Origin of the sequence: Proteus faecis (assembly GCF_030286765.1) — a bacterium.
Lineage (GTDB): Bacteria > Pseudomonadota > Gammaproteobacteria > Enterobacterales > Enterobacteriaceae > Proteus > Proteus faecis.
Genome location: NZ_JASVWV010000001.1, coordinates 749727 through 807397 on the forward strand (window position 1 = coordinate 749727; position 57671 = coordinate 807397).

Annotated in this window: 48 protein-coding genes, 2 tRNA genes and 1 pseudogene (1 of these 51 only partly in view); 15 read left to right on the forward strand and 36 right to left on the reverse strand. The window is 38.1% G+C overall.

Annotated elements, in window-relative coordinates; translation table 11 throughout:
- Both QSH13_RS03545 and QSH13_RS03550 read right to left on the reverse strand, forming a co-directional pair.
- Window positions 1-276: the 5' end (the start) of a DUF637 domain-containing protein gene (locus tag QSH13_RS03545; RefSeq protein ID WP_286038831.1), read on the reverse strand. 5064 nt of this gene lie to the left of the window's left edge; 276 of the gene's 5340 nt are visible here — the first part of the coding sequence; its start codon is at window positions 274-276; the stop codon falls past the left edge of the window.
- Window positions 277-291: 15 nt separating this feature from the next.
- Window positions 292-1836 (reverse strand): ShlB/FhaC/HecB family hemolysin secretion/activation protein, encoded by a 1545-nt coding sequence (locus QSH13_RS03550; RefSeq protein ID WP_286038832.1) that lies wholly within the window; start codon window positions 1834-1836, stop codon window positions 292-294.
- A 198-nt stretch (window positions 1837-2034) separates the two neighbouring features.
- Between QSH13_RS03550 and modF the strand changes: the two genes are divergently transcribed.
- Complete coding sequence (gene modF / locus QSH13_RS03555) at window positions 2035-3501, forward strand: molybdate ABC transporter ATP-binding protein ModF (RefSeq protein WP_185901851.1); 1467 nt, start codon at window positions 2035-2037, stop codon at window positions 3499-3501.
- 389 nt (window positions 3502-3890) lie between these two features.
- Window positions 3891-4643 (forward strand): 2,3-diphosphoglycerate-dependent phosphoglycerate mutase, encoded by a 753-nt coding sequence (gene gpmA, locus QSH13_RS03560; RefSeq protein ID WP_109398129.1) that lies wholly within the window; start codon window positions 3891-3893, stop codon window positions 4641-4643.
- 72 nt (window positions 4644-4715) lie between these two features.
- Here gpmA and aroG read toward each other — a convergent pair whose 3' ends face one another.
- Window positions 4716-5774, reverse strand: a complete 1059-nt coding sequence (gene aroG / locus QSH13_RS03565; RefSeq protein WP_109398130.1) for a 3-deoxy-7-phosphoheptulonate synthase AroG — start codon at window positions 5772-5774, stop codon at window positions 4716-4718.
- Between the two features lie 243 nt (window positions 5775-6017).
- Window positions 6018-6746 (reverse strand): nicotinamide riboside transporter PnuC, encoded by a 729-nt coding sequence (gene pnuC, locus QSH13_RS03570; protein WP_109398131.1) that lies wholly within the window; start codon window positions 6744-6746, stop codon window positions 6018-6020.
- Between the two features lie 253 nt (window positions 6747-6999).
- On the opposite strand from pnuC, the gene QSH13_RS03575 reads away from it, so the two are divergent.
- A complete protein-coding gene (locus QSH13_RS03575) occupies window positions 7000-7884 on the forward strand; it encodes an aminoglycoside 6-adenylyltransferase (RefSeq protein ID WP_109398132.1) in 885 nt (294 codons plus the stop codon).
- A gap of 173 nt (window positions 7885-8057) precedes the next feature.
- On the opposite strand, the gene QSH13_RS03580 is transcribed toward QSH13_RS03575, so the two are convergent.
- The 11 genes from QSH13_RS03580 to QSH13_RS03630 form a co-directional block, all read right to left on the reverse strand.
- Window positions 8058-8133, reverse strand: a tRNA-Lys gene (locus tag QSH13_RS03580).
- Window positions 8134-8164: 31 nt separating this feature from the next.
- Window positions 8165-8240, reverse strand: a tRNA-Lys gene (locus QSH13_RS03585).
- Between the two features lie 154 nt (window positions 8241-8394).
- Entirely contained in the window at window positions 8395-9165 is a 771-nt protein-coding gene (cpoB, locus tag QSH13_RS03590; RefSeq protein WP_109398133.1) for a cell division protein CpoB, read from the reverse strand.
- A 9-nt stretch (window positions 9166-9174) separates the two neighbouring features.
- Complete coding sequence (pal, locus tag QSH13_RS03595; protein ID WP_109406490.1) at window positions 9175-9669, reverse strand: peptidoglycan-associated lipoprotein Pal; 495 nt, start codon at window positions 9667-9669, stop codon at window positions 9175-9177.
- A 45-nt stretch (window positions 9670-9714) separates the two neighbouring features.
- Window positions 9715-11010 (reverse strand): Tol-Pal system beta propeller repeat protein TolB, encoded by a 1296-nt coding sequence (gene tolB / locus QSH13_RS03600; RefSeq protein ID WP_109398134.1) that lies wholly within the window; start codon window positions 11008-11010, stop codon window positions 9715-9717.
- 142 nt (window positions 11011-11152) lie between these two features.
- Window positions 11153-12220 (reverse strand): cell envelope integrity protein TolA, encoded by a 1068-nt coding sequence (gene tolA, locus QSH13_RS03605; RefSeq protein ID WP_109398135.1) that lies wholly within the window; start codon window positions 12218-12220, stop codon window positions 11153-11155.
- 28 nt (window positions 12221-12248) lie between these two features.
- Entirely contained in the window at window positions 12249-12674 is a 426-nt protein-coding gene (gene tolR / locus QSH13_RS03610) for a colicin uptake protein TolR (protein ID WP_023581195.1), read from the reverse strand.
- Window positions 12675-12696: 22 nt separating this feature from the next.
- Complete coding sequence (tolQ, locus tag QSH13_RS03615) at window positions 12697-13383, reverse strand: Tol-Pal system protein TolQ (RefSeq protein WP_286038833.1); 687 nt, start codon at window positions 13381-13383, stop codon at window positions 12697-12699.
- Window positions 13383-13778 carry a tol-pal system-associated acyl-CoA thioesterase gene (ybgC, locus tag QSH13_RS03620; protein ID WP_006537646.1) on the reverse strand — a complete coding sequence of 132 codons (396 nt, stop codon included), beginning with the start codon at window positions 13776-13778 and terminating at the stop codon, window positions 13383-13385. The genes tolQ and ybgC overlap by 1 nt, the downstream gene beginning before the upstream one ends.
- A gap of 309 nt (window positions 13779-14087) precedes the next feature.
- A complete protein-coding gene (locus QSH13_RS03625; RefSeq protein WP_109398136.1) occupies window positions 14088-14495 on the reverse strand; it encodes a DUF4440 domain-containing protein in 408 nt (135 codons plus the stop codon).
- Complete coding sequence (locus QSH13_RS03630; RefSeq protein ID WP_196543925.1) at window positions 14485-15855, reverse strand: MFS transporter; 1371 nt, start codon at window positions 15853-15855, stop codon at window positions 14485-14487. Before QSH13_RS03630 ends, QSH13_RS03625 begins: the two co-directional genes overlap by 11 nt.
- 89 nt (window positions 15856-15944) lie before the next feature.
- On the opposite strand from QSH13_RS03630, the gene QSH13_RS03635 reads away from it, so the two are divergent.
- On the forward strand, window positions 15945-16832 hold the full coding sequence (locus tag QSH13_RS03635) for a LysR family transcriptional regulator (protein WP_286038834.1): 888 nt from the start codon (window positions 15945-15947) through the stop codon (window positions 16830-16832).
- A gap of 91 nt (window positions 16833-16923) precedes the next feature.
- On the opposite strand, the gene ybgE is transcribed toward QSH13_RS03635, so the two are convergent.
- The 12 genes from ybgE to sdhC all read right to left on the reverse strand — a co-directional run bounded on the left by ybgE (window position 16924) and on the right by sdhC (window position 31259).
- On the reverse strand, window positions 16924-17208 hold the full coding sequence (ybgE, locus tag QSH13_RS03640; protein ID WP_185901847.1) for a cyd operon protein YbgE: 285 nt from the start codon (window positions 17206-17208) through the stop codon (window positions 16924-16926).
- A complete protein-coding gene (gene cydX, locus QSH13_RS03645) occupies window positions 17208-17321 on the reverse strand; it encodes a cytochrome bd-I oxidase subunit CydX (RefSeq protein ID WP_072062915.1) in 114 nt (37 codons plus the stop codon). Before cydX ends, ybgE begins: the two co-directional genes overlap by 1 nt.
- A 12-nt stretch (window positions 17322-17333) precedes the next feature.
- Window positions 17334-18491 carry a cytochrome d ubiquinol oxidase subunit II gene (cydB, locus tag QSH13_RS03650; protein ID WP_006537654.1) on the reverse strand — a complete coding sequence of 386 codons (1158 nt, stop codon included), beginning with the start codon at window positions 18489-18491 and terminating at the stop codon, window positions 17334-17336.
- 14 nt (window positions 18492-18505) lie between these two features.
- Window positions 18506-20071, reverse strand: coding sequence for a cytochrome ubiquinol oxidase subunit I (gene cydA, locus QSH13_RS03655; RefSeq protein ID WP_072062916.1), 1566 nt, complete (start codon window positions 20069-20071; stop codon window positions 18506-18508).
- Window positions 20072-21557: 1486 nt separating this feature from the next.
- The gene (gene sucD, locus QSH13_RS03660) at window positions 21558-22427 is read right to left on the reverse strand and encodes a succinate--CoA ligase subunit alpha (protein WP_006537657.1); all 870 of its coding nucleotides are present in this window, start codon (window positions 22425-22427) and stop codon (window positions 21558-21560) included.
- Complete coding sequence (gene sucC / locus QSH13_RS03665) at window positions 22427-23593, reverse strand: ADP-forming succinate--CoA ligase subunit beta (RefSeq protein ID WP_006537658.1); 1167 nt, start codon at window positions 23591-23593, stop codon at window positions 22427-22429. Before sucC ends, sucD begins: the two co-directional genes overlap by 1 nt.
- A 161-nt stretch (window positions 23594-23754) precedes the next feature.
- Complete coding sequence (gene odhB / locus QSH13_RS03670) at window positions 23755-24960, reverse strand: 2-oxoglutarate dehydrogenase complex dihydrolipoyllysine-residue succinyltransferase (protein WP_109406493.1); 1206 nt, start codon at window positions 24958-24960, stop codon at window positions 23755-23757.
- A 13-nt stretch (window positions 24961-24973) separates the two neighbouring features.
- Complete coding sequence (gene sucA, locus QSH13_RS03675) at window positions 24974-27778, reverse strand: 2-oxoglutarate dehydrogenase E1 component (RefSeq protein ID WP_109398140.1); 2805 nt, start codon at window positions 27776-27778, stop codon at window positions 24974-24976.
- 245 nt (window positions 27779-28023) lie between these two features.
- Window positions 28024-28740, reverse strand: a complete 717-nt coding sequence (locus tag QSH13_RS03680; protein ID WP_006537662.1) for a succinate dehydrogenase iron-sulfur subunit — start codon at window positions 28738-28740, stop codon at window positions 28024-28026.
- Between the two features lie 34 nt (window positions 28741-28774).
- Complete coding sequence (sdhA, locus tag QSH13_RS03685; protein ID WP_006537663.1) at window positions 28775-30541, reverse strand: succinate dehydrogenase flavoprotein subunit; 1767 nt, start codon at window positions 30539-30541, stop codon at window positions 28775-28777.
- Complete coding sequence (gene sdhD / locus QSH13_RS03690) at window positions 30541-30885, reverse strand: succinate dehydrogenase membrane anchor subunit (RefSeq protein ID WP_006537664.1); 345 nt, start codon at window positions 30883-30885, stop codon at window positions 30541-30543. The genes sdhA and sdhD overlap by 1 nt, the downstream gene beginning before the upstream one ends.
- Entirely contained in the window at window positions 30879-31259 is a 381-nt protein-coding gene (gene sdhC / locus QSH13_RS03695) for a succinate dehydrogenase cytochrome b556 subunit (protein ID WP_129586864.1), read from the reverse strand. Before sdhC ends, sdhD begins: the two co-directional genes overlap by 7 nt.
- Before the next feature lie 623 nt (window positions 31260-31882).
- Between sdhC and QSH13_RS03700 the strand changes: the two genes are divergently transcribed.
- Window positions 31883-33166 carry a citrate synthase gene (locus tag QSH13_RS03700; protein WP_109398141.1) on the forward strand — a complete coding sequence of 428 codons (1284 nt, stop codon included), beginning with the start codon at window positions 31883-31885 and terminating at the stop codon, window positions 33164-33166.
- Window positions 33167-33244: 78 nt separating this feature from the next.
- Here QSH13_RS03700 and QSH13_RS03705 read toward each other — a convergent pair whose 3' ends face one another.
- A complete protein-coding gene (locus QSH13_RS03705) occupies window positions 33245-34006 on the reverse strand; it encodes an AraC family transcriptional regulator (protein ID WP_196543928.1) in 762 nt (253 codons plus the stop codon).
- Window positions 34007-34108: 102 nt separating this feature from the next.
- On the opposite strand from QSH13_RS03705, the gene QSH13_RS03710 reads away from it, so the two are divergent.
- The 6 genes from QSH13_RS03710 to QSH13_RS03735 all read left to right on the forward strand — a co-directional run bounded on the left by QSH13_RS03710 (window position 34109) and on the right by QSH13_RS03735 (window position 46361).
- A complete protein-coding gene (locus QSH13_RS03710; RefSeq protein WP_196543929.1) occupies window positions 34109-35239 on the forward strand; it encodes a multidrug effflux MFS transporter in 1131 nt (376 codons plus the stop codon).
- A 363-nt stretch (window positions 35240-35602) separates the two neighbouring features.
- Window positions 35603-39331 (forward strand): DUF4132 domain-containing protein, encoded by a 3729-nt coding sequence (locus QSH13_RS03715; protein ID WP_286038835.1) that lies wholly within the window; start codon window positions 35603-35605, stop codon window positions 39329-39331.
- Between the two features lie 25 nt (window positions 39332-39356).
- The gene (locus QSH13_RS03720; protein ID WP_286038836.1) at window positions 39357-40466 is read left to right on the forward strand and encodes an ATP-binding protein; all 1110 of its coding nucleotides are present in this window, start codon (window positions 39357-39359) and stop codon (window positions 40464-40466) included.
- Between the two features lie 99 nt (window positions 40467-40565).
- The gene (locus tag QSH13_RS03725; RefSeq protein ID WP_286038837.1) at window positions 40566-43148 is read left to right on the forward strand and encodes a DUF5682 family protein; all 2583 of its coding nucleotides are present in this window, start codon (window positions 40566-40568) and stop codon (window positions 43146-43148) included.
- Complete coding sequence (locus QSH13_RS03730; RefSeq protein ID WP_286038838.1) at window positions 43135-44292, forward strand: VWA domain-containing protein; 1158 nt, start codon at window positions 43135-43137, stop codon at window positions 44290-44292. Before QSH13_RS03725 ends, QSH13_RS03730 begins: the two co-directional genes overlap by 14 nt.
- Complete coding sequence (locus tag QSH13_RS03735; RefSeq protein ID WP_109406501.1) at window positions 44289-46361, forward strand: SWIM zinc finger family protein; 2073 nt, start codon at window positions 44289-44291, stop codon at window positions 46359-46361. The genes QSH13_RS03730 and QSH13_RS03735 overlap by 4 nt, the downstream gene beginning before the upstream one ends.
- 61 nt (window positions 46362-46422) lie before the next feature.
- On the opposite strand, the gene QSH13_RS03740 is transcribed toward QSH13_RS03735, so the two are convergent.
- From QSH13_RS03740 to seqA, 6 genes and pseudogenes are all read right to left on the reverse strand, one after another.
- Window positions 46423-47166 (reverse strand): type 2 GTP cyclohydrolase I, encoded by a 744-nt coding sequence (locus tag QSH13_RS03740; protein ID WP_109373941.1) that lies wholly within the window; start codon window positions 47164-47166, stop codon window positions 46423-46425.
- 222 nt (window positions 47167-47388) lie between these two features.
- Window positions 47389-47595 (reverse strand): YbfA family protein, encoded by a 207-nt coding sequence (locus QSH13_RS03745; RefSeq protein ID WP_286038839.1) that lies wholly within the window; start codon window positions 47593-47595, stop codon window positions 47389-47391.
- A gap of 260 nt (window positions 47596-47855) precedes the next feature.
- Window positions 47856-48053, reverse strand: a pseudogene (locus QSH13_RS03750) (type II toxin-antitoxin system RelE/ParE family toxin); the annotation flags it as partial.
- Between the two features lie 179 nt (window positions 48054-48232).
- Complete coding sequence (locus QSH13_RS03755) at window positions 48233-48715, reverse strand: YehS family protein (RefSeq protein ID WP_098943871.1); 483 nt, start codon at window positions 48713-48715, stop codon at window positions 48233-48235.
- 146 nt (window positions 48716-48861) lie between these two features.
- Window positions 48862-50502, reverse strand: a complete 1641-nt coding sequence (gene pgm / locus QSH13_RS03760; RefSeq protein ID WP_249717133.1) for a phosphoglucomutase (alpha-D-glucose-1,6-bisphosphate-dependent) — start codon at window positions 50500-50502, stop codon at window positions 48862-48864.
- 74 nt (window positions 50503-50576) lie between these two features.
- Window positions 50577-51128: a replication initiation negative regulator SeqA gene (gene seqA / locus QSH13_RS03765; protein ID WP_109398151.1), complete on the reverse strand. Its 552-nt coding sequence runs from the start codon at window positions 51126-51128 to the stop codon at window positions 50577-50579.
- A 457-nt stretch (window positions 51129-51585) separates the two neighbouring features.
- On the opposite strand from seqA, the gene ybfF reads away from it, so the two are divergent.
- The 4 genes from ybfF to fur all read left to right on the forward strand — a co-directional run bounded on the left by ybfF (window position 51586) and on the right by fur (window position 54325).
- On the forward strand, window positions 51586-52368 hold the full coding sequence (gene ybfF / locus QSH13_RS03770) for an esterase (protein WP_109406503.1): 783 nt from the start codon (window positions 51586-51588) through the stop codon (window positions 52366-52368).
- A gap of 211 nt (window positions 52369-52579) precedes the next feature.
- Complete coding sequence (gene ybfE, locus QSH13_RS03775; RefSeq protein WP_036912278.1) at window positions 52580-52888, forward strand: LexA regulated protein; 309 nt, start codon at window positions 52580-52582, stop codon at window positions 52886-52888.
- 273 nt (window positions 52889-53161) lie between these two features.
- The gene (gene fldA, locus QSH13_RS03780) at window positions 53162-53689 is read left to right on the forward strand and encodes a flavodoxin FldA (RefSeq protein WP_286038840.1); all 528 of its coding nucleotides are present in this window, start codon (window positions 53162-53164) and stop codon (window positions 53687-53689) included.
- Between the two features lie 189 nt (window positions 53690-53878).
- Window positions 53879-54325 (forward strand): ferric iron uptake transcriptional regulator, encoded by a 447-nt coding sequence (fur, locus tag QSH13_RS03785; protein WP_023581171.1) that lies wholly within the window; start codon window positions 53879-53881, stop codon window positions 54323-54325.
- 85 nt (window positions 54326-54410) lie between these two features.
- On the opposite strand, the gene QSH13_RS03790 is transcribed toward fur, so the two are convergent.
- Both QSH13_RS03790 and chiP read right to left on the reverse strand, forming a co-directional pair.
- The gene (locus tag QSH13_RS03790) at window positions 54411-55250 is read right to left on the reverse strand and encodes a DUF817 domain-containing protein (protein WP_286038841.1); all 840 of its coding nucleotides are present in this window, start codon (window positions 55248-55250) and stop codon (window positions 54411-54413) included.
- Between the two features lie 494 nt (window positions 55251-55744).
- Window positions 55745-57139 (reverse strand): chitoporin ChiP, encoded by a 1395-nt coding sequence (gene chiP, locus QSH13_RS03795; RefSeq protein ID WP_109398154.1) that lies wholly within the window; start codon window positions 57137-57139, stop codon window positions 55745-55747.
- Window positions 57140-57671: the final 532 nt, after the last annotated feature.

Here is a 57671-nt window from a genome sequence, read left to right on the forward strand (position 1 = left end):
TTTAGCTAATTGTGTATTAACCGAAGTTGTTGCATTATTAAGTACAACACCTTGTTTACCTACATTAAAAGAATGGAATTGATTATGAGAAATACCAGTATTATTAGGTGTGGCAATATTAATAATAGGAATAGTATTTTGCTGACTTATTTTTATTGTTTTATCGGATGGAGTAATTACAGAACTCCAAGCAGGATGTAATGGATAAATAGCGGTTAAATAAATAATACTATAGCTAATTAAGCGCTGTTTTCGAGAGATATCCTTTTCGTGCATAAAAACCTCCAAATTTTAAATAGCAAAAGAAATAGACCAAAATAAAGACCAATGATCAGGTTTTAATGATGTGGGATAAAACATAGGCTTATTAATTAATATCTGAGAGGAAAAAATAGAGTGATCAAAAGAAGCACCTATTGCGCTTCCTATTATTTTATTTTTCTTTGTTTCATATTTATCTGAATGAGCAACGCCATAATCAAGTGCAAAAATAAAATTAACATTACCTAAAAAACATTTTATTTGTGGTGTGTTTATTTCATTACGCCAATAAAATCCACTATTCGCATTCAGTTTTGTTTCTTTATATCCACGAGTTGCCTTTATTCCATCAATTGCAACTCTTTCTATACTATAAAGATTATCTTGCGTATATTGACCATAAAATGACGTAATATAGACAAATTTGTTAAGAAATAAATGTTGATAGCTTAAATTTATGCTTAGTTTTCGATAATGACTATGAGGTGAGTTTTCAGCAATATAATCAGATGATGCACCAAAAAAAGAAAGCCCCATTTCTACCATTGGATAAATCGTTAAATATCCTCGTTCTATAGTTAAGCTATATTGAGGGCTAAATGATAAAGAAGTTAATGTGGGGCTATTTATTCGTAGTGCTTGTTGTCCTAATTTTGTTTTTGCTTTTTTATTTTTTAACGTTCCCTTTAGGGTTATACGTTGTTTATTATCACGATAGACTAAACGGCTAATATCAAATTGTTGATCTATATTTTTGTTTTTATAACTATATTGAGCCTTATAGCTTTGAAAAGGATATGAGGACTGACTATGAGATAATTGATACTGATAAAACCAGTACCCATAAGGAATATTTACACTTACAGAATAAGAACGAGAATAGTGCGAACGAGATAAATCTGTATTTGAACTTAGTGAAAACCCCCATTGTTCGCCTAATCCAAATAATGAATCAATAGTTGTAGTATTAGCTAATAGAATTTTACCTGTTGTTTTGGTACCTGAGTTATCAACGGTTAATTGATTTTTAAATGGCGATCTTTTATTTTTTTGAACAATAAAAATAGAAGAATACCCCACACTATTACTTGGTTTTATATCTAATGTATATTGTGATGTTGTTAATCGATTAAGTTGTTCAAGACCATGCTCTAAATCACGTAAATTAAGTGTTTTTTCTTTATACGATGGAAAGATAATATTGACTAATTGAGAAGATATATTATCAATAAAAATATCTTTTATTTTTCCTTCTATGACTTTAATTGTAAGTTTATTATTAGAGCGATCTTGATGAGAAATAAGCGCCCGTGAAGTTATATAACCGTTTTTAATATATTCATTTGATATAGTGTTAACGATACTCTGTATATCATTTACTGCTAAACATTGATGTAAATATTTTGATGTTAATTGATTTTGTTTTTTACTACTTAACAAACTAGCGTCTTCTATTTTTATTTTATTAATTATAAAGCAATTATTTTTATTAACATCAGAAAAACTCATTTTATTTACTGATATTAATAAAAAAAATAATAACCAGTTAATCATTTTATTTTTAAATTTATGCATATAAAAATCATCCTTGAATTATTTTTTATATCATTACATAAGCTATCTAACTTAATGGTTATCATTTTTTAATAGACGCATATTTTTTAATAGATGCTTATTTTTTAATTAAGAATAATTCAACAGATATTGACAATGTTTAATTAACTCGATATTGGTAAGTACTCTATTTGCTCGAAAAAGCGACGGATAATAATAATGAAATACTTGCAACTCAAAAAAACACAATTTCGATTAAGCGATACACTCTGTTTGCAAATTAATGACTTAACGATTAATGAAGGTGACAGTTGGGCATTTGTGGGCAGTAATGGCAGTGGTAAAACAGCATTATCAAATGCACTATGCCAAGAAGGTCTTTTGCTATCAGGTGAGTTTATCAATACATTTTCTCATCCAATTAGTCTCTCTTTTGAAAAATTACAAAAAATGATTGAAGAAGAGTGGCGTCGCAATAACACAGATTTACTCAGTGAAGGTGAAGAAGATACTGGCTTGACCGTGGCTCAAGTTATTCAAATGCAGGTAAAAGATGATGACCGATGTTTTTTATTAGCCAAACAATTTGGTGTTGAATATTTGCTATCAAGACGGTTTAAATATCTATCCACAGGTGAATCTCGGAAAATATTACTTATCCAGCTTTTAATGAATAAACCTGATCTATTAATCTTAGATGAGCCTTTTGATGGTCTAGATATTGATTCTCGTCGCGCACTAAATGAACTACTCACACTATTACATCAACAAAATCTGACTATCATCCTAATTTTAAATCGTTTTAATGATATTCCTGATTTTATTCAGTATGCAGGTCTACTGATTAACTGCGAATTGGTCGCCAACGGTAAAAAAGAACAGATTTTATCTGATTCGGTAATAGGGCAGTTATCTCACAGTGAAACCCTTGAAAATCTCACACTGCCAGAACAAGATCCATCTGATGCTGTTCCTCAATTACCACCGACGCTTTCCCCTATCATGCTAAAAGATGGAGTAGTGAGCTATAACGACAAACCTGTGCTTCATCATTTAACTTGGGAAGTCAAACCTCACCAACATTGGCAAATATTAGGTCCTAATGGCGCAGGAAAATCGACATTATTAAGCTTAATTACTGGCGATCACCCTCAAGGCTATAGTAATGACTTAACGTTATTTGGCCGTAAAAGAGGAAGTGGCGAAACGATATGGGAAATTAAACGCTATATCGGTTATGTCAGTAATGCCTTACACCAAAGCTATCGCGTCTCTTCAAGTGTAAAAAATGTCATTATTTCAGGTTTTCATGACTCAATTGGTATTTATCAGGCTATTACAGATAAACAGCTTAAACTCGCTGATGAATGGTTAACATTGATTGGTTTAACAAACCATGCCAATAGTCCATTTCATGCTTTATCATGGGGACAACAACGCTTAGTGCTAATTGTTAGAGCGTTGGTTAAGCACCCTACTTTGCTTATTCTTGATGAACCACTGCAAGGATTAGACACAACGAATCGACTCTTAGTGCAACGTTTTATTGACATCATGATAAGTCATAGTAATACACAGCTTCTCTTTGTGAGTCACCATCAAGAAGACGCACCATTATGTATTACTCATCGATTGACTTTTATTAAAGACGGCGAAATTTATCGTTATCAGCAAGAAATTTGTTAAATATGGTTTTTTACTGTCATAATTAGGGCAATGATTTTAGAAATTAACGCTAAACTTAGGCCTGAATTTTTATTTAAATCGACAATTTTTTGCTTATTATTTGAACAATAATAAATAAAAAATGTGTCGCTTTTATAGACGTTATTCTCGTCTATTTTTCATACAAAACGGATATTTTGTTTTTTTACGCCGATCCCGCTAGATTAATAGCTTGAACGATTAAGCAAAAGGTGTGATAACTGTGCAATAATTCATCGAACAAACGACATTTTTGACTTAATCCCTCTTGTTTTGTCACTTATGTTTGGCGTTCTTGTCGATGATCCATATAATGATTGAAGTGCTAATTTTAAACTTATATTAAGAAAGTAATTATAGGAGTCTAAACTATGGCAGTAACTAAGCTTGTGCTAGTTCGACACGGTGAAAGTGTATGGAACAAAGAAAACCGTTTTACAGGCTGGACTGACGTTGAGTTGTCCGAAAAAGGCCGTAATGAAGCGCAAGAAGCAGGTAAGCTACTGAAAGCTGAAGGTTTTGTTTTTGACTATGCATATACTTCTGTTCTGAAACGCGCAATTCACACCCTGTGGAACATTCTTGATCAAGTTGATCAACAATGGCTGCCAGTTGAAAAAAGCTGGAAATTAAACGAACGTCATTACGGTGCTCTGCAAGGCTTAAACAAAGCTGAAACTGCTGAAAAATACGGTGACGAGCAAGTTAAACAATGGCGTCGTGGTTTTGCGATCACTCCACCAGAATTAACTAAAGATGATGAGCGTTTCCCAGGTAAAGATCCTCGTTATGCTTCTTTAACTGAGGCAGAACTGCCATTAACGGAAAGCCTAGCACTGACTATCGACCGTGTAACACCATACTGGGAAGAAGTGATTAAACCACGTGTTGCTTCTGGTGAGAAAGTTATTATCGCCGCTCACGGTAACTCACTGCGTGCTCTGGTTAAATACCTAGACAACATGAGCGAAGATGAAATTCTTGAACTGAACATCCCAACAGCTGTACCTTTAGTTTACGAATTTGATGAAAACATGAAACCAATCAAACGTTACTACTTAGGTAATGCTGACGAAATAGCAGCAAAAGCAGCCGCTGTTGCTAACCAAGGTAAAGCAAAATAATTTTACTTTTATTTTGAGTTACATAAAAAATGCCACGTAAAAGTGGCATTTTTTATACTCTAAATTTAACTACTACGCTTTACTACGACGAGTTATAACCGCATCTGCTAATTGACGCAACAGCGTTTCAGTATCATCCCAACCAATACAAGCATCAGTGATACTCTTACCGTAAACCAAAGGCTCACCGCTTTCTAATGACTGACTACCTTCCACTAAATGACTTTCAATCATCACACCGATTAATGCTTTTTCACCTGAGCTAATTTGTTGGCAAATATCAGCACCAACTTCCATTTGTTTCTCAAATTTCTTGCAACTATTAGCGTGACTGAAATCTACCATGACATTTTGTGGTAAACCGGCTTTTTTAAGTCCTTCTTTTACCACTGCGACATGTTCAGCGCTGTAATTTGGCTCTTTGCCACCACGCAAAATAATATGACAATCCTTATTTCCCGCTGTGCGCACTATCGCAGAGTGTCCCCATTTAGTCACTGAAAGAAAGCAGTGTGGCGATCCTGCAGCATTGATTGCATCAATAGCTACTTTAATGGTGCCGTCTGTACCATTTTTAAAACCAACAGGACAAGATAAACCCGATGAAAGCTCACGGTGTACTTGAGATTCTGTGGTACGAGCACCAATAGCCCCCCAACTCATTAAATCAGCAACATATTGAGGCGTTATCATATCTAAAAACTCGCCAGCAGTTGGCAAGCCACTATCATTAATTGTTAATAAAAGATTACGAGCAATACGTAAACCTTCATTAATATCAAAAGTATGATCCATATGAGGATCGTTAATTAGGCCTTTCCAACCTACAGTAGTACGAGGTTTTTCAAAATAAACACGCATGACAATTTCGAGTTTATCTTTCAGCTCTTCTCTAATAAGGCTTAAACGTTGTGCATACTCCAGCGCAGCTTTCGGATCATGAATGGAGCACGGTCCAATTACCACTAATAGACGATCATCTTTTCCAGCGAGGATTTGATGAATAGCTTCACGGGCATGACGAACTGTAAAAGCCGCATTATCAGTTGCTGGAAACTTTTCCAATAAAGCAACTGGCGGTAAGAGTTCATTAATTTGTGTTATTTTAAGGTCATCATTTTGATAATTCATTCCCGTGTATCCACTCTATGTTATCTAGTCAATGTTATTATTGCTTTTCCAATCTAACCATTCATTTTCTATCTGTAAACACCCTTTCAACCTAAAGCGCCTACGGTCATCTCTCTAAAAATTTCAATATAAAGGGAAATAGCGCACTTAAGCAAAATAATGATTCGAAATTGCGTTAGGAATAAGAATAAAAACGATGAGTATTAAGGCTGGAGAGAAAGATAACTCTGCCAGCCTTTTTTATTAGGAGAGATAATTATTTCTGCTAGAGTGTTTTGCTGCTTTGATCCACAAACGAGAACCATTAATAGCGATAGCCAGTAAAATAATATATTCAACAGACATTGCATAAACACCTTGTTTGTAGAATATAACAATACTAATCACATTAATAACAGACCAAATAAGCCAGTTTTCAACTAATTTCCGTGTCATTAAGATCATCGCGACAATAGAAAGAACCGTCATTGTCGAGTCCCAGAATGGGTAAGCATCAGGTTCAAGAACTGGTGTAGCTAAATTTGCACCAAAGACATTTAATATATCAACAGCAACAACAGCTAAATAACCAAATACCATATCAATATTGAAAGTAAGAGCTACAATAGCCGCTATCGAAACAACGATTAAAAAAAGACGATGGCTTGATTTTAACCAACGTATTTTCAATTCAGCCTGCTCAAAATCATTCACTCTGCTCCATGCATACCATCCATAAATATTGGCGGCAAAGAAGAAAATTTGAAGTAATAAGCTTGCATACAGCTGAATTTGAAAAAATATAATGGCAAATAAAGTGACATTAATCAGTCCAAACAAATAGTTAATAATTTTTTCCTGACTGGCAAGCCAAATACACAATAGTCCTGCGATGGTGCCAACTGCTTCAATCCATGAAAGTGGATATCCACCTTCTCCGAGTGGAATATTGACTAAAATATTATTGATACTAAACCAATTCATCACATCCATTTTTACAACCCCGACTTAATCATAGAAAAAACAAAGAAAATATGGGTTATTGCGACATCTTTGCAAAGTAGTAAAGATATATTATAAATTCATATTTATAATGGTACTTAGTTTTCAATATTAAACATTATGTTTCTGATTTATAAAAATAACAAACAAATGTTTTATATATTAAACAAATTATTCTAATTCTACTTTTTAAACAATAAAAACGACAAATAACTTTATTATATTTTACTTATTAGAGAGAAATATGGAGCCAACAACACGTTTAATCGATCGTATGCTATCTTTTGCCCTCCTTGATCCAAGAATTGAAGCCGTAGTGCTAACGGGATCATTAGGACGTAATAAAAAGATAGACAGTTATTCTGATATTGATATAGAGCTTATCGGTTATGGTGCGACTGAACTCGCAAAAAACCAACATTGGTTATCACAATTTGGTGATAGCTTAGTTAACTTACAATTAGAGTGTGAAGATCCTAGAGGTAAACTTTGGCCTATTTATTTACATATTTTAGCTCAAGGTCGCAAAATGGACATTATGATGGCAGAGCCTGAGCGTGTTTTTAACATGAAAACTGAAGGACTTAGCCCAGTTTACCAACGTGGGTATCAAATATTACTCGATAAAACAGGTTTATGTGACGGGCTTCCTGAAATTAGCACTATAACGCCTCCTACGCTTTCAAAAGAGCAGGCGTATAACAATGCTCAAGAATTCTGGTTTGAGGCGACACAAGTCGCTGTAGCCATTCTGCGCCATGAATTTTGGTCCGCCAATTATCGTATAAATGATATGCGTGAATGGCTGATAACATTACTTGAGCAACTAGCCTTACAAACATCAACACAAGATGTGTGGTATCAAGGTAGAAATCTGAAAGAGTGGCTACCTAAGTTTTATTCATTGCGTTCATTAGAAAGCACCTTGGCAATGAGTACACCTTATGAATCAGCCGCGGCCCTTTCTGCCATGATGGCATTTTTCTTTGATGCTTCAAAACGGTTAAACCATCCTATCGATACAGCCATTAAAACCCAAGAACTTGTCAGTAATTGGTTAATTGATAATGAATTTTTGACTGAAAATGAATACACCCAAATCACGTCATCTATTATTTGCCATTACTGACTTAAATATCATTTTTAATCAAAGCGAGATAGTTTTTTCAATTTTGAGAAAACTGTCTTAGTTACTGAGCTAAATAGCTAGATGATGTTATTTATCAAAAGAAAATGAAGGGAAAATAATTAATAATCTGGTTGGCTATCAAAACGGTAATGAAAACAAGGAAGGATTTGAAATGGTGGGTCGTGGGCGATTCGAACGCCCGACCAATTGATTAAAAGTCAACTGCTCTACCGACTGAGCTAACGACCCATTTCAATAAAAACGGATTGGTATTCGAAAATGGTGGGTCGTGGGCGATTCGAACGCCCGACCAATTGATTAAAAGTCAACTGCTCTACCGACTGAGCTAACGACCCTTTTTCGAACTCGCCACATTCTCTGTGGCAACGGCGGGTAATAATACTGATTTAATGTTTTTGTGCAACGTTTTTTTTCAAAAAAACATTCAACCGTTGAAAAAACAATCATTTAACCCCGAAAATGCAACGTTTTACATTACGGGGTCAATAATTAGAGTGTTCCTAGCTGCTTTTGCGCTAATTTAGCGCCAGCGCTATTTGGATATTGCTTAATCACTTGTTGGTAAACAGCTTTAGCATTATCCTTTTGCCCTTTCTCTTGCATAATTAAACCAATTTTATAAAAGGCTTCACTTGCTTTTTGAGATTTTGGATAGTTTTTAACAACAATAGCAAAGGTGCTTGCAGCCTGATCCTTATTACCTTTTAAGTAATACATCTGACCCAACCAAAATTGTGCATTTGATTGATAGCTAGACTTCGGATAATTATTGATAAAGTTGTTTAGTTCAACAATTGCCTTATCGTAATCTTTAGAATTCAATACGATATCAATTGCTGCATTATAATCGGCCTTCTCATCACCTTGCCCTGCATTAGTTGCCGCAGAAGGTGTTGAAGAAGCAGTATTATCAGGTTGAGTGGCTTCTGTAGATGTTGAAGAAGCTCCACCACCAAGGCTATCTAATTGTTGATAGATGTTACGTTGGCGTTCAACAACTTGATTTAACTGGTATTGATTTTCCTGAATTTGACCACGTAACATATCAATATCACGCTGAGAATCAGCGAGTTGTTGCTGTAATTGAGTCAAAAGCTGGCTGTGAGCATTTGAAAAACGCTCAAGTTGGGCGAGTCGTTCATCGGTCGAACCTGAACCGATATTACTGATTGGCGCTTGGGCAATAGCGGCTACAGGAGCCGCTACGCCAACCAGTAACAACAGACTCATCAAGAAAGGTCTGAAGTTACTGTTGTTCATGCCGTTCTCTTAGTAATCCAGTACTGCACGACGGTTTTTCGCATAAGCGGCTTCGTCATGACCCAGTACAGCTGGTTTTTCTTTACCGTAAGAAACGATTGACAGTTGTTCAGCTGATACGCCTTTACCTTGTAGGTACATTTTCACAGCGTTAGCACGACGTTCGCCCAGAGCGATGTTGTATTCTGGAGTACCGCGTTCGTCAGCATGACCTTCTACAGTAATACGTACTGAAGGATTAGCACGCAGGAATGCAGCGTGTGCATCTAACAGGTTAGCGTAGTCTGAGCTAATGTCATATTTGTCAAAACCGAAGTAAACGATGTTTTGTTGTTTCAGTTGTTCTAATTGCTGACGTGCTAATTCTTCAGCAGTAGGACCTTGTTCAACAACTGGTACATTGTTTGTATCAGTTTGATCTTCGTTTTTGTTTGAGCTACATGCTGCAACAGCAACGAGTGGTAATGCTAACATCAACCCTTTAAACACTTTGTTTAATTGCATCTCTATTTGTTCCTTTATTTGTTTGCCATACATAATTTTTATGCATCACATAAACGGTGACCAGGCAGGCGATTTAACCTGACCATCAGTCGCCGGAAGACGCGCTTTGAAACGTCCATCAGTCGATACTAGCTGCAAAATGGTGCCTAAGCCTTGTGTAGAGCTATAAATAACCATTGTGCCGTTAGGCGCGATGCTTGGCGTTTCATCCAGAAACGTATCTGTTAGATATTGTACGGAATTCGTTTCCAGATCCTGCTTAGCGATATGTTGCCTACCGCTTTCAGAACTCACCATAACTAAGAAACTACCATCTGGGCTTACTGCTGGGTTTTGATTTTGTTTACCTTCCCAAGTAATACGCTCTGGTGTTCCACCGTTAATATTAATCTTGTAAATTTGTGGACGTCCACCTTGATCTGAAGTATAGACTAAGGTTTGTCCATCTGGCATCCAATTTGGCTCGGTATTATTACTTCTGCCATTAGTTACCTGTGTCATATTTCCACTAGCTAAATCCATAACATACAGATTTAAGCTACCGCTCTTAGAAAGCGCAAATGCCAGTTTAGAGCCATCAGGTGAAAACGAAGGTGCACCATTATGTCTTGGGAATGATGCAATTTGGCGAATTTCACCTGTTGCTAATGTTTGCACTACTAAAGCAGATTGACCACTTTCAAAGGTCACATATGCAAGTTTAGCACCATCTGGCGACCATGCTGGTGACATTAATGGCTGTGATGAACGATAAACACGATCTTGGTTAAATCCATCATAATCTGAAACACGCAATTCATAAGGGTATGCGCCACCATTTGTCACAACAACATAAGCAATACGTGTACGGAATGCACCACGAATACCAGTTAGTTTTTCAAACACTTCATCACTAGCGGTGTGTGCAGAGTAACGTAGCCATTTAGATGGAACTTTAAACTCACTTTGAGATAAAACTGCACCTGGTGAGCCTGCAACATCAACTAGCTGATAACTTACTAAATATTGGCCATCTGCTGATGGTTGCACTCGTCCCACGACAACAGAATCAATGCCTAATGCAGTCCAAAGTGCAGGTTGGACTTCAGAAGCAGTAACGGGTTGTTGAGGTATACGAGATACATCAATCGGATTGAATTTTCCGCTATTTCGTAAATCAGCCGCAATTATACCAGCAATATCTTCTGGCATTTGACCAGTACCTTCCCATTTAAAAGGAACGACACCGATAGGGCGTGCTGTATTCACCCCTTGTGTAATTTCAATTCGAACTTCAGCGTTGGCCAGAGTGGTTACGCATAAAATTAAAAGCCCGAAAATAACATTTAATGCCTGCTTCATCATGTCTCCCTTTTATTATTGCGGTTATTACGCAATAACGCACAGAATAGTAACAAACGCTTTTCAACAACACCATACAACACATCAATAACATTCTAAAATAGCTATAAATTAGTGTATGTTTTCCTACAATCAGACAGTTTTATGGTTTAAACTCAATTACTGATGATTTTACTTGTTCATAAACATCTTTCGGTGGCTTCGGTAATTTAGCGGTATTTGCTGCTCTTAATGCCACTTGACATAAAGAAGGATCCCCACCTACAACCTTCGCACTAATTAACAAGCCATCAGGTGCAATACTGACTTTTAGCTCACAGGTTCGCCCTTTATACAACTCTGGGTCAATAAACTTTTGCTCAATAGCCGTTTTTACTTGTCCAATATAAGTAGCAACACCTGCATTATTGGCACCAGTACGATTTCCACCGCCTTGGCCAGCTGCGGCTGCACCACTTTGTTTGTTACCATCAGCCATTAAACCATCAAGTAAACTATCTACTGCCTTACTTTGCTGTTGAGCTGCGGCTTTGGCTTTAGCCTCTGCTGCTGCTTTAGCTTTTGCTTCTGCGGCTGCTTTGGCTTTAGCGTCCGCTTCAGCTTTCGCTTTTGCTTCAGCTTCTGCTTTCGCTTTTGCATCTGCCTCGGCTTTAGCTTTTGCCTCTTCCGCTTTTTGTTTCGCAGCTAAATCGGCTTGTTTTTTTGCTTCTGCTTCTGCTTGTTTTTTAGCATCAGCTTGTTCTTTTAAAATGCGATCACGTTCAGCTTTTGCTTGCGCAGCCGCTTCTTCTGCAACCTTTTGTTCTTCTTTTGCTTTAGCAGCAGCTAATGCGGCTTCACGTTTTTGAGCCTCTGCTGCCTCTTTCGCTTGTAAACGTTCAACTTCTAGCGTTTTCAAACGTTCTTGTTCTTTCATTTGCTGCTGACGCAACTCTTCTTCTTGTTGCTCAGCTCGCTCTTTACGCTCTTGCTCGGCTTTTTGGACGTTAGCTTGTTGCGCTTTTTGCTGATTATACTGTTGCACCACAGCATTAGGATCGACCATAATAGCATCAATAACTTGTCCATCAGATCCACCGCCACCGCCTAAATCCCATTTCTGAGTTAACGAACCCCAGATAAGTAAAGCTATAACGAGTAAATGCAAGGCGGTAGACAAGATAACTGAACCGCTCAATTTACTTCGAATTGGCTTCGTTTTCTTTCCCACGCTATTATCCAAACTTATTTCAACCTAATTACATAGGCTGAGTCATTAAACCTACAGATTTAACACCTGCTTGACGTAACATGTTGAGCGCTTTAATTATCTCATCATAAGGAACATCTTTAGCACCGCCAATAAGAAATACAACTTTCGGATTTTTTTCCAGTTGTCGTTTAGCTTCAGCCATAATCTGTTCTTGTGGTAATAATTCTAATACTTCCTGATCAACACGAATATTGTATTGCCCAACCCCTGCCACTTCGACAATCACAGGCGGATTATCACTACTTGAAACAGTTTGTGTCTCTGTTGCTTCAGGAAGATCAACCTCAACACTTTGCGAGATAATAGGTGCCGTTGCCATAAAAATAAGTAACAACACTAATAATACGTCGAGCAAAGGAACAATGTTAATCTCTGATTTTACGCCTCGGCGGCTACTGCGACCCCGTGCCATCAGCTCTCTCCTTCTGCGTTAACTATTTCTTTTCTGCGGAGGCAAAAGCTTGGCGATGTAAAATCGTCAGGAACTCTTCCATAAAGTTATCGTAACTTTGTTCCAGTTTATTTACACGCTGCGTAAACCGGTTATAAGCCATAACTGCGGGGATTGCCGCAAATAAACCGATAGCTGTTGCAATCAACGCTTCAGCAATGCCGGGGGCAACCATTTGTAACGTTGCTTGTTTAACACTACCTAATGCAATAAATGCATGCATAATCCCCCATACTGTACCAAACAGACCAATATATGGGCTGATAGAGCCAACAGTACCGAGGAAAGGAATATGAGTTTCTAAAGATTCTAATTCACGATTGAAAGAGACACGCATTGCTCTTGATGCACCATTAACAACCGCATCAGGAGCATGAACGCTTGCTTGATGCAAACGAGCAAATTCTTTAAATCCAGAATGAAAAATTTGTTCTGAGCCAGATAATTCATCACGACGAGCTTGGCTATCTTTATATAAACGAGCCAAATCAGTACCTGACCAGAATTTATCTTCAAAATCTGCAACTTCACGATCGGCGGCATTCAGAACTTTAGTTCGCTGAATAATAATCGCCCAAGATGCAATAGAAAATCCGATTAAAAGCAACATGATCAACTTGACTAAAAGCCCTGCTTTTAGAAAGAGATCGATAACATTCATGTCAGCCACTACTTAAACTCCGCGATAATGGACTTAGGAAGCGCTACTGGCTTCATTTTTGATGAATCTACGCAGACAACGAGGACTTCTGCGCTACACAATACACAACCATCTTCATTAATAATCTTTTGAGAAAATGTCATTGAAGCACCACGCAATGTGGTAATTTCACTTTCTACTTGCAAAAGATTATCAAGTCGAGCTGGTGCAATATATTCTATTGATAATTTACGTACAACAAATACAACATGATCATACTCCCGTAAATCATGCTGATGAAAACCTTTTTCTCTAAGTAGTTCCGTTCTAGCGCGTTCAAAATATTTCAGATAACTGGCGTGATAAACAACACCACCGGCATCAGTATCTTCATAATAAACACGAACAGGCCAAAGAAACTGCATATTACCTCCCTTACATTCCCCAAGTTAAGTCCATAAATAATGTAGCTATAGGTTACCTAACTATACTTAAGAGGTCGCTCTAAGGGAATCGTAGTAACGTAAAGAATAGAAAACGCAGTTTTCAGGCGCCAATCATAAACTCTTCTTTGCAACACGCAATATGCTTTGTGCTCTGAATAGAAAAAATATTTTTATTAAGACAGCATAAAAATGCTTGCTAATTAGAAATTCATATATTGTCTAATTTAGTAGTATTATTTTTAATGACAAAAAAAAACCAGCTAAAAACTGGTTTTTCATATAAATCAATTAATTATTTAATATTGGGGTTTCATGAAGATAGTGCCATTGCCAACACTCATTATGAGAATTGCGTCTCAATAACACTACAGACTCGCGTGTAAGAATTTTCTTATTTTCACTATGTGTTTCTTGATATCTGACAAGCGCCAAAAAATCTGACTGATATATTATTTTATAATCGTTCGTTTTTATTTTCAGATCACTTCTTTTTCCTGCATTTTGTCTAAACATCGCGATAACGTCATCATAACTCACTGCTTTTCCACTGATCCCTACCATTGAAAAGTCTTGGGATAAAACATTTTCTATTTTTGTAATAGCATCAACTGATAGTGGATATTGCGTAAAAACTGTTTCAATCTCATCATGCAAAGATTTGATGCTTTCTATAATTAAGTCAGTATTAAAATTCATCTTGTATTTCCTGTGTAATCACTTTTTTCTTTAGTGTGAATAATAAAATAAGTGGCAATATGCCTATCAATGCGCATATTAAAAAAGTCATGCTATAAGCTGTTTGTGGTAAACAAAAAAGAGAGAGAATATTAAATAACATAGCAACCATGGTTGCTCCGACACTAAAAACAACTTGTCTGTTAATATTCCAAATAACACTTGCTTGAACTAATTTTTGTGCACTAAAGTCATACAATGCTGTGGTTTGAGCGGTGTTAGCACCAATTCCCCCACCCACTCCTATAATTAAATATACAATAATAAGTAATGGAATATCTGTATTACTATTTACAAATGTTAATAAAGAAATCCCAAGGCTGTGTAATAGCAATGCAATAATAAATAAGCATTTCATACCTAATTTATTATAAAGTGCACCACTTATTGTTATTGAAATTAAAGCACCCAGTGCATACAACAACATAAAAACACCAGTTCCTTGAGCTGTAAATTTTAAATATTGTTGTAAATAAAAAATAGCGAGAATATTCACTCCAGTAAAAACACCTGGAATACAGTAATAAATAAAAATAGAGAGAGATAAATTTCTATTTTTTAACAATGCTAAATTAATAACCGGTGATGAATGGTGTCGATAGTGGTAATAATAAAGTACAGCAAAAATTGTGGAAAGTACGGCAATCACTAAGGCAAGTAATGTTGAGTGATATTCACCATAAGCAGATAACGCGAACAATCCAAATACAATGATCAAACTAATAAGAATGATCCCTTTAATATCAGGTATAACGTTTTTTTTAGCTAAAGGCTCTTTTACCCAGATAAAGGCTAGAAATGCAGTTAGCAATGAGAATGGAATATTGCTATAAAAAACCCAGCGCCACGACACAACATCAACAATAAATCCACCTAATGTTGGCGATATTGCAGGAGCAACTAGAGCGATTGCCATAATAAGTGTTGAAATTTTGCTTCTCTCATGTCCTTGAAAATATTGAAACGTTAACGCTTGTCCAATTGGGATTAACAGTCCACCACTCACACCTTGAATAAAGCGCCAAAAAATAAGCTCGCTGAAAGCGTGAGAATATCCCACTAATGCAACCGATAAACTAAACATCAACATTGACGTTACCATCAATGCTTTAATTCCAAAACGTTGAGATAACCAGTGACTCAAGGGAATAATTAATGTTAATCCCAGAATATAACTATTTGAAACCCATGTAACAGAAACGATAGAGATCTGCATATCATCGGCTATTGCAGGTAATGCAATTGCTGACATAAAAATGTTAATACAATCAATAAAGAAGCCCAGCAAAAAAATAGATGCAATTCGATAACGGTAAGTCATAAAAATCCTCCGCACATAGAGTACGGAAGATTGACGAATTTCGTCTATCTGACAAAATAGAATTTATTGTTTAATCAGAGTAAACAATCATGCAAAATCAAATTGATCGAATTCGTTCTTTTATTGCTGTTGTTGATACCGGCTCGTTTACTCAAGCAGCAAAATATTTGCGTCTCAGTAAGTCGATGGTAAGTATTCATATCAAAGCATTAGAAACAGAATTGGATGTCTCTTTACTCAATCGTAATACACGACGATTCTCACTGACAGAAACAGGGGAAATGCTTTATCAAGACTTTCGCCTTGTGCTAAGTCAGTTAGAACAAACTTTAGATAAGGCGCGATTAGGACAACAAGAGTTGCAAGGATCGTTGCGATTAAGTTCAACAGCTGAATTTGGTGAACACTATATTTTGCCATTGCTCAATCAATTTATACAGTTACACCCAAAGCTAAAAATACAATATGCATTTAACTCTTCTATTGAGGATTTAATAAACCATAAGCTTGATCTTGCTATTCGACTTGGTACATTGAAAGATAGCAATTACCGATCTACAAAGCTGGCTGATTATAAGATAAGTTTAGTTATTTCCCCTGATTTATTACAGAAATTCTCAATAAAAACTATCGACGACTTAAAGGTTATTCCTTATTTAGCAAATAGTAATTTACGTCAAAGTAAACTTTCATCATCTTTAGAGTTTAATATCTTACTGTCTCAGTTATCTCAAGATGCTTATTTTGAAACTAATACCATTGCGGCATTAAAAAAAATGGTGCTTTCGCATGCAGGAATGGCTATTTTGCCACATTGGTTTATTCATCAAGAATTATTGGAAGAAAAATTGGTTGTGCTGTTTCCTGATATTTCCTTATTAACGCAGTCCGTTAATATTATTTTCCCGTATAGTGAATATATTCCAAGAAAAACACGTTTATTTATTGATTATTTAAAAGAAAATATCCAGCTATAACGTTAGAAAAGCGAAAGAATTTAGCAAGGATATTTAGAAAATAAAATACCTTATTTCTTTTTCATACACTGAGCAGAAATAAGGTATTTTCTTAGAAGAAAAAGTAAATTAGCCCAACGATTAAAATAATAATTGCAGGGATTGGATGTAATAAACATTTTGCAACAACATGTTTAGGACGAAATGCTAGACCAAAAGTTGCTCCAGCACATACAGACCAAATAAGAAGGACACCTTGCCAAATTGCAAGTGAACTTGTGTTCGCTGCAAATCGGCTAGGATCCCACATGACACAAAATGCCATTACCAACGCCATGATTAAAACAAGAGCCCTAATAGGGCCCTTGTCTAAGAGTTGGTAGCTCTTATCCAACATTATTCTTCACTTTCTGAAGCTTTTTTCGCTTCAGCATGCTCGAAAGCCAGTCCTGCGATCACCGCAATACTACAAGCGAAGAGCGTTCCGAGAAGCCATGTAAAATACCACATTCTCTATGCTCCTTAGTACAGAGTATGATTATTGCCTTCGATAAATTTCTTATCGAGGCGACCATGCATTTTCCAGTAACACCAGATGGTGTAAAGGAGAACGATAGGTACAAAGATAATCGCAACAACTGTCATCACCTGAAGAGTAAACAGGCTAGAAGTTGCATCCCACATAGTTAAGCTCACATCTGGGAAAGTGCTTGAAGGCATCACAAATGGGAACATAGTCACACCACACGTCAGGATAACACCCGCAATTGTCAGTGAAGTGAACAGGAATGCCCAACCACCTTTATTTGCTTTAGTTGCAACAATCGCCAGTAATGGAGATAACAGACCTAAGGCTGGTAATACCCATAACACTGGATAATTGTTGTAGTTAGTCATCCAAGCACCCGCCTCATGAGAAACGGTTTTCAGTAGTGGAGATGATGGACCAGCTGTATCAATAGCACTTGTAATAATAAAGCCATCAATACCATAAATTAACCATACACCAGCTAATGCGAATGCGATAAATGTAATTAATGAGGTAATGTAGGTTGTTTTACGAGTACGCTCATGTAATTCACCTGTTGTACGCATTTGAAGATAACTTGCACCATGTGCAACAATCATCATTAAGCTAACCACACCCGCTAATAAACCGTATGGGTTTAACAGACTTAACAGGTTGATCAGTGCATTAGTCGTACCGTTATAAGATACACGTTGCATGCTATCGACTTCTAAAGGTACACCTTGTAACAGGTTACCAAAAGCAACACCGATAACTAATGGCGGAACGAAGCTACCAATAAAGATACCCCAATCCCACATACCACGCCATTTTGGAGATTCCAGTTTAGAACGGTAATCAAAACCCACTGGGCGGAAGAATAAAGCCGCCAGTACGAAAATCATACCAAAATAGAAACCCGAGAATGCCGCAGCATAAACCATTGGCCATGCAGCGAATAATGCACCACCTGCTGTGATTAACCAGACTTGGTTACCATCCCAGTGAGGTGCAACAGAGTTAATCAAAATACGGCGTTCAGTGTCATCTTTCGCGATAACGCGTAGTAACACCCCTACACCCATATCAAAACCATCAGTGACCGCAAAGCCAATTAGTAAGATACCAATCAGTAGCCACCAAACAAATCGCAATACTTCATAATCAAACATAGTGGACTCCTGTGTTACTTACTTTGAGAAGAAGCTGTCTTCTGTTCAAAGTGATAGCGACCCGTCTTCAGGCTACTCGGCCCAAGACGACCAAATTTGAACATCAGGAACATTTCAGCAATTAGGAACAGTGTATACAGACCACAGATAAGTCCCATAGATACTAGGATATCAGCCTGTGTCAATGAAGAAGTTGCTACAGCCGTAGGCAGGATTTCACCAATCGCCCATGGTTGACGTCCATATTCTGCAACAAACCAACCTGCTTCAACTGCGATCCATGGTAATGGAATACTAAACAGAGCAGCACGCAGTAACCATTTATAGTTACCAATGCGGTTAGACAGAACTGTCCAGAAGGAAATCGCAACAACTAGTAACATCAGGAAGCCTGAAGCGACCATGATACGGAACGACCAGAACAATGGTGCGACATTAGGAATAGTGTCTTTTGCAGCAGATTTGATTTGCTCTTCTGTTGCATCAACAACTTTATCAGTATAACGCTTCAGTAATAAGCCGTAGCCTAAATCTTGTTTAGCATCATTAAATGCTGCACGAATAGCAGGATCAGTATTACCTGCGCGTAATTCGCTTAATAATTCGTAAGCTTTCATACCATTACGAATACGAACTTCGTGCTGACTCATCAGATCATTAAGACCTAATACAGGTGTGTCGAAAGAACGCGTTGCAATAATACCCATGACATAAGGGATTTGTAATGCGAACGAGTTTTCCATTTTTTCTTGATTAGGGAATGCAATCAGATTAAATGCAGCTGGAGCGGGTTCTGTATGCCATTCACCTTCAATTGCAGCCAATTTGGTTTTCTGTACGTCACCCATTTCGTAACCAGATTCATCACCCAGCACGATAACAGATAATACAGCTGCGATACCAAAAGTAGCAGCAACTGCGAAAGAACGTTTTGCAAAACCAATATCACGACCTTTGAGCAGGTAGTAAGAGCTGATACCCAGAACAAAGAATGCACCAGTACAGTAACCAGCAGCAACGGTGTGAACAAATTTAACTTGAGCGACAGGGTTTAAAACCAGATCAGCAAAACTCAACATTTCCATTCGCATGGTTTCAAAGTTGAAGTCTGCAGCGACAGGGTTTTGCATCCAACCATTCGCAACAAGGATCCATAAAGCAGAGAAGTTAGAACCGAAAGCAACTAACCAAGTTACCATCAAGTGTTGCTTCTTACCTAAGCGATCCCAGCCAAAGAAGAACAATCCGACGAAAGTTGATTCTAAGAAGAACGCCATCAAACCTTCGATTGCTAAAGGTGCACCGAAGATATCACCGACGTAATGAGAGAAATATGACCAGTTAGTACCAAATTGGAACTCCATGGTCAACCCAGTTGCGACACCCAGAGCAAAGTTAATACCAAATAACTTACCCCAGAACTTTGTCATATCTTTGTAAACTTGTTTACCCGACAGAACATATATCGTTTCCATGATTGCCAGCATAAACGCCATACCCAGCGTTAATGGGACAAACAGGAAGTGATACATTGCTGTTAAGGCAAACTGTAACCGTGACAGTTCGACAATATCAAACATCTTGACTCCTTGCTCCTAGCAGGAAGACACCGACTTGCGGCAACCCGACTTTATTAAATTATAAAGCCTCATAACTACCAGCAATAAATGCCTCTAAAAACAACAACGAATATTAAAGACCAAAAACACAATACCTTACAAATAGTACGCTTATATTTACATATAATAAATATATTTTGCGTGACCCAGATTTGAATTCTGAGCTTAGGTCAACAATACGACTTTTAGGTTTGTAACAGCATATTTGATCGTGTGCCAATTTAAGCATATTCAGAAATTTTTTCCACAATTAATAACTTGACCCACATCAAAAAAACACTTTAATGTTAACTAGTTGCGAATAAATTACCCAATAGTTACCATAGTGTTAATGCAATGTTGTTTTTGTTTTTGAGTATTATTTACCTCCTCATAACTTCCATAATAAAATTAACTTTTTATTTTCATAAAAGACTTAAAAATAAACACATTTAATTGTGTTTTATTAATTTTAATATCAATTTGATTTTTTTGCAGGTAAATAATAAATATTTAAAAAAAATAATCTATTAATTAATAAGTTAAAATTTACAAAAATGTAAATATAAAAAATACTCTCAATTATTTTATCTAATAAAGATATATGAAAAGTCTAATCTTGCTTATTGATTCCTAATGTTATTTTTTTATAGTCCTTTTTTATTCTAAATAAACGAAGTGCAATAAATCTGTATTTAACTGACAAAACGCAAAATAGCCATTAACACAAAAAAAGAAATAAACATAAATAAATTAATAAGATAGATAATTATAGCAAGTCATTTCATTGAACGGTGTGAGAAAAAAAACGAAGATTTTTTTATTTTATTTTCTTATTTAAACTAAGTGTTCTTCAAGATACTATCAACTTCTTATTATCAATTCTTATAACGATAAATAGAACATAATCCACCTTTAATCGTCATTTTGATATTTTAGTATAATAGGAAGATATTTTTTCTATCAAAGAGCTTACCTCCCCCTCTTCATTACGCATTCATTAGCATGTTTAACTGTCTTATCTTCTTAGTAAAAATCGGCGTTACAGCATGATCCTTGTATAAATTTAACGCTAATTATTACGATATTTATAGAAAAACCTGGTCTTGAAAACAGCATAAAACAGATGTTCATTTTTTCTAGATGACACTCTTTGATTCAAAACACGTATTTAAAATATTATTTTTAACAATCCAAGAGACTTATTCATGGTTTTTATCATTATTTTTAGGCTCTACAATAAAGTAAATAAATAGAAAAATGCGTTTTCATATCCAGATCAATTTTAGAAAAAACCAATATAAAACAATTTATTAGTATAAATTTAGGCAAGGTATTGATGCATTAATTACAATACTAGCTATTAATATAAGCTGTTAAATGAAACTAGAAATAAAAATGCCAGCTTCTTTTTTGGAAGCTGGCATTTTAGATAGTGTTAATCTGAAATTATTAACAGAATTGTTACTTACTTGATCAGTGATTTAATTGCTTCACCGATATCAGCTAAGCTACGGACAGTTTTCACACCAGCAGCTTCAAGAGCAGCAAATTTCTCGTCTGCAGTGCCTTTACCACCGGCAATAATTGCACCCGCATGTCCCATACGTTTGCCTTTAGGCGCTGTTACACCAGCAATATAGCCAACAACAGGTTTAGTAACGTGATCTTTGATATAAGCAGCCGCTTCTTCTTCCGCTGTACCACCAATTTCACCGATCATTACAATCGCTTCTGTTTGTGGATCTTCTTGGAAAAGCTTCAGAATATCAATAAAGTTAGAACCCGGAATTGGGTCACCACCGATACCAACACAGGTTGATTGACCTAAGCCAACATCTGTTGTTTGCTTAACCGCTTCATAAGTTAATGTACCTGAACGAGATACAATACCTACTTTACCTGGTAAGTGAATGTGACCAGGCATAATACCAATCTTACATTCACCTGGAGTGATAACGCCTGGGCAGTTAGGACCAATCATACGCACGCCAGCTTCATCTAATTTCACTTTAACCGTCAGCATATCCAGCGTAGGAATACCTTCAGTAATAGTAATAATTAATTTAATGCCTGCATCAATTGCTTCTAAGATTGAATCTTTACAAAATGGTGCCGGTACATAGATAACTGTTGCCGTTGCACCCGTTGCTTCAACCGCTTCACGTACTGTATTGAATACAGGTAAGCCTAAGTGAGTCGTCCCGCCTTTGCCTGGCGTAACACCACCGACCATTTGTGTACCATAAGCAATAGCTTGCTCAGAGTGAAATGTTCCTTGGCTACCAGTGAAACCTTGGCAAATTACTTTGGTATTCTTATCGATTAAAATAGACATTATTTTGCCTCCGCTGCTGCAACAACTTGTTTCGCGGCATCAGTTAAGCTTTTAGCAGCGATAATGTTTAATCCACTATCCGCTAATTTTTTCGTGCCTAACTCTGCATTGTTTCCTTCAAGACGAACAACCACTGGAACATTAACGCCAACTTCTTCAACTGCGCCAATAATACCGTCTGCGATCAAATCACAACGCACAATACCGCCGAAAATGTTGACTAATACAGCACTGACATTTTCATCTGACAAAATAATCTTAAATGCTTCAGTTACGCGCTCTTTTGTTGCACCACCACCAACATCAAGAAAGTTTGCAGGCTCGCCACCATGAAGTTTAACGATATCCATTGTTCCCATCGCTAAACCTGCACCATTAACCATACAACCAATGTTGCCATCTAATGCAACGTAGTTCAGTTCCCATTGTGCAGCTTGTGCTTCACGAGGATCTTCTTGTGAAGGATCGTGCATTTCACGCATTTCTGGTTGACGATACAACGCGTTACTATCTACGCCTAATTTACCATCAAGACAAATCAGATCGTCTTCTTTAGTAATAACCAGCGGGTTAATTTCGATTAAAGCAAGATCGCGCTCTAAGAAAATAGAGGCTAATCCCATAAAGATTTTAGCAAATTGACTAACTTGCTTGCCTTTTAAACCCAGTTTAAATGCTAATTCTCGTCCCTGATAAGGCATAGGGCCTGTCAGTGGATCAATAATTGCGCGATGAATAAGTTCTGGCGTTTCTTCTGCCACTTTCTCGATTTCAACGCCGCCTTCTGTTGAGGCCATAAAGACAACGCGACGGGTACCACGGTCAACAACCGCACCAAGATAAAGCTCTTTAGCAATATCAGTTGCTGCTTCAACCAAAATCTGTGTAACAGGCTGACCATTAGCGTCTGTTTGATAAGTAACTAAACGTTTGCCTAACCATTGTTCAGCAAATGCGCGGATCTCTTCTTTAGATTTAACGACTTTTACGCCGCCAGCTTTACCACGTCCACCCGCGTGAACCTGACATTTCACGACCCAAGGGCCTTGACCGATTTTTGATGCAGCTTCTTCTGCCTCACGCGGTGTGGTGCAGGCGAAACCAGCAGGTGCTGGTAATCCATACCGTGTGAAAAGCTGTTTTGCCTGATACTCGTGTAAATTCATGATGTTCTATCCATAATCTTGTTGAAAGTCGGGCTTTCTTATTTTTTTGACTATAAGCCAGTAAAATCTGGCTTCACGAACACACTGTACTTCTTTGATGCTTGTGTCTGTTGCTAAGTAGGCAGGAGGAGCATCTCCTGCCTAAAAGCGATATCTATTACCTATACATCAAGTAATAAACGAGCTGGATCTTCTAGCATCTCTTTAACGGTTACTAAGAAACCGACAGACTCACGACCATCAATTAAACGGTGGTCATAAGACAGAGCCAGATACATCATTGGTAGAATAACAACCTGACCATCTACTGCCATTGGGCGATCTTTAATTGCATGCATCCCTAAAATGGCACTTTGTGGTGGGTTGATAATTGGAGTTGACATTAATGAACCGAAAACACCGCCATTGGTGATAGTGAAGTTACCACCGGTTAAGTCTTCAACAGTTAACTTACCGTCACGACCTTTTACAGCTAATGCTTTGATGTTTTTCTCAATATCAGCCATGCTCATTGCATCCGCATCACGTAATACTGGTGTTACCAGACCACGCGGTGTGGATACCGCAATACTGATATCGAAGTAGTTGTGATAAACCACATCAGTGCCATCAATAGAAGCGTTCACTTCTGGATAACGTTTCAGGGCTTCAACAACCGCTTTAATATAGAAAGACATAAAGCCTAAACGTACACCGTGACGTTTTTCGAATGCTTCACCATACTGAGCACGTAAATCTTTGATTGGTTGCATGTTGATTTCGTTAAACGTTGTCAACATTGCAGTGGTGTTTTTCGCTTCTAATAAACGTTCTGCTACACGTTTACGTAAACGTGTCATTGGTACACGTTTTTCGCTACGGTGAGATAATGGTGCTTGAGGAACCTCTGCAACGGGTTGTGCAGTTGATTTATTCGCAACATGACCTTCGATATCTTGGCGAGTTAAACGTCCGCCTACACCGCTACCTTTCACATCCGCAGGGTTAATATCGTGTTCAGCCACTAAGCGACGTGCTGTTGGACTTAAAGCATCATTATTGTCTTTTGCAGCAATATCCGCACTTTGGCGCTGTGCTGGCGTGCTATCTTGAGCAGGTTTCACATCAGCAGGAATGCCAGTGCTATCACCTAAACGAATACGACCTAGCAATTGGCGTGAACCAACAGTAGCGCCCTCTTCCTCAAGAATACTTTCTAAAACACCTGCTTCACTTGCAGGTACTTCTAAAACAACTTTATCTGTTTCAATTTCAACCAGCACTTCATCGCGTTGAATGCTATCACCAGGTTTTTTATGCCAAGTTGCGACTGATGCGTCAGCAACTGATTCAGGGAGATCCGGTACTAGAATATCTACACTACTCATTTTCTATCCTTATTTATTCAACTTTCAGTGCGTCTTCAACCAGAGCTTTTTGTTGCTCCTGATGAACAGAGGTATAACCAACTGCTGGAGAGGCTGATGCAGGACGTCCTGCATAACGTAATGTTGCGCCTGCTGGAATAGCATCACGGAAGTTATGCTGACTACAGTACCAAGCACCTTGATTTAGTGGCTCTTCTTGACACCAAATAAACTCTTTTACATGTGCATAAGGTGCGAGAATTTGCGCAATATCTTCGTGTGGGAATGGATACAGTTGTTCAATACGAATAATGGCAACGTTGTTTTGCTCATTGGCTCGACGCTGTTCTAATAAATCGTAGTAAACCTTACCGGAACACATCACAACACGTTTCACATCAGTAGGTTTTAAATCATCAATTTCACCAATGACCGGTAAGAATTTACCATTTGCTAATTCATCTAACGCAGAAACCGCTAATGGATGACGTAACAGTGATTTTGGTGACATTACAATAAGTGGGCGACGCATACCACGTAACGCTTGGCGGCGTAACATATGGTAAACCTGAGCCGGAGTTGACGGCACACAAACCTGCATATTTTGTTCTGCACACAGTTGCAGATACCGTTCTAAACGTGCAGAGGAGTGCTCTGGACCTTGACCTTCATAACCGTGTGGTAACAACATGACTAGACCACACATACGACCCCATTTTTGCTCACCAGAGCTAATGAATTGGTCGATAACTACTTGAGCAACGTTTGCGAAGTCACCAAATTGTGCTTCCCAAATTGTTAAACCACGAGGTTCTGTTGTGGCATAACCATATTCAAATGCAAGCACTGCTTCTTCTGTTAATACAGAATCCCAGACATTAAATTGTCCTTGAGCATTATGAACATTGGCTAATGGTACATAAACAGAGCCATTTGTTTGGTTATGAATAACTGCATGACGATGGAAGAATGTACCACGTCCCGCATCTTCACCAGAAAGGCGAATGGTGATACCTTGGTCAACTAAAGTTGCATACGCTAATGTTTCTGCCGCACCCCAGTCGAGTAGTTTCTCTCCTTCAGCCATAGCAGCACGGTCAGCATAAATTTTCTCAACTCGAGACTGCATCACGATTTCTGAAGGAACGGTACTCACACGACGCGCTAAATCTTGTAAACGCGTTTTCTCTACTTTATGTGGATACTCTTCATTCCATTCGTGATTTAAATATGGTTCCCATGTGTAAGAATGCAGACCCATTGGGCGGTACTCTTCAACAACACAATCACCACGATCCAAGGCATCACGATAGAGATTAACCATCTCTGTCACATCATTGGCATCAAGCAATGATTGAGCAACCAGTTTATCCGCATAAATTTTACGTGGTGTCGGATGTTTTTTGATTTTTTGATACATCAGAGGCTGAGTCGCATTTGGCTCATCCGCCTCGTTGTGACCATGGCGACGGTAACAAACGAGATCAATCATAACATCACGTTTAAAGGTATTACGGAAATCCAATGCTAAGCGAGTGACAAAAGCTACCGCTTCAGGATCATCAGCATTAACGTGGAAAATTGGTGCCTGAACCATTTTCACAATATCAGTACAGTATTGTGTTGAACGGGCATCTTTTGGATTTGAAGTCGTAAAACCAACTTGGTTATTGATAACAATACGAACGGTACCACCTACTTCATAACCACGCGCTTGAGACATGTTCAGGGTTTCTTGCACAACACCTTGACCTGTCACAGCCGCATCACCATGAATAGTGATAGGAAGAACCATATTACTACGCGCTTCATCTAAGCGATCTCGACGAGCACGAACAGAACCAATTACAACTGGGCTAACAATCTCTAGGTGAGATGGGTTAAAAGCTAATGCGAGGTGAACTTGAGCACCTTCAGTCGCAAAATCAGATGAGAAACCTTGGTGATATTTAACGTCACCTGTTCCCAAATGTTCTTTATGAATACCCGCAAATTCATCAAATAAATCAGCCGGTTTTTTACCTAGGATATTAACCAGAACGTTTAAACGTCCACGGTGCGCCATACCAAGAACGACTTCACGAGTGTCTTGTTTACCGGCATGGCGAATTAAATCTTTTAGCATTGGAACTAATGCATCACCACCTTCTAAAGAGAAGCGTTTTGCACCTGGGAATTTAGCCCCTAAATAGCGCTCTAAACCTTCAGCTGCAGTTAGCTCTGTCAGGAAGCGTAACTTCTCTTCTTTAGTGAATTGGTCTGCAACATTCACTGATTCTAAACGTTGTTGTATCCAGCGTTTTTCTTCAGTATTAGTGATATGCATATATTCAGCACCGATTGAACCACAGTAAATGCGTTTCAGGGCTTCATATAAATCACCTAATTTCATCGTTTCTTTGCCGATAGCAAAAGAACCGACGTTGAAGGTTTCTTCAAAGTCTTCTTTAGTTAGATTATGGAAAGCTGGATCTAAATCTGGCACAGATTCTTGTTTCCATAAACCAAGCGGGTCGAGATTAGCGTTTTGGTGACCACGAAAACGGAAGGCATTGATGAGCTGCAAAACTTTCACTTGTTTTGAGTCCATTGCCGGATCGCTTACCGAGGTATGATATCGAGTGGATTCTTTTGCGAGGCGTCTGAAGTAGTCGCGGGTTTGTGAATGCGACTGCTCTATGCCTTGACTTGCGGGCAGTTGTTGAAAAATCTCTCTCCAACTTTCGTCAACAGAGTTTGGGTCAGTTAGGTAGTCTTCATAGATATCTTCTATGTAAGACTGATTCTCTCCTGCTAGAAAGGTTGATTCTAGCCAGTCCTTCATTGCGCCGTTCTGCATTATGATCCCTTAAGCTATACAGCTTTAGTTCGCCGTGGATAACTAATACCGTGATTAAACGGTGTCGATTGCAAGGTTCTCTTATGACCCGCTATCTCGCAGGTTCTTTAAATATGGAGCTTTAGCTCTCAAGGAACCTTTAAGTACTGTCTTACAGTATTTAAAGGTGCCTTACTATTTTTACCGCAAACGCCTAACTTAGTTTTTCCATTAACCGCCCTAATTATTTTAGGGCGGTTATTATTTTATGCACTACGTTTTAATAACATTGACTTAATATGACCAATCGCTTTTGTTGGATTAAGTCCTTTAGGGCATACGCTGACACAGTTCATGATGCCATGACAACGGAACACACTGAACGCATCATTAAGATCATCAAGACGAGATTCAGTTTCTGTATCACGACTATCAATCAAGAAACGATAAGCCGCTAACAGTCCGGCAGGTCCGATAAACTTATCTGGATTCCACCAGAATGACGGACAAGAGGTTGAACAACAAGCACAAAGGATACAGTCGTAAAGCCCATCAAGCTTTTCACGCTGTTCTGGTGACTGTAAGTTCTCACGAGCAGGAGGATTCTTGCCATTATTAATTAAATACGGACGAATTTTCTCGTACTGTGTATAGAACTGAGTCATATCCACTATTAAATCACGAATCACTGGTAAACCAGGTAACGGTCTGATCACAATTTTCTTACTTCCTTTCTGTAAAGATGAAATAGGTGTGATACAAGCCAAACCATTTTTACCATTCATGTTCACACCATCAGAGCCGCAAACACCTTCACGACAAGAACGACGGAACGATAAGGTAGGATCTTTTTCCTTTAATTGAATTAATGCATCCAACAGCATCATGTCACGCCCTTCAGGAACTTCGAGGGTGTAATCTTGCATATGCGGCGCATTATCAACGTCGGGATTATAACGATAAATCGAAAATTCAAGTTTCATATTTAAGTCTCCGCAACTTCAATAACACCGCTAATTAATATGTACGCACTTTTGGTGGGAAAGCTTCACGCAGTTTCGGCTGCATATTGACTTCACGTCGTGTCATTGTTTCGGTTTGCGGTTGATATAATGTATGGCATAACCAGTTCGCATCATCACGTTCTGGGAAATCGAAACGGCTATGAGCGCCACGACTTTCTGTACGGAAGTTTGCAGATACCGCTGTGGCATAAGCCGTTTCCATCAAGTTATCTAACTCTAAGCATTCAATACGCTGTGTATTGAATTCACTTGAATTATCATCCAGTCGTGCATTTTGTAAGCGCTCACGAATCACTTTCAGTTCTTCTAAGCCTTTTGCCATTGCATCACCTTCACGGAATACCGAGAAGTTATGTTGCATACAAGATTGCAGTGCTTTACGGATTTCAACTGGATCTTCACCAGAACGGTTATTTTCCCAGCGATTTAAGCGAGTTAATGCTGCTTCAATATCAGAATCGCTCGCATCACGCATTGTACCTTGTTCCATCAGTGACTCTTTTAAGTGCACTCCCGCTGAACGGCCAAATACAACGAGGTCTAACAGCGAGTTACCACCTAAGCGGTTTGCACCATGAACAGATACACAAGCAATTTCACCCACTGCGAACAGCCCAGGAATAACAACATCTTCGCCTTTTTCGTTCACACGAATAGCTTGTCCCGTCACTTTGGTTGGGATCCCCCCCATCATATAGTGACAAGTAGGTATAACAGGAATTGGTTCTTTAACTGGGTCAACGTGTGCGAAAGTACGAGAAAGATCAAGAATACCCGGTAAACGAGACTCAAGAACTTCTTTACCTAAGTGATCCAGTTTTAATTTCGCATGAGGTCCCCAAGGGCCATCACAACCACGACCTTCACGAATTTCGATCATAATAGAACGCGCAACCACATCTCGGCCGGCAAGATCTTTGGCATTTGGTGCATAACGTTCCATAAAGCGTTCACCGTCTTTATTTAACAGATATCCACCTTCACCACGACAACCTTCGGTCACTAATACGCCTGCACCCGCAATCCCCGTTGGATGGAATTGCCACATTTCCATATCTTGCAGAGGAACACCTGCGCGAACTGCCATCCCCACACCATCACCCGTGTTGATATGCGCATTTGTGGTTGATTGGTAAATACGCCCCGCACCGCCAGTCGCTAAAATAGTGGCATTGGCTTTGAAGTAAACGACTTCACCCGTTTCGATACAAATTGCTGTACAACCAACAATGTCACCATCTTGGTTTTTCACGAGATCCAGTGAATACCACTCTGAAAAAATGGTTGTATGATTTTTTAAATTTTGCTGATAAAGGGTATGCAATAATGCGTGCCCAGTACGGTCAGCAGCAGCCGCTGTACGCGCAGCTTGTTCACCACCAAAGTTTTTTGACTGACCACCAAATGGACGCTGATAAATACGACCATCATCGAGTCGAGAAAATGGGAGTCCCATATGTTCCAGCTCTAAAATTGCTTCTGGGCCGGTTTTACACATATATTCGATAGCGTCTTGGTCACCAATATAATCGGAACCTTTTACTGTATCGTACATGTGCCATTCCCAGTTATCCTCATGGGTATTACCCAGTGCAACAGTAATACCACCTTGAGCAGAAACGGTATGAGAACGAGTAGGAAAAACTTTAGAAATCAGTGCACAAGACAGACCCATTTGAGAAATCTGTAAAGCGGCACGCATACCGGCACCACCAGCACCAATAACAACAGCATCAAACTCTCTTACTGGCAGATTCATTACACACCCCACACCACAATTGTTCCATAAATAAGATAAACCAACAGCGCAACAACAATAATCAGTTGTAAAGTCAGGCGTAATGCCAGCGGTTTAATATAGTCCGTTAACACTTGCCACATTCCGATCCACGCGTGAATAAGAATAGAAAGCAAGGTCAAGATGGTGAACACTTTGGTTAAGGATGAGCTAAAGAACCCACGCCATACCTCATAGGTTATTTCTGTTGTAGCAATAAATCCCACAAGATAAAGAACATATAAAACGATAATGATGGCTGAAGCACGAAGGAATAACCAATCCTGTATGCCAGTACGGCCTAAAGTAGAAGAATTACTTACCATACTAATACCCCCGCCAATATTGATAAAATAACGGTAATAACCATTGATGCAGCCGCTGAGTTGCGACCAACAATCAAGGTTTCATCAATAAAGCCGAAGTCCATCAACATATGACGAATACCACCACAAATGTGATACGCCAATGCCGTTAGGATGCCCCACAAAATAAATTTTGCGAAGAAACCAGTCATAATTTCAGCAGCTTGCTGAAAACCTTCAGGAGAAGAGAGAGAAGTACCAAGTAACCACAGTAAGATACCAACTGCGACTAACATGATAACCCCAGAGACACGATGCAAGATCGATGCGATAGCAGGGAGTGGAAACTGTATCGTCTGTAAATCCAGATTGACAGGTCTTTGTTTTTTCACAATTTATGCCCACACAGCTTTTATAATTTTTCCTTCCTCCGGACCTGGATGGAAATCAAACAGCGAATGGGGTACAAAGGCACATTTTAAGTAAAATGTTAAATCCGTCTATTTTACAAAAAGTGTGGATTCGTTACGCTGGTTCTCCATACAACAACGGTTCCGGAGACCTGCGCGCAGTATAAGTGCTTCACAAACTTATTACAATTACCACACAACTTGTGTGCCCGACATTTGCCTCGAACAGTGAGAAGGATCACTATTTAATACATCCGATGCAAAAATGATTATCATTTTTGACACATACACAACATTTTTATTACATTTACTGCATTAATTTAATGTTTATGTTTTTTTTGTGCGCAAACACGCTTCCAGAAACCTCAAACTTATGTAAAAGTGATAGCAGTACTAATTCTAAGTGCATTGCATAAAAAAGCACCTAAAAAAACATAACATCAAAAGCTCCTTAACATAAGTGACACACTATAGACCTAGATATTACGGGCATTAAGTAAAACTCGGCTGGGTACCTTACATCAACTATAGTTTCACTATCGAAGTGCATCTTTATGAAGATACCCTCGACTTTGTTAGGAGACATATAAGCGCTAAGGAGATTATAAATGGCTGATAACAAAGCTAAGCTAACGATTGCTGAAACATCTGTAGACTTGGACGTTCTATCCCCTACACTCGGTTCCAAAGTTATTGATATTCGTACTCTCGGCTCCAAAGGTTATTACACCTATGATCCCGGCTTTACCTCAACCGCCTCTTGTGAATCAAAGATCACCTTTATTGATGGTAATAATGGCATCTTACTTCACCGTGGTTTCCCTATCGGACAATTAGCGACTGAATCAACCTACTTAGAAGTCTGCTATATCCTGTTATACGGCGAAGCACCGACACAGGAGCAATACGATAAATTTAAAACCACAGTAACGCGTCACACCATGATCCATGAACAAATTACCCGACTGTTCAATGGATTCCGTCGTGATTCACACCCAATGGCCGTACTGTGTGGTGTTACAGGTGCTTTAGCTGCGTTCTATCACGATGCATTGGATGTCAGTAATCCGGTTCACCGCGATATTACGGCTTATCGCCTTCTTTCTAAAATGCCAACAGTGGCAGCGATGTGTTACAAATATTCGATTGGTCAACCTTTCGTTTACCCAAGAAATGACCTCTCCTATGCAGGCAACTTCTTGCATATGATGTTTGCAACACCATGCGAAGAGTATGTTGTTAACCCAGTACTTGAACGCGCAATGGATAGAATTTTCATCCTTCACGCAGATCACGAGCAAAATGCTTCAACTTCTACTGTGCGTACAGCTGGCTCTTCTGGTGCAAACCCATTTGCATGTATCGCAGCAGGTATCGCGTCACTTTGGGGACCGGCTCACGGTGGTGCTAACGAAGCTTGTCTACGTATGTTGGAAGAGATCAAAACGGTTGAACACATTCCTGAATTTATTAAACGAGCAAAAGATAAAAATGACTCCTTCCGTTTAATGGGCTTTGGTCACCGTGTTTACAAAAACTACGATCCTCGTGCGACAGTAATGCGTGAGACCTGTCATGAAGTGTTAAAAGAATTAAACCTCAATGACAGTTTACTTGAAGTGGCAATGGAATTAGAACGTATTGCTCTAAACGATCCGTATTTTATTGAGAAAAAACTCTACCCTAACGTTGACTTCTACTCAGGTATTATCCTTAAAGCGTTAGGTATCCCATCCAATATGTTTACTGTTATTTTTGCTATTGCCCGTACAATTGGTTGGATTGCTCACTGGAATGAAATGCACGAAGATGGTCTGAAAATTGCGCGTCCTCGTCAACTTTATACTGGTTATGATGAGCGCGATTTCAAAAGTGAAATTAAAAAGAAATAATTGATTTTTTTATTAATTATCTTTGTTAAGCCCCGTTTAAATCGGGGCTTTATGTTTTTAAGTTATCGATAAAATCGATCAATTTTTCAAATATTCTTGCGGTGTTTGCCCTGTCATTTTTTTGAAAAAGGTAATAAAGGCACTGTCACTGGCAAATCCTAATATCTGGCTAATATCAACATAGCGATGATGGGTAGATAATAACTCAATAGCTTTCATTAATCGCCATTGCTGGCGCCATTGTTGATAGCTCAGCCCCGTTTCTTTGTAAAATAAACGTGTGATTGTTTTTTCACTCGCCCCCACGTACTTAGCCATTTCTTGTAGTGCTGGCGGTAAATCATCAAAGGATAAACGGCTTAGTCGCCTATCTTTAGGCATAAATAAATGATTAGGTTGCCGCGGTGCTTGAGCGATTTCATCAAAAAAAACCGCCAATAAATTGGCATAGCGCCCTTCTTCCCACTGAGTATCAAAATCAGCAATAGAAATTCGTTCTAATACTTCTCGTAAAAGAGGTGAAATCGTTAAGATCTCACTCTCACTTGGAAAATTATCATGTAACTCTTCACTAATATAAACTGAACGATATCCAACAGAGGCATACATTTCGACTCGATGCTCAAGTCTCGGAGGGATCCACGCAATCCTCATTGGAGGTAATACAGAAATACGGGAAGCCAAAGTAATTCTCATGCATCCTGACTGCGTAAATAATAATTGCCCTCTATCATGAGAATGAAACCCTGAGTCGTGCTTTCCCATTTCTGCCGCAATACCTACGACCGGTGCAAGATGTTCTTCTGGCACAAAGTGGTCGTATTGATTAAGCCAAGCCATCACTTGTCCTATTTGAAAAACAATATGTCTTTATATTTATAACAAGACATTTATTATCTCTGTATTCTGTTCATCAAGATTTAAGGATTTAGGATAAAAAAGATGAACAAAAAACTCTCTTTATGGTTAGCAATTGCGTTAATGATGTTTCCACAAATTGCAGAAACCATTTATAGCCCAGCACTTACTGATATTGCAAACGGCTTTCATGTGAATGCAAACGAAGCTGGACAAACACTTTCGCTCTATTTTTTTGCGTTTGCTTTGGGCGTCATTATATGGGGTCGATTATGTGATGTCATTGGTCGCCGCCCAACAATGTTAGCTGGATTGTTTATTTATGCGATTGCTTGTCTTGGCGTTTTTATGACACAAGATTTTTCAGTCTTACTTGGATTACGCATGCTTTCCGCTTTTGGTGCAGCAGTAGGTTCAGTGGGCACTCAAACTATTATGCGTGATGTGTATAGTGGTGATGAACTGGCTAAAGTTTTCTCTGTTATGGGAGCCGCTATCGCACTAAGTCCAGCAATTGGGATGTTAAGTGGTTCATTATTAGTGAGTTATACGGGCTATCAAGGTGTGTTTAGTGGACTAGCCTTTCTCGCTATAATTTTACTGTTATGGAGCGCCGTCGCTTTACCTGAAAGTCGCCCTGAAACAATAAAAACAGCACCACTCGGAGAAACTGCAATAAAAATGCTTAAAGATAAGCAAATTGCTAAAACAGTATTATTAATTGCCTTTTTTAATATCAGCCTCTTTGCTTATTATCAATTAGCACCTTTTATGTTTGATAAACAAGGTTATAGCGCGAGCACTTTTGGTTATAGCGGTATTGTATTAGCAATAGGTGTCGGTATTGGCTCTTATATTAATAAAGCACTATTAAATCATCATTGGCAATGTGAAAAATTAGTTTTACTCGCAAGTTTTATTGCATTAGTCAGTGCCATAGGTGTTTATTTATTACGTAGTCACATTAGCTTTATTATTCCAATGATGACCAGCGTTATTGCTTATGGCATTGCCATTCCAAATATCTTAGCTACCGCATTAGCACAATATAAAGATCGTTTGGGCACAGCGGGAGCGTTATTAGGCTTGTTCTACTATCTGTTAATTGGCGGTGGGCTTGCACTGGCAGGATGGGGACAAAGTTTAGCGATAACGTTACTCATTTGTAGCATCGGTTCCTTATTGTTGTCTTTTTCTCGCCAAACGGCTAAATAATAAACTTATCCCGTACTCCTTAAAGGTACGGGGTTTTCTCTTACAATTGATCTTATTTTTTAATCAATTTCACTAAGGGTTAACGCTTATTTCGCTTAACAGACAATTCTTAATCTTGTTCAATCCCACAAAAAATGCCTTTATTATCATTTCTTCGTTTTTAGCACTTTTTCCTGATATACCCTTTTATATAAGGACAAGTTGAACATTAATAAAGATTAGTGATTTTATTTAGTGTTTATCTCTATAAATTTAACCAATATTATCTCTTGCCTTTATTTATTATAACAATAATCAAATTGTTCGTTACGCTGTTTCATGGTAAAAAAAACTGTTTATCCATACATAGCTTAAGGAACTGGCGTGATAAAAAAAATCTTAGACATTTTCCCACTTTTTGGGAAAAAAGACGTCGCAATTACTGAAAAACATCTCCAAGAATCACTGGTATTGCTTGCAATATTTGATGAGAGTTTGCCTAAACGTACATTAAATTATGTACTTACAGGTGAAAATCCGGAGATCCTTTTCGAATTAAATCAGCTGGATGCTTCAAAAGCGGCGGTTTACTTTGATAAACCTGGCACATTAGAGTGGTGGTATGCTCACAATGTGAATACAGGTCAATATAATAAAGTCATCACTCAAGGGCTGAATGCACGACACAAACTCTATTCTAAAGTCGGCGATAGCTTTTCAGCAGAACAAGTTGCACGTTATGGTAAAGTTCTAGCCGCAGCTTGCCAAGATATCAATATTAAAATCACCACAAAAGAAGTGCCATCTTGGGTGCTTTATCTTTTAATTGATGTGTTTTACAACACTTATGATAATGCGCGTAATCTCAATTTAGAGCATCGTAAACATTGGAATATGGAATTTATCGCTAATATGGTTGAAAAAGAAGCCAATATTGCGGGAGAAAAAGCCTTATTCGCTGTGTTTGATAGAAAAGATATTTCTGAATACTATGCTTCTAATCTTAAGCGTATCTATGAATTAAGTGATTTAAAAGACTACCTACTTTCACATCAAGAATTTGTTAGAACAGAATTAATTGAAAAATTGTCAGCAAATGGCTTAGTTGAATTAATTAATTACCTCAATAAAAATACCGTATTACGTGACACTTTTGCTGACATTATTGTGTTACTTGCCACCAGTAGCTTAAAAACCGTTAAGAAAACCGCAGAACCAATTTTAATCACCTTACCACCTGAAATTGTTAAAGAAAATCTTACCCATGTTTTAATGAATGGTACGCCAAAACAACGGACGCAGGCCGCAGATTTATTTGCACGCCAAGGTGAAAACCGCGATGTACTTGAAGAAGCGTTAAAACATGAAACTTCAAAAGCGGTAATAAAAAGTATTGAAAGCGCCCTGCTACGTTTTAATGTTGCAGAAGATGCCAATGCCGTAGAGGCAATTGAGACTCCTGATTTCACGCCATTAGAAGACATACCATTACCTGATAGCGTTCGCGATATGATGGTCAATAACTTCAATGAGCTCTTGGTCAAAGCCAAAGAAAATGCTGAACGTGAAATTGAAGAAAATAAAACAACTAAACACACTTATAATTGGGCACAACGACATTTAAGAGATTTAAATAAAATTGATGAAAAACAATGCCGTGCAATAGTAGATAAATTGAATAGTGGCCAAGGTTCTATTCAGTCAAATGAAATTCAAATCATTAAATATAAAAATCGTGTTTTAAATTTACCTGAATATACGCTATTCCATGCTGTGCGTGTAATCGCAAATAATCGCCAACATGCTGACCACTTCTCCTCTCATTATTTTAATGGCGAAATTCCTGAACGCTTATTTAGTGATATTGAATTACGTCACCTTGAAGATGTGCTACAACGTTGTAATTTTAAAAATGCAACCCGCCTGACTGCTGCATTATGTTTAGAATCTTATGAGGATGGTTTAAAACGCTTCCGTAAACCAGAGCAAGTTTGGCCTTTCTTCTCTCAACATCCAGATTATATCGCTGAAGCCCTGAATTTAATGCCAAATCAAAGTGAGCATCGTTATCGCCAGTTTGAAATTTCACAAGGCATTAAAGTATTAAGTCTTTTTCCTACCATTCCCGCACAATTCGTGCCTCGAATTATGGAATTGGCATTAGGTGAAAATAAAATGCACCGCGTTTCAGCTCAGAATTTACTTGAAACACTGCCAAATATTCATACAAGAGCACAAGAAGGTTTATCTTCTGCGAAACAAGAAATTCGCGTTACCACCATTGAATGGTTGGCTCGTTTAAAAAATCCAGAGTCATTACCTGCACTAAATGCCTTATTGAAAAAAGAGAAACGTGAAATAGTACGAGCCTCTTTATTAACAGCGTTAGAGCAACTTGGTGAAGATATCTCAAGTTATTTATCACCAAAAACCTTATTAGCTGAAGCTGAAAAAGGCCTTAAAGCTAAAGCACCTGCAAGCCTCGCTTGGTTTAACTTTGATGCTATTCCTGCATTAACATGGGAAAACAAAAAAGCAGTTGATCCAGCAATTATTCGTTGGTGGATTATTCTGGCAGTAAAACTAAAAATGCCAGGAGGAAACGCGTTATTACAACGTTATATCGGCCTGCTTTCTACTGATAGTCAACATAAACTTTCAAGCTTTATTCTGCATACCTTTGTTGCTCAAGATATTAAAGGTCCAACGCTTGAAGAAGCGATGGTAGAAGCACAACGTGAAGCTCCGGGACGTTTAAGCAATTATCAAAACTGGGCGAAGCGTTATCCTGAATATTACGCTAAATATGAAAACTACACTTTAGAGCAAGTGATTGAAGAGATTAAAAACGAGGTATTACGTCGTTATTTAGGCTCAGCAATCAGTGATAAAGGTATGTTAGCGCTTATCTGTGGTATTGAAGGCCATGTTGCGGTATCTGTATTACGTAACTATATGCGTGATCACTATCAGCGTCGTGCGCAAATTGAAGCGATGATTGATGCCGTAGCATCAAGCAATGATCCGATTATCATTCAGCTTCTTCTGTCATTATCTCGTCGTTATCGTACTGCATCAGTGCAAGAAAAAGCGCGTAACTTAGTCACGCAAATTGCTGAACGTAATGGCTGGAGTTCAGATGAATTAGCGGATAGAACCATTCCAACTGCTGGCTTTGATGATACTGGTACATTAGTGCTGGAATACGGTGAGCGTACCTTTACTGCGAAGATGGATGCAAAACAAAAACTAGTCTTGTTTAATCCTGAAGGGAAAGAAGTTAAAGCCTTACCTGCTGCGCGTAAAAATGATGATCCTGAGCTTATCAAAGAAGCGAAAAAACTCTTCACTTCAAGCAAAAAAGAACTTAAACAAGTTATCGAGCTACAAAGTGTGCGCTTATATGAAGCGATGTGTGCTCAACGTCAGTGGTTAAGCGCGGATTGGCAAGAATATATCTTAGCTCACCCAATCATGCATAAATTGATTGAACAATTGGTTTGGCAAGAAGTGAAAGATGGCAAGGTTATCAATACATTCCGCCCTTCTGATGATGGTGCATTGCTTGATCTAGAAGATGATGAAGTGACTTTACAAAACGATTCGTTGATCCAGCTTGCTCATGCAGCATTAGTTAATGAAGATGAGCGTAAGGCATGGATGGCTCATTTTAAAGATTACAAAGTGAAATTCTTGTTCTCTCAAATGGAGCATAAGATCCCTGAGTTAGATCTGAAACAAACTGAAGTGGAAGATAGAAAAGGTTGGATCACAGACACATTCACTTTACGCGGTATTTTAACCAAAATGGGTTATCAACGAGGCCCAGCAGAAGATGGTGGCTCGTTCTCGCACTATTACAAATTCTTCTCTAGTTTAAACTACTACGTGAATATCGGTTTCAGTGGTAGCTATGTACCAGAAGAAAACATTCCTGCTGTCTTATTTGATTTGAGCTTTGAGAAAAATCAGCAAGATTACTGGGATCGTAATAATGTTGAGCTAAAAGATGTACCCCCCATTCTATTAGCAGAAAGTTATGCCGATTATCTAAAAGTCGCTGAAGCTTGTGCAGGATTTGATCCTGAATGGGAAAAGAAAACACCTTGGTAAAAGATAGGGATAATTAGGAAAGAATATGGCTAAAAAAGCACCCGCAGATCAACAAGCAATTAGGGAAAGCGCTGAGATTCGATTTGCTCAAGAGTTAGAACGTTTAACAAAAGCTGATGCTAATAATCCTAAACCACAAGGATGGCTTCGCTCTCCTCGTGCTGTACGCCAATTTATTTTAGGTGATGATGCACTAAACATCACACCTAAGTTTTTTGGCGACGATGCATTGGTTGATCGCGCGATTGTCACATTGTTGGGTAAACAAGGTTTAATGCTAGTTGGTGAACCTGGTACAGCAAAATCGATGCTCTCTGAGCTTTTTGCTGCCGCTATCAGTGGTGATTCAGGATTAACGATCCAAGGAACAGCTGGCACAACAGAAGATCATATTAAGTATTCTTGGAACTATGCTTTGCTATTAGCAGAAGGTCCAACAGAACGCGCTTTAGTGGGATCACCGCTTTATCAAGGTATGTTGCAAGGCAAAATAGTTCGCTTTGAAGAGATAACCCGTTGCCCTCCTGAAATTCAGGATGTTTTAGTTTCCTTGATGTCAGAGAAACAATTGATGATCCCTGAAATGGGTGATGGTGCACGTATTAGTGCGAAACCGGGATTTAACCTCATTGGTACTGCAAACTTACGTGATCGCGGTGTTCATGAAATGTCTGCCGCATTAAAGCGACGTTTTAACTTTGAAACCGTGAAACCTATTCGTGATCCTGCATTTGAAATTAGCTTGATCCAATCACAGCTGGAAAATGAATTAGGCTCTTTAGCAAATGAAGTCACTGTACCAGCAGATGTTGTGGAATTACTGGTCACAACATTCCAAGAGTTACGCTCAGGTAATACTAAAGATGGTGGCAATATCAAAACACCAGATGCGGTTATGTCAACTGCAGAAGCCGTGAATATTGCTTATGCTTGTGCCTTAGAAGCGCATTATTTAGGTGACGGTGTGATGAATGCAGGTGCAATTGCCCGTCAATTAATCGGTGTTGTATTAAAAGACAATGCTGATGATATCAAGCGTATTCGTTATTACATGGACAACGTCGCCAGAGAGAGAGCAAGAAACAGTAAAGAGTGGAAAGCTTTCTTTGATGCATCAAAAGAGTTTTGGCAATAAAACGCTAAGGCTCGTGGCTACATACTAAAATATGTTATTTATCTATTAAAGGCAGAGTTAACTCACTCTGCCTTTTCACCCAAAAAAGGGATCGACACGGTGACGCTACCTTCAATACCTTTACCAGAAAGAATTGACCAAGCACGACTGAAATGGACGTCGTTACAGCAACAACATCTCTATTTTGCCCCTGTACGCCACCATAGCCCAGCTTGTGCATACGGTGTTTTATCACTTATTGATTCAGTAAAGCCTGACTATATTTTGATAGAAGGCCCGGATACGTTTAACTCACTAATCCCAAGCTTAAACGATAAAGACACTCATCCTCCTGTCGCCATTATGGGACAAGCAGAGTATTTGCATAATGATGGAAAACAAGAAGGAGGTGAGAAATCACTACACTCAGCCTATTTTCCATTTTGTGAATATTCTCCTGAATGGCAAGCTTTGCGAGGTGGTTTGCGCATCAATGCCAAAACACGTTTTATCGATTTACCTTGGGCTGCACAAGTTAATAACGAAGAGTATAGCGACTCACAAAGTCGTAGCTTACAAAAAGAGCGTTATTTCGCACATAGCCAATTTATCGCGCAATTAGCCAAAAAATGCCACTGTCGTGATCATGATGATGTTTGGGAACATCTTTTTGAATTACGTAATATTGAATCCTTAGCGGATTGGCAAACGCTGTTTAATGACACCTTTATTTGGTGCGCACTTGCACGCCTTGATTATGAACCTGAAGTGCTTGAAGCAGAGGGCTCTTCACAACGTGAAGCACATATGCTCACACATATTCAAACCATCAAACAACAAGAGCCTAATGCCAAAATTTTAATCGTCACAGGAGGATTTCATACCCTTGCATTAATTGAAGGCCTAACTAATTCACAATCTCAATCTTTCGCTATTTCTAACGCAGAACAGAAGCAATTCACTAAAATGCAAAAAATGGGTGAAAATGAGCAAGCTTGGCTTATTCGTTACAGTTTTGACAGATTAGATGCACTTAATGGTTATGCTTCAGGGATGCCATCTCCAGCATTTTATCAACAAACTTGGCAAAGTTTGATGCAACAACATCATGATAAATTAGAAAATAATGATGCAGCAAAACAGCCAACCCAAGTTTATCGTAATAAAATGGGGATCGCTTTTCTAAGCTCTGTAGCTCAGGCAATTAGAGAAAAACAATTTGATAATCCACCTAGCTATTTAGCGGTAAAACTCGCGGCTGAACAGAGTTTACGCCTCGCTTTACTCAGAGAGCACGCCGGTACCGGTCGCTATGACTTGCTTGATGGTTTACAAAGCGCCTTTATTAAAGGCAGTTTAGATGATAGCCAAAGCGAATTATGGGCTGAAATTAAAACCTGCTTCTCTGGTTATCTCTTGGGTAAAATTCCATTAGGTACGGCCACACCTCCCTTAGTTAATGAAACCTATGAACGAGCTAAAGCTTTTCGTTTCAAACTTGATGATACTTTAACAAAAACAACTAAGTGTGATGTGTACCGTAACCGGCAACATCGCTTAAGAAGTCGCTTTTTACATTTATTGGCTTTCTTAGAGATCCATTTTGCACACCGTGTAAATGGCCCTGATTTTCTTTCTGGTCATCAATTAGATCTGTTATTTGAAGAGTGGCAATACGCTTGGACACCCAATGTGGAAGGCGAGCTAATTTCACTATCAGAGAAAGGCTCTCAACTTGAAGCCATCGCCCTAAGTAAGCTGTTATCAATGGAGAAACAGCTTGAAGATCAAGGTCAAAGTCGTTCAAGTCAAAGTGCAGTAACGTTATTAATCCAAGCAGCATTAATTGGACTCCACCAGCGCATACCATCACTCTTTAAATTGTTAGATAGTTATATTCAGCAAGATTTTCGTCTTGAGTCTCTCACTCAATGTGGACATAAACTGATCCATTTATGGCGAGGTCGCCAATATCTTGATATTACTGATGAGCTTTCACTTGAAAATCGTCTACATCAAGTTATTCCACAAGCTTTCTTTTGTTTAGAACAATTGGCTCAGGGTGATGAGCAACAACAAGAAAGCAATTTACAAGCGCTACTCTCTTTGCGTGAATTGATTGAATTTATGCCATCACTCAATAATCCGCATGATTATAAAAGTGATTTCTATCAGCAACTCAATCGCCTTGATGGTCAATTAGATACCGTACCTTTATTAAAAGGTGCCGTAGATGCATTACGTTATTTAGGCTCATATATTGACGAAAATACATTAGTCGCCGCGCTAAATACGACCTTTAGTACAGGCAGTTCTCCCGAACATGCTATTGGTTATTTCGTCGGTATGATGCGAACAGCACCCGAATTGGTTATTCGCCTACCGCTATTAGTTGATCACTTAAATACCTTGTTACAGCAATGGGATGAAGAACGATTTATTCAGATCTTACCTGATCTGCGTTTTGCCTTTAGCCAACTTAATCCCAAACAAAATGCGGAGCTTGCACAATATATTGCCAACGATATTGGTTTAGATACGCAAGCGTTATCTTTGTGGCAGTCAGAGTTCAGTGCTAAACAGATGCTTGAAGCCACTAACCTCAATCAAAAATTACAACAGCGAATAATGGAACAAGGCATGACTTCTTGGTTTGAAACTAAGAAAACAGAGAAAGGAGATACGACTCATGAGTCAGCATAATGACGATATGCCTGAAGAAAATAAAATAAAACAAGCAAAACGCTGGCGCCTGATTTTAGGTCAATATGCTGATGATGCTCTTGGGCAAGCAACTTTTAATGCTGATGATTTAAAAGTTGAACGTACACTCGACTTTCTCTATCGCCGAGAATATCAACGCAGAGGCCTTCGCCAAGAACGAGGTCGTCATGGATCACTCGATGCATCGCAACTTACTGCGGTAAACTGGCTAAATCACGCACGTAAGCTATTCCCTAATAGCACATTTGAACGTATGCAATCACAAGCGATTGAACGTTATCAAATCAGTAGCTTTCTTAAAGATCCCAATACGTTAAAAGCGATGGAGCCAACAAAAGCGTTAGCTAAAACATTATTAAGCTTACGTGGCCGTATGAGTGAAGAAACACGAGACGCGGTTAAAACCATTATTCGTAAAGTGGTTGATGATATTTTACGTCAAATTCGTAATAATTTTCGCCAATCGTTAACAGGTCGTCGTAACCGCTTTAGACGCTCTTTAGTCCCCAATAGTCGTAACTTTGATTGGCGCGCAACTATCGCGGCGAATTTAAAACATTACGATACTCAAAATCGCCGTTTAGTGATTGAAACTCCCTATTTTAACTCACGGATGCAACAGCACTTTCCGTGGGATGTGATTCTTTGTGTTGACCAAAGTGCGTCAATGTCCAGCTCAATTATGTATGCCGCAGTTTGTGCCAGTATTTTAGCCTCTTTACCTGCTGTTAATGTCTCTTTAGTGGTTTTTGATACTCAAGTTGTCGATTTGTCGCATTTAGCAGACGATCCCGTTGAAGTTTTAATGACAGTACAATTAGGTGGCGGTACTGATATTGCAGGTGCAATGCAATACTGTGAACGTTTGGTCAAAAATCCTAAACGCACAATTATTTCACTTATCAGTGACTTTGAAGAAGGTGGCTCATTAAACCGCTTATTAGATTGCACACAACGCCTTAATAGCCAACAAGTTAAATTATTAGGGCTTGCGGCGCTTGATGATGAAGCTCAACCTGTTTATGACTCAGCGATTGCACAAAAACTTGCGGATAGAGGTATGCAAGTTGCAGCGTTAACACCTGAACATTTCGCACAATGGTTAGCAGAGGTAATGCAATGAGTTGGCAAACTGTTTACTTTCATTACGATGAAGATGCGCTCACTGTATTTGCTAATGCAGGATTATTAAGACGCGCAAGAAAAGATGTTGATAACAAAAAAGTTTCTCTCACTGATGCCAATACAGGACAGTTCAATAGTGACGGACAAAATGTTGTTTTACACGAAGCGGGGATCCAACAAGCCAGTTGCGATTGTTCTGCATCAGGTTGCTGTAAACATATTTTAGCCGCCGTTTTATGGCTACAAGCCAATAATAGTGTAGATAATTCAAATGATGATAATAGTAATGAAACATCATCAGAAACCATTACTGATCCCGTTGAAATCGCCCCTCTATTACCCACCTTATTGGCTCTTGATCCAGAAGCATTAATCAAAAAAACAGGAAAACCAGCCTGTCGCATGGCGATTAAATTAGTTGAACAGTGGGAAACAACAACATTAAATTTAGAAGACACGGGGACACAGTTAAAAATTCAACTTCCTGATATTGATGAACCTGTTATTTTCTTACAAGGTAGTGGTTATGATGGCATGTTATCACCTTTTTCTGACTCACAGAAAAAAGCATTTCACCTTGCTATTGTGGCTAAACTATTTGAACAACATGCTCAACCATGGGTTTGGCCTGAAGATTTAATCGTTGTTCCACCTTCAAAGCGTCCTCTCAATGAAGAAGAGTCAGCGTTAATAACGACAGTTGAACAATTTATTTATGATCTATTGCGTCAAGGGCTATCACATATCAGCGTAAGCAGTGCCACACAGTTGCACTTATTGAATATGACAGCTAGAGCAGAAGGTTTACCTCGTTTAGCATCTTATTTGCGAACATTAAGCACCCAAGTTAAGTTGTTGGCAGAAAGACATTTCACTATGGATGAAAGCAATGTCTTGCGCTTGTTGGCTCATATTTCAGCCTATCTATTCCAATTATCCAATGCGACACCTGAACAGTTAAAAGTGTTACGAGGACAACTTCGTCGTCAATATGATGATAAAAAAACGAGCCTCTCACTGATCCCTATTGGTGCGAACTGGTGGACAGCACAAAGTGGTGCATTAGGTGCAACCTTTACCTTTTGGGATAAAGAAGAAAAACAGCTCTTACAAGCAACACAAGCACGCCCAAATCAATTGGATACTCTGTTTAACCGTTATAGTGTTTGGAATAGCTTATCGTTATGGAAACAAACATCCGATAAATTAATGCGCCGTCCTTTTTTATTACAAGAGCCTCGTATTTCTGATGAAGGAAAACTGGCGACTATTGGCGAAAGCTTTGCACAAAACCAAACGGACTTTCTTGATATTACGGATTATCACAATCTGCAAACTGAATTGGGGATCAACAATTGGCAAGCATTACCGGACTATTTTGCTAATCAACCTGAAGGATTTCTTTCTCCTCTCGTCTTACATATCAAAAGCTATAAACCATTAATTTGGTATGAAATAGAGCAGTGCGTTATTTGGGATGTTTTAGATAATCATGATAATTCGGCCTTCTTACGTCTTTATTGGGAAGGAACGATGCAAAATAATCTGGAAGAATTACGTTATCTCACTAAGCGAGAATTAGAGATAGTTGCAGTCACTGTGCAACCTGTTCGACGTGATTTAAATATAGATTTATTACCAACAACCATTTGGTTTAAAACGACAAAAGGTATTGAACTGTTTTATCTCGATTTTGACCAATTTCCGCGTAAGAAAAAACAGTCTACGTTTATTAGCCGTATTCAAGAATATATGGCTAAACGTAAGCAACAAACGGCAATGCATCACAGTGAGCCGACTTTAGCACAAAAATTTTGCCGCCCTATTTTATCAGTATTAGAAGCCCAAGCCTGTACTGGGAGAGAATTACTTTCTGAAATGCAAAAAGAGCAGTTAGAAATAAGCAAGCATACTGCTGACGATTTAGGAATGACATTAATAGCCAACCAATTAGCTCGTTATCTGGCCTTAACGACACGTGATCCTCAAGCTTTATTACAGCTAATTTGGCTATGCGATAATCTGCAACAATTACAAAGCCCATTACCCATTCAGCTTAATGAGTAATAAAGTAATAAGCGATCTCTCTTTCATGGAGAGATCGCTTATAGAATAAGAATAAATAGGCTTATGCTGGATTATCAATATCGACAAATGTCACATCGAAGTGATGTGTCTGAGCAAGCCATTCACCTAATGCTTTAATACCATAACGCTCTGTCGCATGGTGTCCCGCTGCAAAAAAATGCACGCCCATTTCTCTTGCAATATGAATAGTTTGTTCCGAAACTTCACCAGTCACAAAAGCATCCACCCCTTGCTCTGCTGCATCTTGAATAAAGCCCTGTCCGCCGCCTGTACACCAAGCAATATTACGAATAGTTTCAGGGGCATTATCACCACAATGCAATACATTGCGTTGTAATGCTTTTTCTAAACGAGCTTTTAATTCAAGAGGCGTTAAAGGTAAATCAAACACACCTTTAGGCACTAAAGGTAATATTTCACCTTCAACTTTAACGCCCATTTTTAACGCTAATTGAGCATTGTTACCTAAGATTGGGTGAGCATCTAACGGCAAGTGATAACCAAAAAGATTAATATCATTACAAAGTAATGTCTTTAAGCGGTTACGCTTCATTGAGCGAATAACAACAGGCTCATTTTTCCAAAAGTAACCATGGTGTACTAAAATCGCATCAGCGTTTAATCGTACAGCTTCATCAAGTAATGCTTGGCTTGCCGTTACACCCGTTACTATTTTTTGAATATGAGGACGACCTTCAACTTGAAGCCCATTAGGTGCATAATCTTGAAAGTTCTCAATGCTTAACTTCTCATTAATCACTAATTCCAGATCAGTATTCTTCATTTTATCTATTTCCCTGTTATCACGAATGCCACTATTTATCTAACAATAAGATAAATAGTATTAGGTTAATCGCCTTCGTTTAAATGACTGATTACTGTTTATTGTAACGTAAAAATTGAAGATTATTTGCAGATAAGAAAAAACAAGAAAGTAGCACCAGAAAAGTGCTTAAAGAGGGATAAAAATAACGCCTACTTTTGCAGGCGTTATCTTAATATTCTGTTATTTGTGACTATTTAGTGCCACTTCTGATTTTGCCAACCAAACGGGTTTATCGCTTGTTTTAGACCATACTCGATGTATATAGCTATAAAACTGTGCGCGTTTAGGATGAAAAATCATAACAGGAAATGCCACAACACCTAGCGCAATCGCACCAGAACGACGGGCTAAAACATGTTTTTTTGTATATTCGCTATAAGCTGGCATAGTGCTCTCCTGCATACAGATTAATTTATTGATTGAAATTTTACCTCATTTAATGAAACTTTACTACTGATCAGACCACTTAATTTGTGCGAAAAATCACCTTTATTTTGCTTGATATGTAATTAAATTTCATAATAGAAATAAAAATAAAACAAAATTGAAACAAAAAATAAACCATATTAACAAAATAGCCTAATATTTTATTAAATTACGGTTATAGTAAATAATTTTGCGAGTGAATTATAAAAAAGAGAAAATCAGAGAATAAGATTTACTGCTAAAAAATAAATAACTCTAGCCCCCCCACTTTTACCTTTGTTACCTACAGCCATTCTTATTTTGCGTGATCCACCTGTTCCTTTAATTAAGTCGCCTTTATCAGGTTTACTGATAAGTTCATTTTGAAGTATTCGTATTTCTTTATCTGTAGCCAATAGTTTGATTTGCTCAGTAAACATTGAGGTTTAAATAAATTCTATGGCATGACTCATTAAATTCCCTTTCTAATCTGTCATCAATGGGTGTGCAATGTACACCAACTAAATTCAAGATTAAATACGAGTTATCATACGACAAAGAATTTTTTTGAAAAAAAATCCCTCTATCAAAGAGGGAGATAATTTTAATTAAGATATATTTATTTCTTAACCGTTTTGCCTTTACCACGTAGGGTTTCGGTTAACCCTTTAAGAAAATATCTCACGAGTTGATCGCCACAGTTACGATAGTTTTTATGTCCAGGCTTACGGAATACTGCACTGAGTTCTGGCTTAGAAACACGGAAGTCTGCAAGCTCATAAATCTTTAGAATATCAACATCTTTTAACTCAAAAGCGACACGCAGTTTTTTTAAGATAATATTATTTGTTATACGTTTTTCAACTTCAGGTGCTGGAAAATTCTCATCTTTGCCTCGACGATAAAAAATCAGGCCATTTAAAAAATGTCCCATTGCATTATCGTCACACTCAACAAACTCAGGCTCATCGTCTTTTTTCAACCAACTATTTACTAACTCTTTTGTGACTGTGAAATCAGCCAGTTTCATGATTTCAACAACATGCGCATCACTTAGATCCAGCATGTAGCGTACACTTCGTAAAACAAAATTATTTTGCATTGTATTGATTATCCACTCTATTTTTAATTCTAAATCAACCTCAATGATGGATATCAATGCTGTGATCTAAAAATATTCAATAATTAAAAAAATACACTCTACCTTTAGGTAGAGTGTATTCTCTATAAATAGTTTATCGTACTAACTTATTTATTAGCAAAAACATTATTTACTATTTCAATAGCTTCTTTTTCAATTAATTCACGATGCTCAGGACCACGGAAGCTTTCACAGTAAATCTTATAGGCTTCTTCGGTACCAGAAGGACGAGCCGCAAACCAACCGTAATCGGTCATCACTTTTAAACCACCAATAGATGCGCCATTACCAGATGCATGCGTTAAACGTGCAGTTATTGGATCACCGGCTAATGTACTTGCTGTCACCATTTCAGGCGATAAACGTGACAACAGCGCTTTTTGTTCATGGGTTGCTGATGCTTGAATACGGTTATAGCTTGGTGAACCAAAACGTTGTGCTAATTCATTGTAATGTTCTTGCGGATCTTTACCTGTTACTGCTTTCATTTCGGCAGCCAGCAGGCATAAAATAATACCGTCTTTATCAGTTGACCATGGTTTTCCATTAAAGCGTAAGAAAGATGCACCAGCACTCTCTTCACCACCAAAACCAAATTCACCGCTAAATAAGCCTTGAACAAACCATTTAAAACCAACGGGCACTTCAACTAGCTCACGGCCTAAATCTGCCACAACACGGTCAATCATTGCACTTGAAACCAGTGTTTTACCTACTTTTACATCGTTAGCCCATTGTGGACGATGGCGGAAAAGATAGTTAATCGCAGCCGCTAAATAGTGATTAGGATTCATTAAACCAGAAGGTGTCACAATACCATGACGATCGTAATCAGGATCGTTAGCAAAGGCTAAATCAAACTTATCACGTAACTGTAATAAGCCTTCCATCGCCCATGGCGATGAACAGTCCATGCGAATAACACCATCGTGATCCAGCGTCATAAAACGGAACGTCTGATCAACTTGATCGTTAACTAATTCAAGATCAAGACCATAATATTCACCGATGCGTTTCCAGTACTCAATACCAGAACCACCTAATGGATCAACGCCCAATTTTAAGCCCGCTTTTTTAATCGCTTCCATATCAACAACGTCACCTAACGCTTTGACATAAGGCATAATTAAGTCTTGAGCTTGAATATAACCACTTGCTAATGCTTCATCATAAGAAAGACGTTTGATCCCTGCTAAATTGTTCTCAAGCAGTTCATTAGCTCGTTTCTCAATAACTGAAGTTAAATCTGTATCCGCAGGCCCACCATTTGATGGATTATATTTAATACCGCCATCTTCAGGTGGATTATGAGATGGCGTGATCACGATACCATCAGCAATATCTTGATGTGCTTCATTGTATGTCAAAATAGAAAAAGAGACCGCCGGTGTTGGTGTATAGCCATTATTTTCTTGAATAATCACTTTAACTTTATTGGCGGCAAGTACTTCTAAAACAGAAATAAATGCAGGCTCTGACAATCCATGGGTATCTTTACCCACATAACATGGTCCTGTTACTTCATTATTAGCACGTACTTCAGCAATAGCCTGTGCAATTGCCAAAATATGTGCTTCATTAAAGCTATGGCGATTTGCACTTCCACGATGACCAGATGTACCAAATTTCACACGATGAGCATTATTGCTAGCTTGTGGTTTAAGTGAATAGTATTGAGACGTTAATTGCGCCACATTAATAAGATCACTTTGACGAGTATGCTGCCCTGCTCTTGGATGAATTGCCACGAATCTTCTCCTATTAGACATCACAATCACGCTTTAAACAAAAGCCTTTGCAATGCATCAATTAACAATAGTGGTTAGATAGTTCCACACACCTTATCAATCTCATTTGCAGGGAATTGCATATCCTGCATGATGCTTTGTACCATTGTTCTTTTACGCTCTGTGTTCGAGTTAGTGATAACCCAAAACGGCGTACCTGAAATATGGCGCGGTTTTGTATGACGTCCACTATCGAGTAATGTTTGTTCATCACCAGCAAAATAGATACGTGTTCGTCCATGTACTGTTTCAGCAGATTGAGTAAAAGTAGCGCTATCTAGGCTATATAACGTAGAAAGGATCTGTAAAAAACGATCAACTGATTTTGTTTTTTCTGCGTAACTGTCAGATAGCAGCAGTTCTCGCATTTCACGGATCGGATTTTTTGCTGGTGTAATCGATTTAGGTTCAGCTTCCTGTTTTATAACAGGTGCTTGTACTGACTCAGTGACAACGACTGGTTGTACGGGCTGTTTGGCATCGAGCTTCAGTAGACGCCTTAAAATATCTGAAGCGCTTTCACCGATATGCCTAGTTTCGCTAGCAATATAGCGGTAAAGTTCGTCATCAATTTCTATCTTTTTCATTGCTACCCAGTACTGTTTTCAAAAAAAGTAATTAGGATTATAAGATATAATCTTTAAAAACAAAATAGGTAAAATTTCAATAACTTAAAGAAGATCTATTCGAGATCCTACCGTTTTAAAGGCTAAGCTCGGCATTTATCCTATTGTTTATCTTGGTATCATCTTCTATTCTTTGAACTTATTCGCAAAAAGTCAGTTTTAAACTCAAACATATCACACCACCAATTCCCAAATAATATAAAATCCTAATTATTTATTTTTGAGCAATGTCAATACTTCAACTTTTTAAATAACTTTAGAATATATATCTACAAAACATTATTTTTATAGTTTTTTATAAATTTATCTTATCAATTATTTCTAAGCTTCATTACTCTTTCATCTTATCGCGATAAGTTGGCTTAGCATCTTGTGCATGTCATCATAGAAGAAAATCGCAATCATTTTGGTCATTAATATGAAACTCAATACATTATTAAATTATCAATTACACCAACCTGAAACTACACCTGCATCTAATTTACCTATCGTTTTAATTCATGGTCTCTTTGGTGATCTCAATAATTTAGGTGTTTTAGGTCGCGCACTTCGTCAAGATAATACCGTAATACAAATTGATGTGCGTAACCATGGACATTCTCCTCATAGCAACAGTATGAATTATCAAGATATGGCACAAGATGTGCTCGCATTACTTGATAGCTTAACTATCTCAAAAGCCATTATTATTGGGCATTCAATGGGAGGCAAAATTGCGATGGCGATGACAGCGTTAGCTCCCGAACGTATCGCAAATATTGTTGTGATTGATATGTCCCCTGTTGCTTATAACGTTCGCCGTCATGACAAAATTTTTGCTGCGCTTGAAGCCGTAACGGAAGCTCAAGTCACACGCCGTCAAGATGCTGTGGAAATCATGCGCCCTTTTATTGAAGAGGAAGGTGTGATCCAATTTTTACTCAAATCATTCAAAAATGGTAAATGGCTATTTAATTTACCTGCAATAAAAAATGCTTATTCAGACATTATTGGCTGGCAAGAGGTGCCGGCTTGGCATCATCCTGTATTATTTATTCGTGGCGGTTTATCACCTTATATTTTAGATGAGTATCGTGAAAATATAGCTCGCCAATTTCCTCTCGCGACTGCCTTTGTTGTCGCAAACACAGGGCATTGGGTTCATTCAGAAAAACCAGATACCGTTATTAAGGCCATTCGTCGTTTTTTAGAAAAAGCTTAATTAATAGACTTTACTGTTTAAAATAACGTCACTGAAAAATGAGAATTTAATAGAGTGTATAATTATTGTGCTTAAAATTTGTGTCTGTTGATAAAAAGACCAAATCACAATAGGTTAAATTCAGGAAGCAGTGGCGAGACATCACTATGTGGGGTATTATTGGGCGTTTCGCAATTTAGTCATTGGTATACGCCCTTTCACAGCAAAATTTATGGCAAAAGAACAAACTGATCGCACCACACTGGATTTGTTCGCAGATGAACGCAGACCTGGGCGACCTAAAACAAACCCGCTTTCTCGGGATGAACAGCTTAGAATTAATAAACGCAATCAATTAAGACGTGATAGAGTTAATGGATTACGTCGAGTTGAGTTAAAATTAAATGAAGATGCAGTGAATGCTCTCAATGAGTTAGCGACAGAAAGAAACGTCAGTCGTAGTGAACTTATTGAAGAAATATTACTAGAGCAATTGGCGCAAAATCACGCCTTAAAAATGCATCAAAACAAGAATAGCTAGCAGATAAACCACACAAATTCGACAGAATTAGCCTGCTATTTTCGTCAAAATACATTTTTAGTTTTCTATGATGAAAACACAATGCTTATCTTTCACTAGTAATTGTTCAAACACAGACAAATATACTCTAAATATTTTGAAGTGTAGCTAGGTGACAAGTGAATGAGTCACTAGAAACATACAAAAAGTATGTAACTAGTGAGAATAGACGTAGTCAATAACGCTACAATTTGAAATATAACGAATTTAGAATAAAAGAGGTTATCTCACTTTATGGCAATCATAGGAATATTCTTCGGCAGTGATACTGGCAACACAGAAAATATTGCCAAAATGCTTCAAGAAAGACTGGGCGCTGATAATGCCGAAGTTCATGATATTGCAAAATCTAGTCAAGAAGACATCGAAGCGTTCGATATTCTGTTACTAGGTATTCCTACTTGGTATTATGGTGAAGCACAATGTGATTGGGATGACTTTTTCCCAACACTAGAAGATATTGATTTCAATGGCAAGCTTGTTGCACTATTTGGTTGTGGTGACCAAGAGGATTACGCAGAATATTTCTGTGATGCAATGGGTACTATCCGCGATATTATTGAGCCTCGTGGTGCAATTATCGTAGGACATTGGCCAACTGAAGGTTATCATTTCGAAGCCTCTAAAGGGCTTGCTGATGATAATCATTTTATCGGTCTTGCAATTGATGAAGATCGTCAACCAGAATTAACCGAAGAGCGTGTTGACGCTTGGGTTGCTCAAATCAAAGAAGAAATGAGCCTAGACGAAATTCTGGGGTAAAATAAATTCTCAATATTGAGAATGATAATTATTCAATGGTGTGCTAAGATAGTGTGATAGGTGGGGTGTTTATTTTTAAATATCATGCCTATAATCAATGAGGTTATTTATTCACCCGAGTATTAATGAATAAAACCTATTTGTGAGCACAAAAATTAAATTCACCATTAGCAACAGGATTAAATCCGCATGACCGACAATAATAAAGCGTTAAAAAATGCTGGGTTAAAAGTTACACTTCCTCGCTTAAAGATCTTGGAAGTGCTCCAGGATCCTGAGTGCCATCATGTCAGTGCTGAAGATCTCTACAAAAAACTCATCGATATCGGTGAAGAGATTGGTCTGGCTACAGTGTATCGCGTCTTAAACCAATTTGATGATGCTGGTATTGTTACCCGACATAATTTTGAAGGTGGTAAATCAGTATTTGAATTAACTCAACAACACCATCATGACCATCTAATTTGTCTTGATTGTGGTAAAGTTATCGAGTTTACAGACGATGCAATTGAATTACGCCAAAGAAACATCGCTGAACGTCATGGTATCAAACTTTCCAATCATAGCCTTTATTTATATGGCCACTGCGCTGAAGGTAATTGCAAAGAAGATAGCCATGCACATGATGAGAAATAATTCATTCTGGATAATCTCTCAGTAAAAAAAAGGAACTGTGAACAGTTCCTTTTTTATTATTCAAAATTAGGTAATATAAATATCGTTACTTCATCACACTAATACTGTGTTTGACATGTTTTAAATGCACCACAATCGTAAATGTAACAATAACCAATAGTGACCAAGAGCCCCATTTGCCTGCATGTACTGCAGACCAAGCACCAATTTGGTTAGGGTATTGCCAAACACCAAAAAATGTACCGAAATTCTCAGCAAGCCAAATAAAGAAACCTATTAGAACAAAAGCAAGTAATAAGGGCATCTTTCGCTCTGTATCATAAGGCGTAAAATAAACCACACTACGAGCGTAAAGACCTAAAATAAAGGCAGTTAAGTACCATCGATAATCACCAATAAAGTGATGAGAAAAGAAATTAATATAAATAGCAAGAGCAACAAATGTTGCCAGCCAATAAGGTGGGTAATTATCTATACGAAGTTTAAAAAAACGCCATGCTTGAATTAAATAACTTCCTACCGCAGAATACATAAATCCTGTAAACAAAGGGACTTCCCACAATTTTGTGTAAGCAAAATCAGGGTATTTCCATGAACCAATTGCCGCTGATGTTTTAAATAGCTCCATCACAAAACCAACAATGTGGAAAAAACAAATCGCTTTTAATTCATCCCATGTTTCCAACTTTCCCCACACCATCCATAATTGAAAAGCGATAGCGAGAATAAGAAGTACATCATAACGAGGTATGCCAAAAATACCGTTACTTGGTGTTGCAAATAAAATAAAAAAGAAAAATCCCGCAAATAAACAAGACCGCGCCTCTTTCACACCAAAAAAAAGAAATTCAATAATAAATCGTTTTATACCTTTAAAAGGTTTCAATGGTGGTTCTAATAAAAAATCATCCAATCGTTTTAACATGCTTCTTCCTGGAAACTTGCATTATCAAACAGCTTTTAATGCAAAATAATAAATAAGGTGAGATAAAATGAACGGCAAGAAATTTGCCATAGAATAAAAAAACGTACAAGGATGAAAAGGACGAAAAAGAAAGGAATGAAAAAATAAAGGTATTTACCCCCCACTACGATACCCACTCTGACTGCCTTTACTTAGGGTAAATACCTTACGCAAATTCTGCGAAATAACTGAAGCGCAAGAGATAAACATAACCCACTTACATTTATCTCAGACGATATGACATGACGACTTTACTTCATTACTTTTACTACAACTGCATACCACTATTTTAAAACAACTGTTTACTACTTTTACTTCAACTCTTTTGTTTCTACTTCTTAATTAACGCACCCCTACCTTTTTACGACTTATTTTATTTATCGTAATCGTATTTAATTCTTTTTAGTTTTATTTAGGATAAAGTGCAATTAATACACTTTATCCTTATGTCGATATTAGAAAATAGTGAATGGCATTATCACGTTAAACTTAACGTCTTTTTCATCTTGGAAAATATTACTAAAACCACCGTCATAACTTGGAATATCAGAGTGATTATCATAACGGGTATAGTGAAGCTTAAAGAGAGTGCCTTTAGCGCGACCTTCTTGAACCGTATACATAATATCCGCATTCCATGCACTTTCTCTAATACGCTGACCTTGGTCATAAATGGCTTTACCACTTGGCTTAGCATCCCATGCGTAAATATAAGAGGTACCTACAGCCCAACCGGATAGATCCCAGTTTTTCAGATCATACATAACGCCAGCATAAAGTGCTTTTTCTCCATTAGCGTTAAAGTCTGAACGACCATCCCACCAGATATCAAGGCGACCATTTGATGTTGCCCAACCCGGCGTCATACGTTGTAAGAAATAACCTTGATTACCTTCAGCTTTAACCCATGTTCCTTCTACTTTGAAGTCAAATACATTATAGGTATAACCAAAAGTCAGTGCTTGTAACCATGCCAGCCCATCATAAACGTCATTAACGCCACCGCCGGTCACTTTATCTTTAGCACCGTAGAATTGGTAAGACGTTCTTAATGCATTATCAGCAATTGGGAAATCATAAGAAACTTTGCCAAAATACTGATCAATATAACCATCGGCCTGACCAAATGCCGCTTCTAGTACTAGGCTATTTTTAAAATCATATTTGGCGCCGAAAGAGTGAAGATAGCTGATATTGGTTTCTAGATCCGCTTTGCGGAAGTTGTACATATTCCGATACCATGGCGCTTTATATTCATCTGTCCACATATATGAGAAAGATAATTCACCGCTTTTATCGAAATCGAAAACAGCACCCGCTTCTGCACCGCGGTAAGTTCCCGGTAAGAAGCTCCAATGTGGACGCAATAACGTTTGACCTTTAGGTTGAATATATCCCCCTTGAGCCCAGAAATTGCCTAATTTGAATTTTGCAGCCGCTTTATAAACACTTAAGCCACTGCGATCGCCAGTCCATTTTTCATCCCAGCGACTTTTAGCGTCACTAAAACCGATTTCATTAGGTGCCGCAGGGCCACTGTTATTCAATTCAGCCGCACCAAAAGCAGCTAAATCAATACCGATAAAATCACCGAGGTAACCAGATGAGAAATCTAAATTAGCGTTGAATGTAGAATGGTGTAAGTTAGCTTTGTATTTGCCGTAATCGGGGCTATTTGGTGTTAACTCTTTTCTATCACGATCACGTTGCCAATAAAAAAGACCACCCGTTAAGGTTGAGTCATCAATAAACCCTTCAGCATGAGACATTTTTGCAGGTAGTGCAGTTACAAGCAATGCGCCCATAACGGCAAGTGCCACCCTGCCTGGTTTAGCATGTTGCATAACCATAGCATTGTTCCTCTTTGACTTTGACTAAAAAAGAAATAAGCACAATGCCTATTTCCAAATATAAAACCCCAAGTGGGGAAAAAACCTAAATTAGGTTAGAAACAGCATATTTTTCGCGACGCGAATTATCAACCTAAAAAAAAGAATTTTTATCAAAATATGACAAAGGGCACATAACACAATAATCGTTTCATTTTTTTACTTTTATAAAGAGTGATTTGAAAATTTCATAATTGATTGATTTAACTCTATTTTATAAAAAAATCATTAAATGATATAAAATTTCGTTTTGACAGAAAGGAATAATAAGCAGTATTTATAAATAATCTTTTTTAACGATGTGAAATATATGGCTCGTATCACACTTTTATTATTACAGTTTTATTTAGCGTGATGGTATGAAAAAACAAAAGAATAAAGTGATAGTGAATAAATTATTTCAACTGAAATAAATGAAAATTTATCACCGAAAAAAGAGAAAATGACCAATCAATCAAATTAAGAGTAGTAAATATTTTATATCAATAGATGA

Bases quoted from the DNA above. Each gene is read 5' to 3' on its own strand.
- ybfF (WP_109406503.1), top strand. From the start codon at position 51,586: ATGAAACTCAATACATTATTAAATTATCAATTACACCAACCTGAAACT.
- QSH13_RS03790 (WP_286038841.1), bottom strand. From the start codon at position 55,250: ATGTTAAAACGATTGGATGATTTTTTATTAGAACCACCATTGAAACCT.
- aroG (WP_109398130.1), bottom strand. From the start codon at position 5,774: ATGAATTATCAAAATGATGACCTTAAAATAACACAAATTAATGAACTC.
- QSH13_RS03630 (WP_196543925.1), bottom strand. From the start codon at position 15,855: ATGACTTACCGTTATCGAATTGCATCTATTTTTTTGCTGGGCTTCTTT.
- QSH13_RS03575 (WP_109398132.1), top strand. From the start codon at position 7,000: ATGGAGCCAACAACACGTTTAATCGATCGTATGCTATCTTTTGCCCTC.
- sucA (WP_109398140.1), bottom strand. From the start codon at position 27,778: ATGCAGAACGGCGCAATGAAGGACTGGCTAGAATCAACCTTTCTAGCA.
- modF (WP_185901851.1), top strand. From the start codon at position 2,035: ATGAAATACTTGCAACTCAAAAAAACACAATTTCGATTAAGCGATACA.
- cydB (WP_006537654.1), bottom strand. From the start codon at position 18,491: ATGTTTGATTATGAAGTATTGCGATTTGTTTGGTGGCTACTGATTGGT.
- QSH13_RS03705 (WP_196543928.1), bottom strand. From the start codon at position 34,006: ATGGCTTGGCTTAATCAATACGACCACTTTGTGCCAGAAGAACATCTT.
- tolB (WP_109398134.1), bottom strand. From the start codon at position 11,010: ATGAAGCAGGCATTAAATGTTATTTTCGGGCTTTTAATTTTATGCGTA.
- QSH13_RS03730 (WP_286038838.1), top strand. From the start codon at position 43,135: ATGAGTCAGCATAATGACGATATGCCTGAAGAAAATAAAATAAAACAA.
- ybgC (WP_006537646.1), bottom strand. From the start codon at position 13,778: ATGCAGTTTCTTTGGCCTGTTCGTGTTTATTATGAAGATACTGATGCC.
- pal (WP_109406490.1), bottom strand. From the start codon at position 9,669: ATGCAATTAAACAAAGTGTTTAAAGGGTTGATGTTAGCATTACCACTC.
- sucC (WP_006537658.1), bottom strand. From the start codon at position 23,593: ATGAATTTACACGAGTATCAGGCAAAACAGCTTTTCACACGGTATGGA.
- QSH13_RS03635 (WP_286038834.1), top strand. From the start codon at position 15,945: ATGCAAAATCAAATTGATCGAATTCGTTCTTTTATTGCTGTTGTTGAT.
- seqA (WP_109398151.1), bottom strand. From the start codon at position 51,128: ATGAAAAAGATAGAAATTGATGACGAACTTTACCGCTATATTGCTAGC.
- cydX (WP_072062915.1), bottom strand. From the start codon at position 17,321: ATGTGGTATTTTACATGGCTTCTCGGAACGCTCTTCGCTTGTAGTATT.
- tolR (WP_023581195.1), bottom strand. From the start codon at position 12,674: ATGGCACGGGGTCGCAGTAGCCGCCGAGGCGTAAAATCAGAGATTAAC.
- QSH13_RS03720 (WP_286038836.1), top strand. From the start codon at position 39,357: ATGGCTAAAAAAGCACCCGCAGATCAACAAGCAATTAGGGAAAGCGCT.
- chiP (WP_109398154.1), bottom strand. From the start codon at position 57,139: ATGGTTATGCAACATGCTAAACCAGGCAGGGTGGCACTTGCCGTTATG.
- ybgE (WP_185901847.1), bottom strand. From the start codon at position 17,208: ATGTTGGATAAGAGCTACCAACTCTTAGACAAGGGCCCTATTAGGGCT.
- QSH13_RS03745 (WP_286038839.1), bottom strand. From the start codon at position 47,595: ATGCCAGCTTATAGCGAATATACAAAAAAACATGTTTTAGCCCGTCGT.
- ybfE (WP_036912278.1), top strand. From the start codon at position 52,580: ATGGCAAAAGAACAAACTGATCGCACCACACTGGATTTGTTCGCAGAT.
- QSH13_RS03740 (WP_109373941.1), bottom strand. From the start codon at position 47,166: ATGAAGAATACTGATCTGGAATTAGTGATTAATGAGAAGTTAAGCATT.
- QSH13_RS03710 (WP_196543929.1), top strand. From the start codon at position 34,109: ATGAACAAAAAACTCTCTTTATGGTTAGCAATTGCGTTAATGATGTTT.
- sdhD (WP_006537664.1), bottom strand. From the start codon at position 30,885: ATGGTAAGTAATTCTTCTACTTTAGGCCGTACTGGCATACAGGATTGG.
- cpoB (WP_109398133.1), bottom strand. From the start codon at position 9,165: ATGAACAACAGTAACTTCAGACCTTTCTTGATGAGTCTGTTGTTACTG.
- QSH13_RS03735 (WP_109406501.1), top strand. From the start codon at position 44,289: ATGAGTTGGCAAACTGTTTACTTTCATTACGATGAAGATGCGCTCACT.
- gpmA (WP_109398129.1), top strand. From the start codon at position 3,891: ATGGCAGTAACTAAGCTTGTGCTAGTTCGACACGGTGAAAGTGTATGG.
- fldA (WP_286038840.1), top strand. From the start codon at position 53,162: ATGGCAATCATAGGAATATTCTTCGGCAGTGATACTGGCAACACAGAA.
- sdhA (WP_006537663.1), bottom strand. From the start codon at position 30,541: ATGAATCTGCCAGTAAGAGAGTTTGATGCTGTTGTTATTGGTGCTGGT.
- fur (WP_023581171.1), top strand. From the start codon at position 53,879: ATGACCGACAATAATAAAGCGTTAAAAAATGCTGGGTTAAAAGTTACA.
- odhB (WP_109406493.1), bottom strand. From the start codon at position 24,960: ATGAGTAGTGTAGATATTCTAGTACCGGATCTCCCTGAATCAGTTGCT.
- pnuC (WP_109398131.1), bottom strand. From the start codon at position 6,746: ATGGATGTGATGAATTGGTTTAGTATCAATAATATTTTAGTCAATATT.
- cydA (WP_072062916.1), bottom strand. From the start codon at position 20,071: ATGTTTGATATTGTCGAACTGTCACGGTTACAGTTTGCCTTAACAGCA.
- QSH13_RS03550 (WP_286038832.1), bottom strand. From the start codon at position 1,836: ATGCATAAATTTAAAAATAAAATGATTAACTGGTTATTATTTTTTTTA.
- QSH13_RS03755 (WP_098943871.1), bottom strand. From the start codon at position 48,715: ATGCAAAATAATTTTGTTTTACGAAGTGTACGCTACATGCTGGATCTA.
- sucD (WP_006537657.1), bottom strand. From the start codon at position 22,427: ATGTCTATTTTAATCGATAAGAATACCAAAGTAATTTGCCAAGGTTTC.
- QSH13_RS03680 (WP_006537662.1), bottom strand. From the start codon at position 28,740: ATGAAACTTGAATTTTCGATTTATCGTTATAATCCCGACGTTGATAAT.
- QSH13_RS03700 (WP_109398141.1), top strand. From the start codon at position 31,883: ATGGCTGATAACAAAGCTAAGCTAACGATTGCTGAAACATCTGTAGAC.
- QSH13_RS03625 (WP_109398136.1), bottom strand. From the start codon at position 14,495: ATGAATTTTAATACTGACTTAATTATAGAAAGCATCAAATCTTTGCAT.